At 68.6% G+C, this 55,494-nt stretch carries 57 protein-coding genes, 5 tRNA genes and 1 riboswitch (1 of these 63 only partly in view); of the genes, 48 read left to right on the top strand and 14 right to left on the bottom strand.

Features of this window, described 5'->3' with window-relative positions; genetic code table 11:
- A protein-coding gene (ndk, locus tag BM355_RS02685; protein WP_091694191.1) for a nucleoside-diphosphate kinase crosses the window boundary here: on the top strand, nt 1–204 show its 3' end. Its footprint begins 219 nt before the window's first position; the window shows 204 of its 423 coding nt (coding positions 220–423); its start codon lies beyond the left edge, outside the window; the stop codon is at nt 202–204.
- Here ndk and BM355_RS02680 read toward each other — a convergent pair whose 3' ends face one another.
- The gene (locus tag BM355_RS02680) at nt 205–891 is read right to left on the bottom strand and encodes a vitamin K epoxide reductase family protein (RefSeq protein WP_425435584.1); all 687 of its coding nucleotides are present in this window, start codon (nt 889–891) and stop codon (nt 205–207) included.
- Nucleotides 892–1,379: 488 nt separating this feature from the next.
- Between BM355_RS02680 and BM355_RS02675 the strand changes: the two genes are divergently transcribed.
- The 22 genes from BM355_RS02675 (at nt 1,380) to BM355_RS02570 (ending at nt 22,812) form a co-directional block, all read left to right on the top strand.
- On the top strand, nt 1,380–4,463 hold the full coding sequence (locus tag BM355_RS02675; protein ID WP_245760555.1) for an Rne/Rng family ribonuclease: 3,084 nt from the start codon (nt 1,380–1,382) through the stop codon (nt 4,461–4,463).
- 271 nt (nt 4,464–4,734) lie between these two features.
- Nucleotides 4,735–5,043 carry a 50S ribosomal protein L21 gene (gene rplU / locus BM355_RS02670; RefSeq protein WP_091694181.1) on the top strand — a complete coding sequence of 103 codons (309 nt, stop codon included), beginning with the start codon at nt 4,735–4,737 and terminating at the stop codon, nt 5,041–5,043.
- Nucleotides 5,044–5,146: 103 nt separating this feature from the next.
- Nucleotides 5,147–5,407 (top strand): 50S ribosomal protein L27, encoded by a 261-nt coding sequence (gene rpmA / locus BM355_RS02665; RefSeq protein WP_091694178.1) that lies wholly within the window; start codon nt 5,147–5,149, stop codon nt 5,405–5,407.
- Nucleotides 5,408–5,546: 139 nt separating this feature from the next.
- Nucleotides 5,547–7,082 (top strand): GTPase ObgE, encoded by a 1,536-nt coding sequence (obgE, locus tag BM355_RS02660; RefSeq protein ID WP_091694171.1) that lies wholly within the window; start codon nt 5,547–5,549, stop codon nt 7,080–7,082.
- A gap of 2 nt (nt 7,083–7,084) precedes the next feature.
- Nucleotides 7,085–8,251, top strand: coding sequence for a glutamate 5-kinase (proB, locus tag BM355_RS02655; RefSeq protein WP_091694168.1), 1,167 nt, complete (start codon nt 7,085–7,087; stop codon nt 8,249–8,251).
- A gap of 38 nt (nt 8,252–8,289) precedes the next feature.
- A complete protein-coding gene (locus tag BM355_RS02650; RefSeq protein ID WP_091694164.1) occupies nt 8,290–9,663 on the top strand; it encodes a glutamate-5-semialdehyde dehydrogenase in 1,374 nt (457 codons plus the stop codon).
- Nucleotides 9,664–9,790: 127 nt separating this feature from the next.
- On the top strand, nt 9,791–10,021 hold the full coding sequence (locus BM355_RS02645) for a hypothetical protein (protein ID WP_091694161.1): 231 nt from the start codon (nt 9,791–9,793) through the stop codon (nt 10,019–10,021).
- Nucleotides 10,022–10,039: 18 nt separating this feature from the next.
- Nucleotides 10,040–10,714 carry a nicotinate-nucleotide adenylyltransferase gene (gene nadD / locus BM355_RS02640; protein WP_281247551.1) on the top strand — a complete coding sequence of 225 codons (675 nt, stop codon included), beginning with the start codon at nt 10,040–10,042 and terminating at the stop codon, nt 10,712–10,714.
- Complete coding sequence (locus tag BM355_RS02635) at nt 10,711–11,457, top strand: hypothetical protein (RefSeq protein ID WP_091694158.1); 747 nt, start codon at nt 10,711–10,713, stop codon at nt 11,455–11,457. The genes nadD and BM355_RS02635 overlap by 4 nt, the downstream gene beginning before the upstream one ends.
- Nucleotides 11,458–11,480: 23 nt before the next feature.
- On the top strand, nt 11,481–11,903 hold the full coding sequence (rsfS, locus tag BM355_RS02630; RefSeq protein ID WP_091694154.1) for a ribosome silencing factor: 423 nt from the start codon (nt 11,481–11,483) through the stop codon (nt 11,901–11,903).
- Nucleotides 11,900–12,559: a histidine phosphatase family protein gene (locus tag BM355_RS02625; protein ID WP_091694150.1), complete on the top strand. Its 660-nt coding sequence runs from the start codon at nt 11,900–11,902 to the stop codon at nt 12,557–12,559. Before rsfS ends, BM355_RS02625 begins: the two co-directional genes overlap by 4 nt.
- Before the next feature lie 108 nt (nt 12,560–12,667).
- A tRNA-Ala gene (locus tag BM355_RS02620) sits at nt 12,668–12,740 on the top strand.
- Between the two features lie 128 nt (nt 12,741–12,868).
- Nucleotides 12,869–13,636 carry an aquaporin Z gene (gene aqpZ / locus BM355_RS02615; protein WP_245760554.1) on the top strand — a complete coding sequence of 256 codons (768 nt, stop codon included), beginning with the start codon at nt 12,869–12,871 and terminating at the stop codon, nt 13,634–13,636.
- A gap of 4 nt (nt 13,637–13,640) precedes the next feature.
- Nucleotides 13,641–14,501, top strand: a complete 861-nt coding sequence (locus BM355_RS02610; RefSeq protein WP_091694146.1) for a hypothetical protein — start codon at nt 13,641–13,643, stop codon at nt 14,499–14,501.
- A 53-nt stretch (nt 14,502–14,554) separates the two neighbouring features.
- Entirely contained in the window at nt 14,555–15,355 is an 801-nt protein-coding gene (locus BM355_RS02605) for an SDR family oxidoreductase (protein WP_091694142.1), read from the top strand.
- Between the two features lie 66 nt (nt 15,356–15,421).
- A complete protein-coding gene (locus tag BM355_RS02600; RefSeq protein ID WP_091694138.1) occupies nt 15,422–16,690 on the top strand; it encodes a polysaccharide deacetylase family protein in 1,269 nt (422 codons plus the stop codon).
- A gap of 416 nt (nt 16,691–17,106) precedes the next feature.
- Entirely contained in the window at nt 17,107–17,352 is a 246-nt protein-coding gene (nrdH, locus tag BM355_RS02595) for a glutaredoxin-like protein NrdH (RefSeq protein ID WP_091694135.1), read from the top strand.
- Between the two features lie 17 nt (nt 17,353–17,369).
- Nucleotides 17,370–17,843, top strand: a complete 474-nt coding sequence (nrdI, locus tag BM355_RS02590; protein WP_091694131.1) for a class Ib ribonucleoside-diphosphate reductase assembly flavoprotein NrdI — start codon at nt 17,370–17,372, stop codon at nt 17,841–17,843.
- 11 nt (nt 17,844–17,854) lie between these two features.
- A complete protein-coding gene (gene nrdE, locus BM355_RS02585) occupies nt 17,855–20,002 on the top strand; it encodes a class 1b ribonucleoside-diphosphate reductase subunit alpha (RefSeq protein WP_091694127.1) in 2,148 nt (715 codons plus the stop codon).
- Nucleotides 20,003–20,123: 121 nt separating this feature from the next.
- Entirely contained in the window at nt 20,124–21,098 is a 975-nt protein-coding gene (gene nrdF / locus BM355_RS02580) for a class 1b ribonucleoside-diphosphate reductase subunit beta (RefSeq protein ID WP_091694124.1), read from the top strand.
- A 41-nt stretch (nt 21,099–21,139) separates the two neighbouring features.
- Nucleotides 21,140–21,991 (top strand): thioesterase family protein, encoded by an 852-nt coding sequence (locus tag BM355_RS02575; protein ID WP_091694120.1) that lies wholly within the window; start codon nt 21,140–21,142, stop codon nt 21,989–21,991.
- Nucleotides 21,988–22,812, top strand: a complete 825-nt coding sequence (locus BM355_RS02570; protein WP_091694116.1) for a lipoate--protein ligase family protein — start codon at nt 21,988–21,990, stop codon at nt 22,810–22,812. The genes BM355_RS02575 and BM355_RS02570 overlap by 4 nt, the downstream gene beginning before the upstream one ends.
- A 5-nt stretch (nt 22,813–22,817) precedes the next feature.
- Here BM355_RS02570 and BM355_RS02565 read toward each other — a convergent pair whose 3' ends face one another.
- The 3 genes from BM355_RS02565 to BM355_RS02555 are packed head-to-tail and all read right to left on the bottom strand — an operon-like array spanning nt 22,818 to nt 25,185.
- On the bottom strand, nt 22,818–23,465 hold the full coding sequence (locus BM355_RS02565; RefSeq protein ID WP_245760553.1) for a uridine kinase family protein: 648 nt from the start codon (nt 23,463–23,465) through the stop codon (nt 22,818–22,820).
- Entirely contained in the window at nt 23,462–24,094 is a 633-nt protein-coding gene (locus tag BM355_RS02560; protein WP_091694108.1) for an MBL fold metallo-hydrolase, read from the bottom strand. The genes BM355_RS02565 and BM355_RS02560 overlap by 4 nt, the downstream gene beginning before the upstream one ends.
- Complete coding sequence (locus BM355_RS02555; RefSeq protein ID WP_091694104.1) at nt 24,094–25,185, bottom strand: S-(hydroxymethyl)mycothiol dehydrogenase; 1,092 nt, start codon at nt 25,183–25,185, stop codon at nt 24,094–24,096. Before BM355_RS02555 ends, BM355_RS02560 begins: the two co-directional genes overlap by 1 nt.
- Before the next feature lie 174 nt (nt 25,186–25,359).
- On the opposite strand from BM355_RS02555, the gene BM355_RS02550 reads away from it, so the two are divergent.
- From BM355_RS02550 to BM355_RS02535, 4 genes are all read left to right on the top strand, one after another.
- Complete coding sequence (locus tag BM355_RS02550; RefSeq protein WP_091694100.1) at nt 25,360–26,052, top strand: GntR family transcriptional regulator; 693 nt, start codon at nt 25,360–25,362, stop codon at nt 26,050–26,052.
- Between the two features lie 101 nt (nt 26,053–26,153).
- On the top strand, nt 26,154–27,632 hold the full coding sequence (locus BM355_RS02545; protein WP_245760552.1) for an MFS transporter: 1,479 nt from the start codon (nt 26,154–26,156) through the stop codon (nt 27,630–27,632).
- Nucleotides 27,629–28,648, top strand: coding sequence for an ornithine cyclodeaminase family protein (locus BM355_RS02540; RefSeq protein WP_091694092.1), 1,020 nt, complete (start codon nt 27,629–27,631; stop codon nt 28,646–28,648). The genes BM355_RS02545 and BM355_RS02540 overlap by 4 nt, the downstream gene beginning before the upstream one ends.
- A gap of 18 nt (nt 28,649–28,666) precedes the next feature.
- Nucleotides 28,667–29,521, top strand: coding sequence for an SOS response-associated peptidase (locus BM355_RS02535; RefSeq protein ID WP_091694089.1), 855 nt, complete (start codon nt 28,667–28,669; stop codon nt 29,519–29,521).
- 17 nt (nt 29,522–29,538) lie between these two features.
- Here BM355_RS02535 and BM355_RS02530 read toward each other — a convergent pair whose 3' ends face one another.
- Nucleotides 29,539–30,045 (bottom strand): hypothetical protein, encoded by a 507-nt coding sequence (locus BM355_RS02530; RefSeq protein ID WP_091694086.1) that lies wholly within the window; start codon nt 30,043–30,045, stop codon nt 29,539–29,541.
- Between the two features lie 309 nt (nt 30,046–30,354).
- On the opposite strand from BM355_RS02530, the gene BM355_RS02525 reads away from it, so the two are divergent.
- From BM355_RS02525 to BM355_RS02500, 6 genes are all read left to right on the top strand, one after another.
- Nucleotides 30,355–30,684 (top strand): DUF6504 family protein, encoded by a 330-nt coding sequence (locus BM355_RS02525; protein WP_091694081.1) that lies wholly within the window; start codon nt 30,355–30,357, stop codon nt 30,682–30,684.
- Nucleotides 30,684–34,415, top strand: a complete 3,732-nt coding sequence (locus BM355_RS02520) for a DNA polymerase III subunit alpha (RefSeq protein WP_091694078.1) — start codon at nt 30,684–30,686, stop codon at nt 34,413–34,415. Before BM355_RS02525 ends, BM355_RS02520 begins: the two co-directional genes overlap by 1 nt.
- 121 nt (nt 34,416–34,536) lie before the next feature.
- Nucleotides 34,537–36,564, top strand: coding sequence for a threonine--tRNA ligase (gene thrS / locus BM355_RS02515; RefSeq protein ID WP_091694072.1), 2,028 nt, complete (start codon nt 34,537–34,539; stop codon nt 36,562–36,564).
- Nucleotides 36,561–37,151, top strand: a complete 591-nt coding sequence (locus tag BM355_RS02510) for an HIT family protein (RefSeq protein WP_245760551.1) — start codon at nt 36,561–36,563, stop codon at nt 37,149–37,151. Before thrS ends, BM355_RS02510 begins: the two co-directional genes overlap by 4 nt.
- Entirely contained in the window at nt 37,151–37,783 is a 633-nt protein-coding gene (gene pgsA / locus BM355_RS02505; RefSeq protein WP_091694069.1) for a phosphatidylinositol phosphate synthase, read from the top strand. Before BM355_RS02510 ends, pgsA begins: the two co-directional genes overlap by 1 nt.
- A gap of 62 nt (nt 37,784–37,845) precedes the next feature.
- Nucleotides 37,846–38,577, top strand: a complete 732-nt coding sequence (locus BM355_RS02500; protein WP_091694066.1) for a GOLPH3/VPS74 family protein — start codon at nt 37,846–37,848, stop codon at nt 38,575–38,577.
- A gap of 20 nt (nt 38,578–38,597) precedes the next feature.
- On the opposite strand, the gene BM355_RS02495 is transcribed toward BM355_RS02500, so the two are convergent.
- From BM355_RS02495 to BM355_RS02485, 3 genes are all read right to left on the bottom strand, one after another.
- Nucleotides 38,598–39,116 carry an aminoacyl-tRNA deacylase gene (locus BM355_RS02495; protein WP_245760550.1) on the bottom strand — a complete coding sequence of 173 codons (519 nt, stop codon included), beginning with the start codon at nt 39,114–39,116 and terminating at the stop codon, nt 38,598–38,600.
- Nucleotides 39,103–39,579, bottom strand: a complete 477-nt coding sequence (locus BM355_RS02490) for a SufE family protein (RefSeq protein ID WP_091694061.1) — start codon at nt 39,577–39,579, stop codon at nt 39,103–39,105. The genes BM355_RS02495 and BM355_RS02490 overlap by 14 nt, the downstream gene beginning before the upstream one ends.
- A 130-nt stretch (nt 39,580–39,709) precedes the next feature.
- Nucleotides 39,710–40,606: a sulfurtransferase gene (locus BM355_RS02485; RefSeq protein WP_091694058.1), complete on the bottom strand. Its 897-nt coding sequence runs from the start codon at nt 40,604–40,606 to the stop codon at nt 39,710–39,712.
- Nucleotides 40,607–40,940: 334 nt separating this feature from the next.
- On the opposite strand from BM355_RS02485, the gene zapE reads away from it, so the two are divergent.
- Nucleotides 40,941–42,020, top strand: coding sequence for a cell division protein ZapE (zapE, locus tag BM355_RS02480; protein ID WP_091694054.1), 1,080 nt, complete (start codon nt 40,941–40,943; stop codon nt 42,018–42,020).
- 182 nt (nt 42,021–42,202) lie between these two features.
- Nucleotides 42,203–42,478, top strand: coding sequence for a hypothetical protein (locus BM355_RS02475; protein WP_143109396.1), 276 nt, complete (start codon nt 42,203–42,205; stop codon nt 42,476–42,478).
- A gap of 115 nt (nt 42,479–42,593) precedes the next feature.
- On the opposite strand, the gene BM355_RS02470 is transcribed toward BM355_RS02475, so the two are convergent.
- The 4 genes from BM355_RS02470 to BM355_RS02455 form a co-directional block, all read right to left on the bottom strand.
- Nucleotides 42,594–42,670 (bottom strand) — tRNA-Gly (locus tag BM355_RS02470).
- Nucleotides 42,671–42,698: 28 nt separating this feature from the next.
- A tRNA-Val gene (locus BM355_RS02465) sits at nt 42,699–42,770 on the bottom strand.
- A 69-nt stretch (nt 42,771–42,839) separates the two neighbouring features.
- Nucleotides 42,840–42,910, bottom strand: a tRNA-Cys gene (locus BM355_RS02460).
- 19 nt (nt 42,911–42,929) lie between these two features.
- Nucleotides 42,930–43,003, bottom strand: a tRNA-Gly gene (locus tag BM355_RS02455).
- 181 nt (nt 43,004–43,184) lie between these two features.
- Here BM355_RS02455 and BM355_RS02450 point away from each other — a divergent pair.
- From BM355_RS02450 to BM355_RS02390, 13 genes are all read left to right on the top strand, one after another.
- On the top strand, nt 43,185–44,072 hold the full coding sequence (locus BM355_RS02450; RefSeq protein WP_091694044.1) for a cytochrome: 888 nt from the start codon (nt 43,185–43,187) through the stop codon (nt 44,070–44,072).
- 49 nt (nt 44,073–44,121) lie between these two features.
- On the top strand, nt 44,122–45,111 hold the full coding sequence (gene fmt / locus BM355_RS02445) for a methionyl-tRNA formyltransferase (protein ID WP_091694038.1): 990 nt from the start codon (nt 44,122–44,124) through the stop codon (nt 45,109–45,111).
- The gene (locus BM355_RS02440) at nt 45,108–46,694 is read left to right on the top strand and encodes an RsmB/NOP family class I SAM-dependent RNA methyltransferase (RefSeq protein WP_091694033.1); all 1,587 of its coding nucleotides are present in this window, start codon (nt 45,108–45,110) and stop codon (nt 46,692–46,694) included. Before fmt ends, BM355_RS02440 begins: the two co-directional genes overlap by 4 nt.
- Complete coding sequence (gene rpe / locus BM355_RS02435; protein ID WP_091694029.1) at nt 46,694–47,359, top strand: ribulose-phosphate 3-epimerase; 666 nt, start codon at nt 46,694–46,696, stop codon at nt 47,357–47,359. Before BM355_RS02440 ends, rpe begins: the two co-directional genes overlap by 1 nt.
- Before the next feature lie 60 nt (nt 47,360–47,419).
- Nucleotides 47,420–47,566: riboswitch (FMN riboswitch) on the top strand.
- Nucleotides 47,567–47,732: 166 nt separating this feature from the next.
- Entirely contained in the window at nt 47,733–48,458 is a 726-nt protein-coding gene (gene pnuC, locus BM355_RS02430) for a nicotinamide riboside transporter PnuC (protein WP_091694026.1), read from the top strand.
- A complete protein-coding gene (gene ribD, locus BM355_RS02425) occupies nt 48,455–49,570 on the top strand; it encodes a bifunctional diaminohydroxyphosphoribosylaminopyrimidine deaminase/5-amino-6-(5-phosphoribosylamino)uracil reductase RibD (RefSeq protein ID WP_245760549.1) in 1,116 nt (371 codons plus the stop codon). The genes pnuC and ribD overlap by 4 nt, the downstream gene beginning before the upstream one ends.
- Nucleotides 49,548–50,204, top strand: coding sequence for a riboflavin synthase (locus BM355_RS02420; protein ID WP_091694022.1), 657 nt, complete (start codon nt 49,548–49,550; stop codon nt 50,202–50,204). Before ribD ends, BM355_RS02420 begins: the two co-directional genes overlap by 23 nt.
- On the top strand, nt 50,204–50,863 hold the full coding sequence (gene ribB, locus BM355_RS02415) for a 3,4-dihydroxy-2-butanone-4-phosphate synthase (protein ID WP_177227805.1): 660 nt from the start codon (nt 50,204–50,206) through the stop codon (nt 50,861–50,863). Before BM355_RS02420 ends, ribB begins: the two co-directional genes overlap by 1 nt.
- Nucleotides 50,860–51,369 (top strand): 6,7-dimethyl-8-ribityllumazine synthase, encoded by a 510-nt coding sequence (gene ribH, locus BM355_RS02410; protein ID WP_091694019.1) that lies wholly within the window; start codon nt 50,860–50,862, stop codon nt 51,367–51,369. The genes ribB and ribH overlap by 4 nt, the downstream gene beginning before the upstream one ends.
- Nucleotides 51,370–51,397: 28 nt before the next feature.
- On the top strand, nt 51,398–51,661 hold the full coding sequence (locus BM355_RS02405; RefSeq protein WP_091694016.1) for a phosphoribosyl-ATP diphosphatase: 264 nt from the start codon (nt 51,398–51,400) through the stop codon (nt 51,659–51,661).
- 55 nt (nt 51,662–51,716) lie between these two features.
- Nucleotides 51,717–52,568, top strand: coding sequence for an ATP phosphoribosyltransferase (gene hisG / locus BM355_RS02400; RefSeq protein WP_091694012.1), 852 nt, complete (start codon nt 51,717–51,719; stop codon nt 52,566–52,568).
- Nucleotides 52,569–52,590: 22 nt separating this feature from the next.
- The gene (gene hisF / locus BM355_RS02395; RefSeq protein WP_091694007.1) at nt 52,591–53,361 is read left to right on the top strand and encodes an imidazole glycerol phosphate synthase subunit HisF; all 771 of its coding nucleotides are present in this window, start codon (nt 52,591–52,593) and stop codon (nt 53,359–53,361) included.
- A 130-nt stretch (nt 53,362–53,491) separates the two neighbouring features.
- Complete coding sequence (locus BM355_RS02390) at nt 53,492–54,226, top strand: GNAT family N-acetyltransferase (RefSeq protein WP_091694003.1); 735 nt, start codon at nt 53,492–53,494, stop codon at nt 54,224–54,226.
- Between the two features lie 41 nt (nt 54,227–54,267).
- On the opposite strand, the gene BM355_RS02385 is transcribed toward BM355_RS02390, so the two are convergent.
- Complete coding sequence (locus tag BM355_RS02385) at nt 54,268–55,080, bottom strand: TIGR03085 family metal-binding protein (protein ID WP_091693999.1); 813 nt, start codon at nt 55,078–55,080, stop codon at nt 54,268–54,270.
- Between the two features lie 84 nt (nt 55,081–55,164).
- The coding region (locus BM355_RS02380; protein WP_143109395.1) for an integrase core domain-containing protein at nt 55,165–55,494 on the bottom strand (330 nt) is incomplete at its 5' end.

Genomic DNA, 55,494 nt, shown 5'->3' with positions numbered 1-55,494 from the left:
GTGGTGGCGGTGCGCCTCCAGGGCAACCGAGTGATCGAGGGGTTCCGTTCGCTGGCCGGCTCCACCGAGCCCACCCTGGCGGCCCCCGGCACCATCCGCGGCGACTTCGGTCGAGACTGGGGCACCTCGGTGCAGAAGAACCTGGTGCACGGTTCGGACTCGACCCTCTCCGCTGAGCGTGAGCTGGAGATCTGGTTCGGCTGATCAGCCCATCTGGAAGATGCCCAGCCCGAAGCGCAGCAGGATCGAGCCGATCACGGCCACATAGAGCAGGGCGATCACCGGCCACGCCCAGTCTGCGGCGATCTGTCGCAGACGGGGCGAGGCCGGGATCACGCCGTGCTGCAGGTTGCGCACCGTGAGCAGGACCAGCATCGGGGCCATCATGGCCCAGACGATCATGCAGTACAGGCACAGGGCGGTGATCTCGTACACCGCCTGGTACCAGAGCCACACGCAGAAGGCGAAGCCGGCGGCCACGCCCAGGTTCAGGCCCAGCCAGAACCAGCGCTGATAGCGTGCCCCGGCCAACAGGCCCATGGCCACCGTGATCACCACGGCGAAGCTGACCAGCCCGATGAACTGGTTGGGGAAGCCGAAGGCCATCGCCTGCTCGGACTTCATCACGGCCCCACAGGAGACCCACGGATTCAGGTCGCAGCTGGTCACATAATTCGGGTCCGCCGAGAGCGCCAGGCGCTCGGCCACCAGGATGCAGGTGGCGATCATCCCGACGACGGCCGTCACCAGCAGCATCACTGCAGTCCCGCGATGGCGGGCATACCAGGGCATCTCCTGGTCCTGGACAGGGTGCGGGGACAGTCCGGCGTCCCAGGGGTCCTGGGGTGCTGCCGGACCGGACGATGACGAGGTGCGGGAGGAAGCGCTCACCCGGCCAGTCTAGATCTGGTGCGGGGCCGTCGTCGTGACCGTGGGCGAGCCCGTGCCGGTCACAGCCCGCTCTCAGCCGCTGTCTCCACTGCCGGTGTGAGAGAATGATCGTTGATCTGCACACGGCCACACCGTGCGTGGATCCAGCAGACGGCCACCGGGCCGGAGGCGATGAACCGAGGCGACCAGTACAGTGTCGCCGGCTGGAGGCGGCACTGCCGTGCACGCGCAGCCTGACGGAGACCGCTGACGGCACCTGGAACGACAGGTGGGACCGAGTCCGGACGTCGCTGGTTCCGGCATCCGGCGCCCCGCATCCGGCGGGGACCGACCACCGGTTCACCCCAGACTTCATGGAGTCCGCAGGACGGCGGCACCCCGGAGTCCGATCACCCGGTCGGACGCCCCCGGGGGCAACGCAGCCGACGCGGACCTGGTTGTCCCGTGGCCGGGAGTGTGGACCGGTGGCGGGACTGGAGGTGCTGTCCATGACGGCCGAGAATGAGAACACCGCAACACCCGTCGACGCGGACGCAGCAGAAGCCGCGGAGGTCACGACCCCCGCAGTAGAGGAGCCGACGGCGCAGACCGCCGAGCAGCCCGAACTGATCACCGCCTCGGACGTTCCCGAGGTCGATGAGGCCGACGAGGAGCCCTCGGCCGAGGACGCCGATGCACCTGAGGCCGCCGGCGCGCACGACGTGTCCGATCAGCCGACCGAGACGGAGTCCGACGCTGAGCCCGAGGCGGACCCCTTCGCCGTCGTGGATCCGCTGGCCGTGATCTTCCAGGCTCCCGATCTCTCTGCCATCCAGCCGGTCCCGAGCCGCCGCCGTCAGGATGACCAGCGGCGTCAGTCCGCGGCTGGCGCCGAGGATGACGCTGATCGCGACGACCGTGATGACCAGGACGATCAGCACGACGCCGACGGCCAGCAGGAGAGGTCCGGGGGCCGCAGCCGCAGCCGTCGTCGCCGTTCGCGGGGCCGTGGCTCCAGCGGGGGATCGGACCAGGGCCGGTCCGAGCAGGACCAGTCCGGGTCCTCCGAGGACGACTCGGCCACCACCGATCAGGATGCCGACACCGGGTCCGATGACGAGGGCAACGGCTCCACGGGATCGGTCTCGCGCCGCCGTCGCCGCCGCCGCCGTGGTGAGGCCGACCTGGAACTCGAGGGCGGCTCGGACGGCGACCTGGAGCACACCGTCACTCGTGTGCGTGCACCGCGCCAGGCCACCAGCACCGGCCCTCAGGGGGTCACCAGCCTCAAGGGCTCCACCCGCCTCGAGGCCAAGAAGCAGCGCCGCCGCGAGTCCCGCCAGGGCAACCGCCGCCGCCACGTGATCACCGAGGCCGAGTTCCTGGCCCGCCGCGAGTCGGTGGACCGCAAGATGCTGGTGCGCCAGCGCGAGCACCGGATCCAGATCGCCGTCATGGAGGACGGCGTGCTGGCGGAGCACTTCGTCTCCAACACCACGCAGGACTCCCTCATCGGCAATGTCTACCTGGGCAAGGTGCAGAACGTGCTGCCCTCCATGGAGGCCGCGTTCGTGGACATCGGACGGGGCCGCAACGCCGTGCTCTACGCCGGAGAGGTCAACTGGGACGCCGCGCAGCTGGACGGCAAGCCCAAGAAGATCGAGAACGCCCTGAAGTCCGGCGACTCCGTCCTGGTCCAGGTCACCAAGGACCCGGTGGGCCATAAGGGCGCCCGTCTGACCAGCCAGATCTCCCTGCCCGGCCGGTACCTGGTGTACGTGCCCGGCGGGTCGATGACCGGCATCTCCCGCAAGCTCCCGGATGTGGAGCGTGCGCGCCTGAAGAAGATCCTCAAGGACCACCTGCCGGAGAACGCCGGAGTGATCGTGCGCACCGCCGCAGAGGGCACGTCCGAGCAGGAGCTGATGAACGACATCAACCGCCTGCGTGCCCAGTGGGAGGGGATCGAGGCCAGCTCCACCTCCACCAAGGTGCTCGCCCCTGAACTGCTCTACTCCGAGCCGGACCTGACCATCAAGGTGGTCCGTGACGTCTTCAACGAGGACTTCTCCGGCATGATCGTGCAGGGTGAGCAGGTCTGGGACAACATCGAGGCCTACGTGACCTATGTGGCCCCCCACCTGCTGGACCGAGTCGAGCAGTGGAAGCCCGAGGACCACGACGGCGAGGATCTCTTCTCCGGCCACCGGATCGACGAGCAGCTGCACAAGGCGCTGGAACGCAAGGTCTACCTGCCCTCCGGCGGCTCGCTGGTGATCGACCGCACCGAGGCGATGACCGTGGTGGATGTGAACACCGGCAAGTTCACCGGCTCCGGAGGCAACCTGGAGGAGACCGTCACCAAGAACAACCTGGAGGCCGCGGAGGAGATCGTCCGGCAGCTGCGCCTGCGGGACATCGGCGGCATCATCGTGATCGACTTCATCGACATGGTGCTGGAGTCCAACCGGGACCTCGTGCTGCGCCGGCTCGTGGAGTGCCTGGGCCGAGACCGCACCAAGCACCAGGTGGCCGAGGTCACCTCGCTGGGGCTGGTCCAGATGACGCGCAAGCGCATGGGGACCGGTCTGGTGGAGGTCTTCTCCGAGACCTGCGAGGCCTGCAACGGTCGCGGCATCATCACCCATGACGTCCCGGTGGAGCACCGACGTGCCCACAACTCGCACGGAGAGCCGCGTCCCAGTCGCGGCGAGGGAGGCGGGCAGGACTCCGGTGACGGCTCGCGCAAGAGCTCCCGGTCCGAGCGGCGGCGCCGCAACCGCGAACGCCAGGCGGAGCGGGGCGCCTCGGAGCAGAACGGCACCGAGAACGGTTCGTCCACACTGACCCCGGAGGAGGAGGCCGAGCGCCAGGCTCGCGCTGAAGCCGCCCGGGCGGCCTTCGCCACGATCGCCGCGGCCACCACGCACCACGCCGAGGAGACCAGCGCAGACCGGCCCGACGACGCCCAGGCACCTGAGCAGTCCGCGTCCGGGCAGGAGCAGGCACAGCAGGAGACGGCCCCCGCTCCGGAGGCGCCCTCGGAGAGCTCCCAGGACACCGCTGAGCAGAGCCGGGCCTCGACCGGCTCGCGCGGCGGCCGGCGTCGCTCTCGTCGGGCCGGATCGGCTGAGTCGAGCACCGAGGTCGCCACCCAGGATGTCTCCTCGCCGGAGTCGGAGCAGAGGCTGCCCTCGACGCCGGTGCTGACGCTGGGCGGGGAGACCGTCGAGGTTCCGCAGGGCACGGGCCGGTCTCGGGACCGCTCGGCCGCTGATCTGAGCCGACTGGAGGACGCGCTGGACTCCCGCCAGCAGCAGCCGCAGACCCAGGCGGCCCCGATCACCGAGTCTGAGGTTCCGGCCCGTCCTGCCCGTCGCCGCCGTCGGGCCGCGTCCTCGGACGGCACCGGCGCGGACATCCAGACCGTGGAGATCGCCCCGGGCACGGCCAGCGGCAGCACCTTCAGCGCCAGTGCCGGCCAGGCCCCCTCAACGGGCGCGGAGACCGAGCAGTCGGGATCCGCGCCGTCGGCCGCGCCGATGATGCTCGGCGTCGGTGTCAAGGCAGAGGACATCGCTCGCACCGAGTGAGCGTGTCATTTGGCGCAGTCACCGAGTGGCGGGTAGGATGGTCACTCGGTGCTGCGCCACCACTGTGGCCTGTGTGCCCTGAATCCAGGGTCTCATGGGCCGACCGGCTCTCTTCAGTCATCTGCTCCACTCCCGTTGAGTGGGACCGACCCGCCCGTGCGGAGGGTCCCAGGTCCGGGACGTCGAGAGGCAGGATGCCCGCCGCGGTCAGTGGTCCCAGCAGCAGTGAGAACAACGTCAGAACGTCAATGTCGAGAGAAGTGAGTCCCAAGTGGTGTACGCGATTGTCCGCGCTGGCGGCCGCCAGGAAAAGGTCTCTGTGGGAGACCTCATTACCCTTGACCGCGTCCCCGCTGAGGCCGGTGGCTCTGTGGAGCTGACCCCCGTCATGCTGGTGGACGGCGACAAGGTCACGACCGGTGCCGATGCCCTGTCCCAGGTCAAGGTCACCGCTGAGGTGATCGGTCACTCTCGCGGTGACAAGATCATCATCCAGAAGTTCAAGAACAAGACCGGCTACATCCGGCGCCAGGGTCACCGCTCTGAGCTGTCCACCGTGAAGGTCACCGAGATCGCCTGACGGCGCTCCACCTGAAGAATCCCACCCCGAGTCCACCGTCCAGCCGACCAAGCCCTCTGTGCGAGGCTGACGGGCTGGAACTCACACAGCAAAGGATTGCATCATGGCACATAAGAAGGCCGGCAGTTCCTCCCGGAACGGCCGCGACTCCAACCCGAAGTTCCTCGGTGTCAAGCGCTACGGCGGTCAGTCCGTCAACGCCGGCGAGATCCTCGTCCGCCAGCGCGGCACCAAGTTCCACCCCGGCCTCAACGTCGGCCGTGGCAAGGACGACACCCTGTTCGCCCTGACCGCCGGTGCCGTCGAGTTCGGCAACCGTCGTGGGCGCTCCGTCGTCAACATCGTGCCTGCTGCCGCTGAGTGATCCAGCAGCAGTCCGGGGAGTGACTCCCCAGCAGTGACGCTCCGGCGGGGGCGGGCCTTCCCGGCCCGCCCCCGCCTGCGTCTATCCACCTTCTTCATCCTGATCTGTGGCCCGCGTCCGGTCCACCAGAAAGGCAGTCATGGCAGCTTTCGTGGACCGCGTGGTCCTGCATGTCTCCGGCGGCACCGGGGGGCATGGCTGCGTCTCGGTGAAGCGGGAGAAGTTCAAGCCCCTCGGCGGCCCCGACGGCGGCAACGGCGGCAACGGCGGCGACGTCACCCTGGTGGTGGACAGCCAGACCACCACGCTGCTGTCCTACCACCATGCACCGCATCGTCACGCCGGCAACGGCGACGGCGGCAAGGGCGACTTCCGTCACGGCAAGCACGGTGAGTCGCTGGTGCTGACCGTGCCGGACGGCACCGTGGTCAAGGACCGGGAGGGCAACATCCTGGCCGACATGGTCGGCGAGGGCACCAGCTATGTGGTGGCCGAAGGCGGACTGGGAGGACTGGGCAATGCGGCCCTGGCCTCGCAGAAGCGCAAGGCCCCCGGCTTCGCCCTGCTGGGCATCCCCGGTGATGCCCGCGACGTGGTGCTGGAGCTCAAGACCGTGGCGGACATCGCGCTGGTCGGCTTCCCGTCCGCCGGCAAGTCCTCGCTGATCGCGGCCCTGTCTGCCGCCCGCCCCAAGATCGCGGACTATCCCTTCACCACCCTGGTGCCCAACCTGGGTGTGGTCCAGGCCGGAGAGGTCCGCTACACCGTGGCCGACGTCCCCGGTCTGATCCCCGGCGCCTCCGAGGGCAAGGGGCTCGGACTGGAGTTCCTGCGTCACGTCGAACGCTGCGCAGCCCTGGTCCACGTGCTGGACTGCGGCACCCTGGAGTCCGATCGCGATCCCATCGCCGACTTCGAGGCCATCGAGGCCGAACTGGCGGCCTATGCAGTGGAGCCGATCTTCTCCCAGGGCGGCGACGGCGTGGTGCCGCTGAATGAGCGGCCCCGCATCGTGGCCCTGAACAAGACGGATCTGCCCGACGGCCAGGCGATGGCCGAGATGGTCCGGGCCGTGCTGGAGAGCCGTGGACTGAAGGTCATCGAGGTCTCGGCTCTGGCCCACCAGGGTCTGGATCCGCTGAAGTACGCCATGGCCGAGCTGGTGACCCAGGCGCGGGCCCGCCAGGCCGAGCCTGAACCGGTGGTCCCCGTCGTGGTGCGCCCCCGATCCTCACGCGCACCCGAGTTCACCATCCGCCGCGAAGAGCGGAACCTGGAGCCGCTGTTCCGCGTGCTCGGTTCCAAGCCGGAGAAGTGGATCGCCCAGACCGACTTCGCCAATGACGAGGCCGTGGGCTACCTGGCGGACCGACTGAACCGCCTCGGCGTGGAGGACGGCCTGTTCAAGGCCGGTGCCACCCCGGGCGACGCCGTGGTGATCGGCGATGACGAGAGCGGTGTCGTCTTCGACTGGGAGCCCACCATGGCAGCCGGCGCCGAGCTGCTCGGCGGTCCCCGTGGCAGCGACCTGCGCATGGAGGAGCGCGAGCGTGCTACGCGTGCGCAGAAGCGTGACGAGTACGAACAGCGCAAGCAGGCCCGTGCCGCCACTCGGGCCGAGCTGGAGGCCGAGCGCAAGGCCGGCATCTGGACTGAGCCCAGCTCTGGAGACTGAGCATGAGCAGTGCTGTCCGCTCCACGCGCACCCCGTCCACGCCGGTGACCTCCCGGGCGTCCCTGTGTGATGCTCGTCGGCTCGTGGTGAAGATCGGATCCTCCTCGCTCACCACCTCCGATGGGGTGAGCCGGGAGGCCATCGACGCGCTGACCGATGTGCTCGCCCAGGCCCGGGCCGCCGGCACCCAGGTGGTGCTCGTCTCCTCGGGAGCCATCGCCGCCGGACTGGCGCCGTTGGGGCTGCCCAAACGCCCACGTGACCTGGCCACTCAGCAGGCCGCGGCCGCCGTCGGGCAGGGACGACTGCTCTCCCACTACACGGAATCCTTCCAGCGTCATGGGCTGACCGTGGCCCAGGTGCTGCTCACCGCCGAGGACCTGATCCGCCGGACCCAGTTCACCAACGCCCACCGGTCCCTGGAGAAGCTGCTCGCCCTCGGGGTGGTCCCGGTGGTGAACGAGAACGACACCGTGGCCACCCAGGAGATCCGCTTCGGTGACAACGACCGCCTGGCCGCCCTCGTGGCCAACGTGGTCAAGGCCGACGCCCTGCTGCTGCTCTCCGATGTGGACGCCCTCTACGACGGACCGCCCAGCCGCCCCGGCAGCCGGCGGATCCCGGAGATCAGCTCTGAAGAGGACCTGGACGGTGTGGTGATCGGTCGAGCCGGACCCGCCGGTGTGGGAACCGGCGGAATGGTGACCAAGGTCGAGGCCGCGAGGATCGCCACCGGATCAGGGATCCCCGCCCTGCTCACCTCCGCGCCCCAGGCGGCAGCGGCCTGGGCAGGGGAGGACGTGGGGACCTGGTTCGCCGTGTCCGGCCGGCGCCGCAGTGCACGCTCGGCCTGGCTGGGACTGCTCGCGGACGTGCGTGGACGACTCCTGCTCGACGCCGGTGCCGTGGAGGCGGTGGTCGGCAACAGCCGGTCACTGCTGCCCGCCGGGATCATCGGTGTGGAGGGACGGTTCGAGGCCGGTGACCCCGTGGAGCTGGCCGATCCGGACGGCACCGTGGTGGCCCGTGGCCTGGTCAACTACTCGGCCGGTGAACTGCCACGGATGCTGGGACGCTCCACCGCAGAGCTGAGGGCAGACCTGGGACCGGAGTACGAACGGGTGGTGGTCCACACGGACGACTGCGTCCGCGTCATCCCGCCGCTGTAGAATGCCGACCAGCAGCTCCTGCGCCTATCCTGTCTGACATGGCTCCCATCCCAGCGCACCAGGAACACTCTGCAGCGAACGCCGTTGACGAGGCGAACCCCGTACCCGAGCCGGCCCAGGGGCAGTCCACGGAGGCGACCCCGGACGTGCAGGCCGCCATCCGCACCGCCTCCGAACGCGCTCGGCGAGCCGTTCCCGAGCTCGCCCAGGCCGGACGCGCCCGCAAGGACGACACCCTGATCGCCATGGCTCAGGCCCTGCGCTCTCACGCCGACTACCTGCTGCGCCAGAACGGCCTGGACCTGGAGGCCGGCCGGGAGAACGGCACCAGCCAGGCGATGCTGGACCGTCTCACCCTGGACCGGCCCCGTCTGGAGGCTCTGGCCACGGCCTTGGAGGATCTGGCCGCCCTGCCCGACCCCGTGGGAGACGTGGTCCGCGGTCGCAACCTGCCCAATGGACTGCGGATGCAGCAGATCCGAGTGCCGCTCGGTGTGGTCGGTGCCATCTACGAGGCCCGCCCCAACGTCACCGTGGACATCGCCGGTCTGGCCCTGAAGTCCGGCAACGCGGTCATCCTGCGCGGAGGCTCTGCCGCCGCGCAGACCAACCGAGCCCTGATCGCCATCCTGAGGCAGACCGCAGAGGCACAGGGCTTCTCGGCCGACCTGGTCCAGGGGATCGACGATCTGGGCCGAGCCGGGGCCACCGAGCTGATGTCCCAGCGCGGCAGCGTGGATGTGCTCATCCCGCGAGGCGGGCATGACCTGATCCAGTCCGTGGTGCAGAACGCACGCGTGCCCGTCATCGAGACCGGCGAAGGGAACGTGCACCTGTTCATCGACGCCACAGCCCCGGTCCAGATGGCGGTCGACATCGCCCTCAACGCCAAGACGCAGCGCACCTCGGTCTGCAATGCCGCTGAGACCCTGATCCTGCACGCCGAAGCCGAGCAGGCTGGGACCGCCGTGCTCAGTGCTCTGGCCCGGGCCGGCGTCGTGCTCCACGTGGACGAGGCAGCCCGCCGCTGGCTGCCCCAGGACCTGGCCGAGGAACAGATCCGCCCCGCTCAGGAGGAGGACTGGGGCCGGGAGTACCTCGAGCTGGAGATGGCGGTGAAGACCGTGCAGTCCCTGGACGAGGCGATGGACCATATCCGCCGGTGGTCCACCGGTCACACCGAGGCGATCGTGACCAACGACCTGGCGAATGCGGACCGGTTCGTGAACGAGATCGACTCCGCGGCCGTGATCGTCAATGCCTCGACCCGTTTCACGGACGGCGGGGAACTGGGGCTGGGCGCCGAGGTGGGCATCTCGACCCAGAAGATGCACGCGCGCGGACCCATGGGCCTGGAGGAGCTGACGACCACCAAGTGGATCCTGCGCGGCAGCGGCCAGGTCCGCAGCTGACGCAGGAGCATCATGGGGCGTCGTCCTGGCCGAGGTTGACCTCGTTCGGTCCGCCGACCGGCTAGGATGAGTCCAGCGACCATTGACCGTGCTGTGCCCGTGTGCACCGGCCATCTTGAGGAGAACCATGCAGACCATCCAGACCGGCGTGACCATCCTGGCTGCCGAGGGCGGCCACCACGTGGTCAACGAGCTGATCTTCCCCGCCTGGGTCTTCGGCTGGGGCGTCTTCGCAGTGCTGATGCTGCTGCTGCTCGTCACCCTGTCCTTCACCTCGGTCGGCAAGCGCCACCCTGCCCCCACCACGGCGGTGGACACGCACGGCACCGGACACGGCGCCCACCGGGCACGTCACTGATCACCGGGTCCTGACTCTGTGATCGAAGCACCCGCGCGCCGGTTCCGTCTCGGCATCATGGGCGGGACCTTCGACCCCATCCACCACGGCCACCTGGTTGCAGCCAGCGAGGTCGCCGCAGAGCTGGACCTGGATGAAGTCGTCTTCGTACCCACCGGCGAGCCCTGGCAGAAGGCCGGGAAGAAGGTCTCCCCAGCGGAACACCGATACCTGATGACGGTGGTCGCCACCGCATCCAACCCCCGCTTCACGGTCTCCCGGGTGGACATCGATCGTCCCGGTCCCACCTACACCGCCGACACGTTGCGAGACCTGCGCGCCCAGCGGCCGGACGCCGAACTGTTCTTCATCACCGGGGCGGACGCCCTGGAGCAGATCATGACCTGGAAGGACGTGGACGAGATCTGGGACCTCGCCCACTTCGTGGGTGTCACCCGTCCAGGGCATGAACTCAACGACTTCGGACGGGACACGGACATCTCCCTGATGGAGATCCCCGCCATGGCGATCTCCTCCACTGACTGCCGCCTGCGGGTCAACGACGGCAAGCCCGTCTGGTATCTGGTGCCGGACGGAGTGGTCCAGTACATCGCCAAGCATCGTCTGTACCGCGCGGACGCTGAGTCCGATCAGGTGGCCCTGGACAACCTCACCCGAGGACAGCGCACCGCCGCCGTGGAGACCTCGGCATGAGCGCATCCACGCCTGAGCAGCCGCCCCGGCGCTCCCACCGGCAGCACCGGCGAGCCGAATCCGAGGCCGGGACTCCGGAGGGACTCACGTCCACGGCGGCGTTCATCGACATTCCGGTGGCCAGCACCGAACCCACGGACATCACCCCGTGGACCGGAATGGTCCCGCAGATCGCCCCGGTGCCCCAGCCGAGGACCCGGCGTGAGGCCCGGCGACTGCGCGAACAGGGACTCCTGCCGGACTGGCCGGCGCCGGCCCAGGACACCGTTGAGGCAGGGCCCGCCGCATCCTCGAGTCCAGCGCGGCGTGCCGAGGCGCCGGTCACCAGTCTGGACTCCCTGGCAGCTGACCCCGAGGCTTTGGGCTCCGCCGCCCTGGAGGCCGAGCGGGCGGCGATCGCGCAGGAGGCCACCGAGCTGGCTGAGCTCATGGCCACGTCTGAGCACAGCGATCCCACCGTCGTGGATCCGCAGATCCAGCGTCGCCAGGAGGCTCTCGCCGAGCGTGCGGCGCGGTTGAACGCCTCAGCCGCCGGGACGTCGTCGGGCCCTGCCGCTGTCTCAGAGCCGCGAGAGCCGGACATGCGCCACGAGCCGGTGCAGGCGGCCCACGCCCATGGACTCGACTCCCTGGCCGCCTCCGAGGCGGTCGGACGAGAGCGCAGGATGCTGCTGATCGCAGCGGGTGTGCTGGCCCTGGGGCTGATCGCCCTGGTGGTCGCACTGATCCTGACCCTCACCTGAACCACACCCCACCAGGAGAACCCGTGACCGTACCCCAGACCACCCTGACCGCACTGACCTCGGCCGCCCACGCCGCGCTGGAGAAGCAGGCCGAGAACATCCTGGCGGTGGACGTGGCCGAGCGGATCGGCCTCACCGATGCCTTCCTGATCGCCTCGGCTCCCTCCGAACGGCAGGTCAACGCGATCGTGGACGAGATCGAGGACGTGCTGCGTGAGGAGCACGATCTCAAGCCGCTCCGCCGGGAAGGCCGTGCCGAGGGACGCTGGGTGCTGCTGGACTTCGGACACTTCGTGGTCCACGTCCAGCACGATGAGGAGCGCGCCTTCTACGCGCTGGACCGCCTGTGGAAGGACAGCCCGCTGATCGATCTCGGGCTGCCGGCGGCCGTCTCCGCACCGACCGACCAGGTGGGCACCACCGATCAGGAGTCCGCCCAGGCGTGAGACTGCTGCTGCTGCGTCACGGGCAGACCGACTGGAATGCCGCTGAGCGATACCAGGGGCGCACCGACATCGAGTTGAACGCCACCGGGCTCCAGCAGGCCGAAGATGCCGCGCGGCGTCTGGCAGAGACCGACCTGCATGCCGTGTACGCCTCGCCTCTGGGGCGAGCACGACGCACGGCGGAGATCGCCGTCAGGGATCGCGGCCTGGACATCACCCTGGATGACGGGCTGATGGAGACCGCGGGCGGAGACTGGGAGGGGTTGACCTACGCGGAGATCTCTGCGCGATGGCCCCAGGACTTCGCCGCCTGGCGTGCGGCCCACCCCGAGCATGGCCCCGTGGGCGGGGAGACCCCTGCGCAGGCCGGCCTGCGCGTGATCCGCACCCTGCGGGGACTGATCTCGGCGAGCACGCCGACGCAGTGGTGCCAGCACGACGATCAGCAGGTGCTGGTGGTCGCCCATGGTGGATGTCTGCGCGCGGCCACCGCGCTGCTGGTGGGGGAGGGACAGTCCGCAGCCGCCTCCTACGCCTCCCTGGAGCGACTCCAGAACGGTCGGATGATCGTCCTCGAGGGCGAGTTCGGCGAGCGGGATCCTGGCCATGAAGGGGGCCGGCAGACCTCCTGGAGGATTGCCGACTACAACGTCTGAGAGAGGCGCCGAAGCGAGTGACAGGGACCACAGCTCGCCGATTTGCAACGGTCCCCAGAGCGTGTGTACTCTAAATGAGTTGCTTCGGCCGGAAGGTCGCAGAAACGCGGGGGTATGGCGCAGTTGGTAGCGCGTCTGCATGGCATGCAGAAGGTCAGGGGTTCGAATCCCCTTACCTCCACCGCAGGTCTCGTTGAGACCTGGTAGGGCCCGGATCCACCAGGATCCGGGCCCTACTGCTGTGCCGGGTCTGGGAGAGTACCCTGGGCCTCGACGTCCCTCCTCGCACCTCTGGAAAGGTCATCCCTGATGAAGCCCACCATGATGCATCGACTCTGGGCCGAGGGCCTCGGCACCTTCTGGCTCGTGTTCGGCGGCTGCGGCTCGGCCGTGCTGGCTGCCACCGCCATGACCGAAGCCGGGTTCCCGGTCGGCATCGGCTGGCTGGGCGTCGCCCTGGCCTTCGGACTGACCGTGGTGACCGGCGCCTACGCGCTCGGCCACATCTCCGGCGGTCACTTCAACCCGGCCGTGACGCTGGGTCTCTGGGTCGCCGGTCGTGTCGAGGCCGCCGCCGTGCTGCCCTACATCCTGATCCAGATCCTCGGGGCAACCGTGGCCGGCGGACTGCTGTTCGTCATCGCCTCCGGCGCACCGGGCTTCAACGCCGTCGAATCCGGCTTCGCCACCAACGGCTTCGGGGACCTCTCACCCGGCGGCTACTCCCTGGTGGCTGTCCTGCTGATCGAGATCATCCTCACAGCGGTGTTCATCTGGGTCATCCTGGGCGTCACCTCCACTCACGCGCCCAAGGGCTTCGCGCCCCTGGCCATCGGTCTGGCCCTGACACTGATCCACCTGATCTCCATCCCCGTGTCCAACACCTCCGTCAACCCGGCCCGCTCTCTCGGCGTCGCCTGGTTCGCCGGTCCTGAGCCGCTGTCGCAGGTGTGGCTGTTCATCGTCGCCCCGATCGTGGGCGCACTGTTCGCCGGCGTCACCTACAAGATGCTCACCGGTGACCGTGGGCAGACCGAGTTCGACGAAGCCACCCAGCGCGCCGCCTCGGAGGCCTGAACCGGTGACTGCGCCCAGCGAGCTCCCTGATCCAGCCGGTCTGGCAGAGGAGCTGTGGGAGGTGGCCGCCGACCTGGAGGACGAGGGCAGCCTGGCGGCCGCCGCCGAACTGTACCGCCAGGCGGTGACCGCCTACGAGTCCGCCGACCAGGAGCAGACGGCTCGACGCCTGGAACTCCATTTGGCCGGACTGCTGACCTCGATCGGAGATGCCGACAGTGCCCACTCGGCGCTTGGCCGGATCCAGGACTGGGCCCGACGGGACGGTGACCGACTCCTTCAGGCCGCGGTCTGGGTGGAGCAGGCTGAGCTCGAGGTCGACCAGGGCCTGGACCTCGTCGGCGACCAGGTCCAGCCCCGTCCCGAGAGGCTGGATGAGGCCGCAGTCCTGATCGACCGCGCGGTGCGCGAGCTGGAGGCCCACCCCGGGGAGGACGTGCCCCTGCACGTCCGTTCGCTGGTGCTCGCCGGCGAGATCTCCACCCTGAGGGGGCGGCACACCGATGCGGTGGCGCGTCTGGACGCAGCCCTGGCCTGTGCTTCAGCCCATGCGGACCAGTTCACGGATCAGCCGGCGCTGATCGATGAGATCGTGCTGGACCTGGCGGAGGCGGCCGTGGCCTCCGAACAGCCGGATCGAGCCGCGCAGGTCTTCCACGACGCTCGCCGTCGGGCCCTGCGGGACCGAGACGAGGAGGGTGTCTGGCTGTGGACCCTGCACCTCGGACGACATCTGGTGGCCCTGGGAGACCGCGACGCCGGACGGCAGTGGCTGACCCGGTTGCGTGATCAGCTGGAGATCGCCGGTGACCAGGACTATCTGCCGGAGGTCCGCGACACCCTGGCGGCCCTGGATCACCCCTGAGCTCAGGGGTGACAGGATGAGTGCAGACCATCCCCGCGAGTGAAGGACTCATCATGACCAGGACCTCTGTGATCACCGGCTCGGCCTCAGGGATCGGTGCTGCCACCGCGGCACTGCTGCGTGAGCGTGGACAGCGGGTGATCGGCGTCGACCTGAAGGACGCCGACGTCCAGGCCGACCTGTCCACACGGCAGGGCCGCCAGGACGCCGCTGCGCAGGCCGTGGAACTGGCCGGGGGCTCCGTGGACGCCGTGATCGCCTGTGCCGGCATCTCGGCTCCGGTCCCGGCCACCCTGTCGGTGAACTACTTCGGCGTCGTCGAGTTCCTGGAGGCCCTGCGCCCCACCCTGGCTGCGGCACCCCACCCGCGGGCCGCCGTCGTGTCCTCCATGGCCTCGTTGCAGCCCAACTCGCCGGAGATGGTGGAGGCCGCCTTGGCAGGGGACGAGGCCCGCGGACTCGAGATCGCCCAGAGCTTCGCCGACCAGGGCCCCCAAGCCGGGTATGCGGTGTACCCCTCGTCCAAGCGGGCACTGTCCCGGTGGGTGCGCCGGGCCTCGATCACCCCGGAGTGGGCTGGCGCGGGGATCCCGCTCAACGCCGTGGCGCCGGGGACCGTGCTGACCCCGATGACCCAGCAGCTGCTGGCGACCGAGGAGAGCCGGGCCATGGTGGACTCCCACGTGCCCATGCCCCTGAACTACCACCAGCCTCCGGAGTCGATCGCCACGTTGCTGGCCTGGCTGACCAGCGAGGAGAACACCCACCTGGCCGGACAGGTCATCTACTGCGACGGCGGCGCTGACGCCACGTTGCGAGGCGACGACGTCTGGTCCTGGAACGACGCCCAGTGAGAGGCTGATGCCTGAGCGCGGACAGCTGGCGTGAGCCGGCACCGCAGTTCCGACGAGGAGGGGACCATGGACACACGGCGATTCGTCCTGACCGGGATCTTGGCTGCCACGCTGGTGGCCGGGACGGCGTGCGAGAGTGGTCCCTCCTCGGAGGGAGCCAGTCCGTCCGCTCCCTCCGCCGAGGAGCAGGCCGCCCAGCAGGAGGAGCAGCGCCGTGCGGCTGCCGTGGAGTCCGCACGCTTCCAGGTGGCCAGCTATGACTACGATGCCGCCGTCAAGACTCTGGAGGGCATCGACTCCGGCGAGGCCCAAGAGCTGCGCGACCAGGCCGCCGCTGGCAAGGCTGAGACGGTGGTCTGGGAGGACAACGGGGCGATCTCCCATGTATTCGTCCACTCGCTGATCGTGGATCCGGAGCGGGCCTTCGACGGTGACCACATGCAGCAGGGCTATCTGGACTACATGGTCACCCTGAAGGAGTTCGAGGCGATCCTGGAACAGCTGCACGCCAACGACTTCGTGCTGGTGAGTCCAGACGACATCGCAGCGCTGGACGCGGACGGGCAGATGCAGTATCGGGACATCCATCTGCCGCCAGGGAAGAAGCCGCTCGTGCTCTCCCAGGACGATGTGAACTACTACGAGTACATGGAGCAGGACGGCTTCGCCCGCAGCCTGGTCCTGGACGAGGACGGCTCGGTCACCAACACCTACATCGACGCGGAGGGCAACGAGCACCGCGGCGCCTATGACGTGGTGCCCGTGGTCGACCGCTTCGTGGACGAGCACCCTGACTTCTCCTACCGGGGCGCCAAGGGGATCCTGGCGGTGACCGGATACAACGGGGTGCTGGGGCACCGGACCTCCGAGTCGGAGTACTCCGACGACCCCGACATCGCAGCCAAACAGGCCGAGGCGACCCAGGTGGCGGAGGCGTTGAAGCAGGACGGGTGGGTCTTCGCCTCCCATTCCTGGGGCCACCTGAGCATGACGACCTCGGGAATGGACCGGATACGTCGTGACACCGATCTCTGGGCCGCCGAAGTCCAGCCGATCGTGGGGGAGACCCACCACCTGATCTATCCGTTCGGCGCCGACATCTCGCGCGTCCCGCCCTATTCAGGACCCAAGTACGAGCTGCTCCAGGATGCCGGCTTCCAGTTCTTCTACGGGGTGGACACCTCCACCCCGCACTGGATGCAGCGGCACGAGGGTTATCTGCGTCAGGCACGCATCAATCTGGACGGGCTCACCTTCGACCGTGACCTGGCCGGGCGAGGGTTCCTGGACCCCTTCTTCGATCTGGATGCGGTGTTGGACCCGGCTCGTCCCTGAGACGACGACGCGCCGGGCGACACGCCCGTCGGCGAGATTCGCCGATGCTGTGAACAACCTCGCACCAGTCTTCTCCACACCTGTGGACGGCGGCCGGGCCTCGGTCGGACCTCGCGTGTCCGTGCCGCGTGATCCCGTGGGTTCTGAGCCATCGAGCGACTGCTGGCCCGTCCACACCTCGGCTCGTGGCCTGTGGACGAAGCGGGGACAGAATGACACACTTGTAAGCACATCATCTTGTGGTCGCACCACTCCTCGATCCCAAGATGTAGTATCTATTCGAGCAAGCGGCCCTCAGTGGCCGTGGCTCCAGGACTTCCCGTGAACACCTGCAGCCGGCCCCACAGACTTCCCGAACACCGTGAACCACGGAGCATGGCGGACCCCGTCATCTCCAGCACCACAGAGGAGCGACCATGACCGTCACCGTCTACACCAAGCCGGCCTGCGTCCAGTGCAACGCGACCTACCGCGCCCTGGACAAGAAGGGCATCGCCTACCAGTCCGTGGACATGTCCCAGGATGCCGAGGCGCTCGAGCGCGTGCGCGCCATGGGCTACATGCAGGCCCCGGTCGTCATCACCGATGCCGACCACTGGTCCGGATTCCGTCCGGACAAGATCGAGGAGCTCGCCCAGTCGGCAGCGGCCTCGGTGGCCTGATCACCGAAGGCTCGGACATGAGGTCAGCCCTGGTCGAGAGGACAACGGACACCGCCGAGGCCGAATCGCCCCGGCAGGTGTCCGCTCGGCTGATCTACTTCTCCTCGGCATCCGGGTACACCCACCGCTTCGTCGGCAAGCTGGGCTTCGCCGCCGAGCAGGTTGCCCGGCTGCCGCTGATGACCAAGGAGCCCACGCTGCTGGCCACCGAGCCGTTCGTGCTCGTGCTGCCCACCTATGGCGGGGGAGACGGCAAGGGCGCGGTGCCCAAGCAGGTGATCAAGTTCCTCAACGTCAAGGCCAACAGGGACCTGATCCAGGGCGTGATCGCCGGAGGAAACACCAACTTCTATGAGGCCTACTGCCTGGCCGGGGACATCGTCTCCGCCAAGTGCGGAGTGCCCCTGATGTACAGATTCGAATTGATGGGCACGGCTGAGGATGTCGTGGCCGTCCGAGAAGGATTGGAACGGTTTTGGGAGCAACGCTGACCGAACAGGACATGATCCGCTCTGCCAAGCAGATGCCGGATGCCTGGCAGAACCTCGGCTACCACGAGCTGAACGCCATGTTGAATCTCTATGGTCCGGACGGGCGGATCCAGTTCGAAGCAGACCACGCCGCGGCGCGGCAGTACTTCCTGCAGCACGTGAACACCAACACCGTGTTCTTCCATGATCTGGACGAGAAGCTGGCCTACCTGGTGGAGCACCAGTACTACGAGGCGCAGACCCTCGAGCAGTACTCCTCCGAGTTCATCCACCAGCTGTACGACCGCGCCTACAAGGCCAAGTTCCGCTTCCCCACCTTCCTGGGCGCCTTCAAGTTCTACACCTCCTATGCGCTGAAGACCTTCGACGGCAAGCGGTACCTCGAGCGCTATGAGGACCGCGTGTGCATGGTCGCCCTGCACCTGGCCCAGGGCGACGAGACCCTGGCGACGCACCTGATGGAGGAGATGATCGGTGGACGCTTCCAGCCGGCCACCCCCACCTTCCTCAACGCCGGCAAGGCCCAGCGCGGCGAGTTGGTCTCCTGCTTCCTGCTGCGCATCGAGGACAACATGGAGTCGATCGCCCGTGGCATCAACTCCTCCCTGCAGCTGTCCAAGCGCGGCGGCGGTGTGGCTCTGTCCCTGACCAACATCCGCGAGCACGGCGCGCCGATCAAGCAGATCGAGAACCAGTCCTCCGGTGTCATCCCGGTCATGAAGCTGCTGGAGGACTCCTTCTCCTACGCCAACCAGCTCGGTGCCCGTCAGGGCGCAGGTGCCGTGTACCTGCACGCCCATCATCCGGACATCTACCGCTTCCTGGACACCAAGCGTGAGAACGCGGATGAGAAGATCCGCATCAAGACCCTCTCGCTGGGCGTGGTCATACCGGACATCACCTTCGAACTGGCCAAGAAGAACGAGGACATGTACCTCTTCAGCCCGTACGACGTCCAGCGCGTCTACGGGGTGCCGTTCACCGAGATCTCGGTCACCGAGAAGTACTACGAGATGGTCGACGATGCCCGCATCAAGAAGACCAAGATCAACGCCCGTGAGTTCTTCCAAACGCTGGCCGAGATCCAGTTCGAGTCTGGCTACCCGTACATCGTCTTCGAGGACACCGTGAACCGGGCCAATCCCATCAAGGGCCGGATCACCATGTCCAACCTGTGCTCCGAGATCCTCCAGGTCTCTGAGGCCTCTGAATTCGGCGACGACCTGGGCTACACCCATGTGGGCAAGGACATCTCCTGCAACCTCGGGTCGATGAACATCGCCAAGACCATGGACTCCCCGGACTTCGGCCAGTCCATCGAGACGGCCATCCGTGCGCTCACCGCCGTGTCGAACATGTCGGAGATCAACTCGGTGCCCTCGATCGTCAAGGGGAACACCTCCTCCCATGCCATCGGTCTGGGCCAGATGAACCTGCACGGGTACCTCGCCCGGGAGCGGGTCCACTACGGGTCCGAGGAGGGCATCGACTTCACGAACATCTACTTCTACACGGTCCTCTACCACGCCCTGCGCGCCTCGAACCTGATCGCTCAGGAGACCGGTCAGCGCTTCGGTGGATTCGAGGACTCGAAGTACGCCACCGGGGAGTTCTTCGACAAGTACACCGACCAGGAGTGGGCCCCTGCCACCGCGCGAGTCGCCGAGCTGTTCGCCGACTCGGGCGTGCACATCCCCACCCAGGATGACTGGCGTGCACTGAAGGCCCTGGTGATGGAGCACGGCATCTACAACCAGAACCTGCAGGCTGTGCCGCCCACCGGGTCGATCTCCTACATCAACAACTCGACGTCCTCGATCCACCCGGTCGCCTCGAAGATCGAGATCCGCAAGGAGGGCAAGCTCGGACGCGTCTACTACCCGGCGCCGTTCCTGTCCAATGAGAACCTCGAGTACTACGACGACGCGTACGAGATCGGCTACGAGAAGATCATCGACACCTACGCCGCTGCCACTCAGCACGTGGACCAGGGGCTGTCACTGACGCTGTTCTTCAAGGACACCGCCACCACCCGCGATCTGAACCGGGCCCAGATCTACGCCTGGCGCAAGGGCATCAAGACGATCTACTACATCCGCCTGCGCCAGCTGGCACTGGAGGGCACCGAGGTCGAGGGCTGCGTGTCCTGCATGCTCTGACCCGGAGCACCCCAGAGCCCACCACCCCTGATTCCGGCGGCGGCACTGCCTGAGCGTGCCGCCGCCGGGCACCACCACGAACCACAGCAGCCAGCACTGCAGAGCAGAGTGAGGATTCATCATGGCCGAAGCGGTCAAGACACTGGACCACGTCGTCGCGATCAACTGGAACCGGATTCAGGATGACAAGGACGTCGAGGTCTGGAACCGACTGACCTCGAACTTCTGGCTCCCGGAGAAGGTGCCGCTCTCCAATGACATCCAGTCCTGGGCCACGTTGACCGAGGACGAGAAGACGCTCACCATGCGCGTCTTCACCGGGCTCACCCTGCTGGACACCATCCAGGGCACCGTCGGTGCGGTCTCCCTGATCCCGGACTCGCTGACCACCCATGAGGAGGCCGTCTACACGAACATCGCGTTCATGGAGTCGGTCCACGCCAAGAGCTACTCCTCGATCTTCTCCACGCTGGCCAACACCAAGCAGATCGACGATGCCTTCCGGTGGTCTCAGGAGAACGAGAACCTGCAGCGCAAGGCCAAGATCATCCTGGACTTCTACCACGGTGATGACCCGCTGAAGAAGAAGGTGGCCTCCACCATCCTGGAGTCCTTCCTCTTCTACTCCGGCTTCTACCTGCCTATGTACTGGTCCTCGCACGCGAAGCTGACCAACACCGCTGACCTGATTCGACTGATCATCCGTGATGAGGCCGTCCACGGCTACTACATCGGCTACAAGTTCCAGCGCGGTGTGGAGACCGAGCGTGCCGAGCGCCAGGCGGAGCTGAAGGACTACACCTTCGAGCTGCTCTTCGAGCTCTATGAGAACGAGGTCCAGTACACGCATGACCTCTACGACTCGGTCGGGCTGGCCGAGGACGTCAAGAAGTTCCTGCACTACAACGCCAACAAGGCCCTGATGAACCTGGGCTACGAGGCGATGTTCCCCTCCACCGTGACGGACGTGAACCCGGCGATCCTCTCGGCTCTGAGCCCCAATGCCGATGAGAACCACGATTTCTTCTCCGGTTCAGGCTCCTCCTACGTGATCGGCAAGGCCGAGAACACCGAGGACGACGACTGGGACTTCTGAGCCCTGACCCTGGTATCTCTCGACCTGGAGGAGACGAGCCGATGACCGCGGAGACTAGGTGGGCACAGGCCGATGCCTACTACGTCCGTCTGAAGTCCCAGCCGGCTTCTGGCAGGGACCCCGACGGCGTCTCCCGCGGTGTCTTCCACCCCACCCGCCATACCCAGGGCGCCTGGCGAGCCGACGAACAGCACATGGCTCCTGTGGGCGGGCTCGTGGCCGGTGAGCTGCAGTCCCACCAGCGCCGTGAGGACCTGCGCGTCGCCCGGCTCTCCTTCGAGATCCTGGGCACGCTACACGCCGAGCCGTTCGAGGTCCTCACCCGCACGATCCGCCCGGGCCGGACCATCGAGCTGGTGGAGTCGACCATGATCAGTCGAGGCAGGCCCTGTCTCGTGGGGAGAGCGTGGCGACTGGCCACCCTGGACACCGCCGAGGTCAGCGTTCATCACGATCCGGCCATGCGGGGTCCGGAGGCGGCCGACCCCTATCCGGGCATCAGTCAGTGGCCAGGAGGCTACATCGAGTCCCTCGACGTCTCGGCCCTGCCCGAGCACGCTCCCGGCCAAGGGCAGGGATGGCTCACCAATCCCTATCCGATGATCGAGGGCGAGACGACCGATCCCATGGTCAAGCTGATCGGCATGGTGGACACGGCCAACGGCGTCGCCCCGGCCCTGGATGCCGGACCAGGGGGTCACTCCTTCGCCAACGTCGATCTGCAGATCCATCTTCATCGCCTCCCTGCGGGCGAGCATCTGGGTCTGCAGACCACCTCGAACGTGGGTCCAGACGGAGTGGGGCTGACCTCCGCCGTGCTGCACGATGTCCACGGTCCGTTCGGACGCTCGGAACAGATCCAGACCATCCGCAGGATCCCCTCCACCCCATGAAGGAGACCCAGATTCCCGACGACGGCCCCCTCACCTGGGGTGAGCCGGTCACCTGGTGTGTGCAGACCAGAAGCCTGGGCGCTGTGGGGGACCTGGACTATTCCGTGAGGCTGCTGCGGGCCCTGCAGTCCGGAACACTGAGCGGGCCGCTGGTGCGGGTCTACCGTCCCCAGCCGACAGTGGCCTTCGGTCAGCGCGATGTCCGACTGCCCGGATTCGAGGCCGCACGGCAGGCCTGCCTTGCCCATGGTTTCACGCCGGTGGTCCGTCAAGCCGGTGGACGGGCAGCCGCGTACCACCAGGGGTCCTTGGTGGTGGACCACCTGCAGGCGGAGCCGGACGCCGCGCTCGGATCCCGTGAACGATTCCGATCCTTCGCGGGGCTGTACCGTCAGGTCCTTGCCGATGCGGGCGTGGACGCTGAGATCGGGCAGATCGCGGGGGAGTACTGCCCGGGCGAGTACTCGGTGCACGGGAACAGACCGCACGGTGGCCCGGTGAAGCTGATCGGCACCGCCCAGCGTGCGGTCTCCGGGGCGTGGCTGTTCTCCTCCTCCTGGGTCATCCAGGATCCTGGGCCCATCCAGGCAGTCCTGATGGCCGTGTATGCGGCGTTGGAACTGGACTGGGATCCGGAGACAGCTGGGGCTGCGGACCAGGCCCGAGCCGCTGCCGGGACCGAGCCTCCGGTGGAGGTCCAGACCGTGATCGATCGACTGTGGGACCGGCTGGGGCCACACCACGGTCTGGACTTCGAGGATCTGGCCACCCTGGTTCCGCCGTCACCGGCTGGAGAAGAACACCGGCAGCTCAGTCCCTGAGAACATCACGGCTCGGGCATGCCCGCGCGGAGGCGGGACTTGGGGACGGGGATGAAGCCTGCGTGCAGGTGTCGTGCTCTGCTCCTGCGTTCCGAGCGTGCCAGGGCCCAGCCTCGTTGGACCAGGAAGGGGATCGGCTTGCGCCGCTCTGCCACATCCCGGGCGAACCGCCGGGTGGCCGTGGTCAAGGTGTTCTGGTCGATGTAGTACGCGTCCACACGCACGCCGAGGTCGGCGCAGGCCGCCCGCAGGGGCTGCGCGGCCACATCCGCGAAGACACCCTCCGCCACGATCAGGTCTGCGGACTGTCCCGGCCTCACCGTGGCGGCAGAGGAATCCGCTGTGCCCAGTTCCAGGGTCGTGCTGCCGACCACCGATGAGGTGGTGATGGAGTAGTCGGGCATACGCGTGCGGCCCGTCTCGATCAGCTCGACCAAGGCATCCACAGCCGCCTGCAGGTTCCAGGTGCGTGGGTCATCCCAGTCGATCTCTCCGTAAGGGGTGCGTGGGAAGTGCACGCCACTTCGGCCGTCGTCGGAGATCTCGTGGTAATAGGCGTCAAGCTCAAGGTGAGGACGCCCATGGCGGCACGCCAGGTAGGACTTGCCCGCCCCGGACGCGCCGCCGAGCAGCACGACGCGCGGTCGATTCACTGGCCGCGCTCGATCCATTCCTGCAGGTGGGGTGCCTCGTCTCCGATCCTGGTGTCGTCTCCATGTCCGGTGTGGACCACGGTGTGCTCGGGCAGGGTGAGCAGCCGGGTGCGGATGGAGTCGATGATGGTGTCGAAGTCCGAGTAGGACCGGCCGGTGGCCCCGGGGCCGCCCTGGAAGAGGGTGTCTCCGGAGAACAGCGTGCCGCCGTCCAGATCGGGTGCGTGGAAGCAGACCGAGCCGGGGGAGTGGCCGGGGGTGTGGATCACGTGCAGATCGGTGCCGGCGATGGTGAAGGTCTCGCCGTCGGTCAGGGTCCCGTCCGGTCCCTGGTCGGGGTAGACGGCGTCCCAGAGCATCCGGTCCTCGGGGTGCAGCAGCACGGGGGCGTCCACGAGCTCCCGGAAGTCCATGACCGCGCGGATGTGGTCGTCATGGCCGTGGGTGAGCAGGATGGCCTGGACCTGGCGTCCGTTGACCTTGCGCCAGACGGCGCGGGCATCGTGGGCGGGGTCGATGACCACGCAGTGCTCGGCGCCGCCGATGATCCACACGTTGTTGTCCACCTCCCACGTCCCCCCGTCCAGGGAGAAGGTGCCGGAGGTGACCAGATGGTCGATGCGTGCCATCAGACGACCACCACCGAGCGCAGCACGTCGCCGGAGGCCATGGTGCCGAAGGCCTCCTGGACCTGGTCCAGGGAGATCCTCTCCGTGACGAAGGCATCCAGATCCAACCGGCCCAGTCGGTACTGCTCCACGAGCATGGGGAAGTCCCGGGAGGGCAGGCAGTCCCCGTACCAGGAGGACTTCAGCGACCCTCCGCGGCCGAAGACATCCAGCAGCGGCAGCTCCAGGGTCATCTCTGGAGTGGGCACGCCGACCAGGACGACGCGTCCGGCCAGGTCCCGGGCGTAGAAGGCCTGGGTGTAGGTCTCGGGCCGGCCCACGGCGTCGATGACCACATCGGCGCCGAACCCTCCGGTCAGCTCCCGAATGGTCTCGACCGGGTCGGTCTGGCTGGAGTCGATGGTGTGGGTGGCACCCAGCTTCTGGGCGGCCTCGAGCTTCTTGGGGTCCAGGTCCACGGCGATGATGGTGGTGGCGCCGGCCAGGGACGCGCCGGCGATGGCGGCTGCTCCGACGCCGCCGCAGCCGATGACGGCCACGGACTCGCCGCGCTGGACGGCTCCGGTGTTGATGGCCGCCCCGATGCCGGCCATGATGCCGCAGCCCAGCAGGCCCACGGCGGCGTCCTGGTCCTCGGTGACGCCCTCGACCTTGGTGCACTGGCCGGCCGCGACCAGGGTCTTCTCACAGAACGCGCCGATGCCCAGTGCCGGGGAGAGCTCGGTGCCGTCGGTCAGGGTCATCTTCTGGGTGGCGTTGTGGGTGTCGAAGCAGTACTGAGGCTGCCCCTTGGCGCAGGCCCGGCACTCACCGCACACGGCACGCCAGTTCAGGATGACCTTGTCACCGACTGCGACCTCGGTGACGCCTTCACCGATCTGGGAGACGATTCCGGTGGCCTCATGGCCCAGCAGATACGGGTACTCATCCCCGATCCCACCCTGGACGTAATGCAGGTCGGTATGGCACACCCCGCAGGTCAGGATGTCCACCACGGCCTCTCCGGGCCCAGGATCGGGGATCACGATCTCCTGGATGCTCACCGGGGCATCCTTCTCCATGGCGATCACGCCACGCACGGTCTGAGGCACGGTTCTGCTCCTGTCCTGCACCACGGGCTAAGGCGACCGTCACACCGAAGGTGAGGCGCCGTCGTCGGGCACGTTGTGGGGGTCTGCAGTGACCAGTCCATCACATGGCAGGTGGTTGGGCCGAACCGTGTCGGGTCCGGGGTGCGGCACACTGGTGGCATGGATCGAGCGGAGATGAGCCACGCAGGACGCGAGCCTCTGCGGCTGGCCGAACAGCGGTCATTGCCGCTGAGGGATCAGGTGGCCGCGCGGCTGCGGCATGCTCTGGTGGCCGGCGACCTGCGTCCGGGGGAAGTGCTCAGCGCGCCCACCCTGGCGGCAGAGTTCGGGGTCTCGGCCACCCCGGTCCGGGAGGCGATGCTGGACCTGGCCACCGAGGGGCACGTGAGCCCGATCCGGTACAAGGGCTACCGCGTCATCGAGGTCTCTGAGGAGACACGGCGTCAGATCCTGCAGCTGCGCCGGCTGATCGAGGTGCCACTGATGGTCCAGGTGGCTGAGCGGGGCGTGGACGAGGGGCTGTTGGGACGCTCTCAGGAGTTGGCTGACCAGTCCGTGGAGGCCGCCGCCGCGGGGGACCTGGTCGAGTTCATCCGGACGGACATGGATCTGCACCTGGGTCTGTTGGAGGCGGCCGGCAATGAGGTGGCCGTTCGGCATGTGCGGTCCCTGCGCTCCATGACCCGCCTGACCGGACTGAAGGACCTGGCCGCCGAAGGCCGATTGGTGGAGACCGCCGAGGAGCACCGGAAGATGGTCCGGGCGCTGGCAGCGCGTGACAGCGTGCAGATGGAGGAGCTGATGAACGCCCACCTCGGTCATGTGTCCGGGGTGTGGGCGGGTGAGGATGAGCCAGGCATCGGCTGAGAGGTTCGCCCGACGGTGCCGTCCTCCTGATGTCCGGCTGCTCTGGCATCGGAACATGTAACATTGTACTGTGGTGCAGGTCACTCACGAAGGGAACGACAGTGAACGCACCACAGCAGCATCAGACACCGGGGCACTCCCGGGCGCAGACTTCTCCAGGACAGCACACGCCAGCCGGTCCGGGCGAAGCCCCCGAAGTGGGCAAGCCGACCACGAACCTCCGGGTCCTCTCCGGATCCCTGGCGGGCAGCTCCATCGAGTGGTACGACTTCTTCCTCTACGCCACCGCCTCGGCCTTGATCTTCAACAAGCAGTTCTTCCCCACGGATGACCCCTACGTATCCCAGATGCTGTCCTACCTGACCCTCGCGCTGACGTTCTTCATCCGTCCGCTCGGTGGCATCGTCTTCTCGCACTTCGGGGACCGAGTGGGCCGCAAGGTCACCCTGGTGGTGACCCTGTCGCTGATGGGCGGGGCCACCGTGGCGATCGGCCTGCTGCCCACCTACGACCAGGTCGGCATCCTGGCGCCGATCCTGCTGGTGATCTGCCGGATCCTGCAGGGGTTGGCGATCGGTGGTGAATGGGGTGGCGCGCTGCTGCTGGCCTACGAGTACGCGCCGAAGGAGAAACGTGGATTCTTCGGCTCGGTGCCGCAGATGGGCATCACCATCGGCATGCTGCTGGCCTCGGCCGCGTTCGCCGTGGTGTCCATGTTCGGTGAGGAGTTCCTGACCGGCATCGGCTGGCGCATCCCGTTCATCGCCTCGATCCTGCTGGTCATCGTGGGCCTGTGGATCCGTGGTGGCCTGGGGGAGACCCCGCACTTCAAGAAGGCGAAGGAGTCCGGGGAGATCCCCAAGCTGCCCATCGCCGAGACCCTCAAGCACCACTGGCGTGCTGTGCTCGTGGCAGTGGGCGTGAAGGTCGTGGAGACCGCCCCGTTCTACATCTTCGCCACCTTCGTGGTCTCCTACGCCACCGGGAACCTGGGCTACCAGCAGTCCGTCTCGCTCAACGCCGTCACGGCTGGTGCGGCACTGTCCACGGTGATGATCCCGATCATGGGTTCCCTCTCGGACCGCGTGGGTCGGTTCAAGGTGTACTTCACCGGCGCCATCCTGATCGCCGCGTTCGCGTTCCCGTTCTTCCTCCTGCTGGACCTGCAGCAGGACTGGGCGGTGTTCGCCGCCGTGATCATCGGCCTCGGTGTGGTCTGGCCTCCGGTCACCGCCACCTTGGGCACCCTGTGCTCGGAGATCTTCTCCGCCCGCGTCCGCTACACCGGCGTCACCCTGGGCTACCAGATCGGCGCGGCACTGGCCGGCGGAACGGCACCGCTGATCGCCACCTTCCTGCTCCAGGAGTTCAACGGCGCCTGGGTCTCGATCGCCCTGTACATCCTGCTGACCGCTGCGATCTCGATCATCGCCGTGTTCTTCGCCCCGGCGATCGCCCGCAAGGAGGCTGCCGCTGACGAGGCTGCCGGCATCCCCACGGCGGCTGGCGGCACTGGCGCCCGATCGCCGTCAACGGCACCATCTCATCCGTTTTCATCACCTCCAGGAGGACCTGCATGACCACCCCTCAGCATTCCGACCAGTCAGCTCCCCACGCATCTCAGGCAGCAGGGCACGGCGACGCCCGGCGCCTGGGCGGCGGGGGTGCTGGCCCAGCCTGGTTCAGTGCCGAGCAGGTGGAGCAGGCGGTGCCGGTGGATCGGGCCCGCCGTCTGGTGGAGGCTGCCCTGCAGTCCGGGTTCGATCCCCAGCAGGATCCGGCCCGGATGAACGTCCCGGCCCAGACCGGGCACCTGCTCCTGATGCCCTCCGTGCTGGGCGACTGGGCCGGCACCAAGGTCGCCTCGGTGTCCCCGGACAACCCCGGGCGCGGCCTGCCCCGGATCCAGGCGACCTACGTGCTCATGGACTCGGAGACCTTGAGCGTGCAGGCCCTGATGGAGGGCAACGGACTGACCGCCTTGCGCACCCCGGCCGTCTCCGCGGTGGCCGCGGACCACCTGACCGCATGGGACGCGCAGAAGCTGGTGGTCTTCGGGACCGGCCTGCAGGCCCTGGGGCACCTGGACGCATTGGCAGCGATCCGTGACTTCACCGACGTCGTGATCTGTGGCCGGTCACCGGAGAAGGTGACGGCCGCCGTCGAGCACGCCGTCTCTCAGGGGATGTCTGCGCGGGCCGGCGACGCCGAGGAGGTGCGCGGCGCTGACCTGATCGCCTGCACCACCTCGGCAGGTGAGCCGCTGTTCGACGGATCTCTGGTCCCGGACACCGCCTGTGTGGTGGCCATGGGCTCGCATGAGCCGGACCGCCGCGAGCTGGACGCCACCCTGATGGGCCGTGCCCAGGTGGTGGTGGAGGACCGGGAGACGGCCCTGCGGGAGGCCGGTGATGTGGTGATGGCGATCGAGGAGGGTGCCCTGGCCGAGGCCGACCTGGTGGACCTGAAGGACGTGGTCACCGGCGCCGTGGAGGCGGACACCTCGCGCCCCCGGGTGTTCAAGGGCGTGGGCATGAGCTGGCAGGACCTGGCGGTGGCGATCGGCGTGGTGGACCCGGAGGCCGGCACCGACTGACGGTGGCACACTGGTGGCATGTGCGGACGATTCGTGATGGCCCGGGCCATCGGGGACTTGGTGGCCGAGGCCGGTGCGCTGCCTCCGGAGGAGGAGCTGGTGCTGCCGCCGCCGAGCTGGAACGTCCCGCCCACCGCTGATGTGACGGTGGTGCTGGAGCGCCCGGTGGACCCGGACCAGGGTCCCGACGACGACCCCTCGCCTCAGGCGTCCGGAGCGCCGCAGGTGCGGCGAGAAGTCCACGTGGCCCGGTGGGGTCTGGTGCCGATCTGGGCCAAGGACCTCTCCGTGGGGGTGCGTGCGTTCAATGCGCGCTCAGAGACCGTGACGGAGAAGCCGACGTTCCGATCGGCCGTCAGGGCCCGGCGCTGTGCGATCCCGGTGGACGGCTACTACGAGTGGCTCAAGCCCGGACCCGGAGAGAAGGGGCCGGACGGCAAGGCCGCTCGGAAGCGGCCCTTCTACGTGCACCGTGCGGACGGGGCGATGACGTTCTTCGCCGGTCTCTACGAGTGGTGGCGGGACCCTGCGGTGGCCGAGGGGGAGCCCGGCCAGTGGGTGCTCAGCTGCACCATCCTCACCGGCCCGTCTCCCGAGGCCGGCAGCGGGGACGAGACCCTGGATCGACTGCACGGACTGCACGACCGGCTTCCCCTGCCCATGGATCGGGCCACCATGGATGAGTGGCTGCGGCCGGAGAAGCTGGGATCGGCCGCTCAGGCCCAGGAGCTCGTGGACCTGGTGCTGGCCCGGGCCTACGGCACCGCCGCCGAGTGGACCCTGCATGAGGTGGACCCGGCGGTGGGCACTGTGCGGAACAATGGGCCCGATCTGATCGAGCCGCTCACCGAGGAGCAGGGCACGCTGCTGTGACCGGGCGGCCGTGACGATCAGGCCCTCTCCTCTGGACGCCGCGCGGGGTGCTCCCGCTCCGGCGGCTGCGGATGGAGGACGCCGGAGTTCCAGCCGATCTCCCATCCGTCCACCGGACCCCAGGAGTCGGAGAACGCCACCGGCAGCGCCTGATGCTCCCGGCAGGCCGCCAGGAGCTCGGCATACCAGCGCGTGTAGGCCGGATCGCTCGCCTCCGGTGAGGGGGCGCCCACGGCGTGATGCAGTGCATCAGCCACCTGGGCCGTGGTGGTGCTCGCCGTGACCCGGAGGCCGGGGAGCTCCGGGCCGTCGCCCATGGTGTAGCGCACCGTCCGGGCTTCTCCGGTGCGGGGATCCGACTGGCCGGCGCTGACCTCGCACCGCCAGTACATGCCGGACGGGGCCATGTAGGGCAGGGCCCGGACCTGGTGGAGTCCGCGCCGGTGGAGCAGCTCGACGGCGTCGAGCAGCAGGACGCAGGTGCGAGTGACCAGAGGGTCATGGACATCGTGCAGAGCGGGCATGGCGACACCGTAGAGGATCGGCCGGACAGGACAAGGCGCTGCACCGTGACGCCTCCGCGCTTAACGTGTCCGGGCCCCTGCCTACTGTCCTGACTGGTGATCGAACAGATATTCGAATACCATGGTGGGGCGCAGTCGTCACGCACTTCCCGTCCGGCGTGTCGCGCGCGTCCCACCTGAAGCCGGGTCACCGGTGCTGCTCGGACCGTTCCTTCCCAGACGGTGCCGACCTGCAGCCGGTGGACCTGGACACCCCGTCGCATCCCCGCGGCGGGGAGGACAGAACGTCAGAGGGCAGGAACACATCTCATGGGAGTCTTCACACAGTCGGTGGCCGTCGGCCGATCCTCGGCCGGAGTGCCGGAGCAGCTGGAGTGGAACGGGCGCACGTATGTGGTGGCCGCTGAACCGGTGCGCTGGTTCGAGCGGCGCCGGTGGTGGGCGGAGGAGCGCCGAGCCGAGCGCGGACGCGGTGCCGGACTGGTGGACCACGAGGTCTGGCGGGTGCAGGTCCGTCTGGCCCGTGCGCCCCGCTCGCCGCTGCTCACCCTGGACATCTCCCACCACCTGGACTCCGGACGGTGGCGGCTGATCCAGATCCACGACGCCGTCCGGCAGGACCTGCGGGAGAGCGCCTGATGGGTGCCGGGGCCGGGTTCACGCATCTGCATGTGGCCAGTGCCTTCGGCGCGCACTACGGAGTGTCCTGGCCGGAGGAGCTGGCCCAGGCCGCTGCGGCGGACGGTGCCGACGCCCTGGCCTGCACGGACCGTGACGGGCTCTATGGCATGGCCAAGCACGTCCAGGCCTGTCTGAACGCCGGGCTGGCCCCGGTGGTCGGCGTGGATCTGGCGGTGGCGTGGGACGGCGTCGGTCCAGACGGTCAGGTGGCTGTTCCGGTGACGGGCCATGCTCCGCAGCATCCTGCCGGTCGGGTGGTGGTGCTGGCCCGAGGTGGCTGCGACGGGGCGGGCTACCGTGCCCTGTGCCGACTGATCTCCGATGCCCACGCCCACACCACCGGGGGTTCGGCAGGCGGGTCTCCCTACGTCAGGGTGGCCGAACTGGCCGCGCACGCCTCCGGTGAGGACCCCGCCGAACCGCTGCTCTATGTCCTGGTGGGGCCCGGCTCCGAGGTGGGGCAGGCGATGGCCGCGCGCCGCTACACGCAGGGGCGGACCCTGTTGCGCCGGTGGAAGGCTGTTCTGCCCGCCGGGTCGCTGAGGGTGGAGGTGGTCTCCCATCTGTCCCCACCCGGGCAGCGGCTCTCCACCGCGCATGCCGTGCGGATGCTGCGGGCCAGCCGGGACACGCGTGTGCCGGCCGTGCTGACCAACGCCGTGCGCTATGCCGCGCCGGACGGAGCCGCCACCGCGGACGTGCTGGACGCGGCACGCACCCTGAGCTCCCTGGAGGCTCTAGACGACCTCCAGCCCAACGGGCAGGGCTGGCTCAAACCGGGTGCCGCCATGGAGCAGATCGCCCGGGAGATCGGCAGGGACTCCGGAGAGGGAGCCGATGCCGTGCAGGAGCTGCTGCAGCAGACCGCAGAGCTGACCGATCTCTGCCGGATGGATCCGGGGCCGGACCTGGGCTGGATGCGTCCGGTGGTGCCAGAAGCCTCCGTGATCGGCATCAGCGGCGCGCCGGAGCGCGAGCTGAGGAATCGCTCCCTGGCCGGCGCCCGTGCCCGGTACCCGCACCTGGTCAGCGGCGGACGGTTCGCCGCCACCCACGAGGGGCGGGAGCTGGAGCAGCGGATGGAGCACGAGCTGGGCATCATCGAACGGCTCGGCTTCGCCAGCTACTTCCTCACCGTGGCCGAGGTGGTGCGGATGATCGAGGGCATGGGGGTGCGTGTCTCAGCGCGCGGCTCCGGCGCCTCCTCCCTGGTGAACCACGTGCTGCGCATCTCCAACGTGGACCCCCTGGAGCACGAGCTGATCTTCGAGCGCTTCCTCTCCCAGGACCGCTCCACGCTGCCGGACATCGATGTGGACGTGGAGTCAGCCCGCCGGCACGAGGTCTACCGGGCCATGTTCGAGCGGTTCGGGGCCGAGCGCACCACCCTGATGAGCATGCAGAACGGGTACCGGGTGCGCGGAGCGGTCCGGGATGCCGGGCTGGCTCTGGGGATGGAATCGGACCAGGTGGACGGGATCGCCAAGCAGATGTGGCGCTTCTCCGCGTCCAGCTTCCGCGAGGCCATGGACCGGATGCCGGAGCTGCGTGGCTTCGCCGACCGCGTGGAGTCCGGGCGCAGACAGGGACAGCAGCAGCTGGACCTGCTGGTGGACCTGACCGAGCGCCTGGACCGGTTGCCCCGGCACATCTCCATGCACCCCTGCGGAGTGATCCTGGGGGATGCCACCCTGCTGGACCGCACTCCCGTCCAGCCCTCGGGAATCGGGCTGCCCATGAGCCAGTTCGACAAACACGACATGGACCCCATGGGCATGCTCAAACTGGACGTGCTCGGAGTGCGGATGCAGTCCACCATCGCCTACACCCTGCAGGAGATCGAACGGACCACGGGGGAGACCGTGGACCTGGAGCAGGTGCCCCTGGATGACCCGGCCACCTACGAGATGATCCGCACCACCCACACCCTGGGCTGCTTCCAGATCGAGTCGCCGGGACAGCGCGAGCTGATCGGGAAGATGGCCCCGGTGGAGTTCAACGATCTGATCATCGACATCTCCCTGTTCCGCCCTGGCCCCATGCAGTCGGACATGGTCCGCCCCTTCCTGGAGCAGCGCCACGGCTGGGGGATGACCCGCTACCCCCACCCGGACCTGGCGCCGGTGCTGGCCGAGACCCATGGGGTGACCGTCTTCCACGAGCAGGTGCTGCGCATGTTCGATGTGATGACCGGGTGTGGGCTGGCCCGGGCCGACGAGTTCCGCCGGCAGATCGGCGGTCCGGGGGAGCAGGGCGTGGAGGCCTTCTTCCGGCGCGAGGCCCTGGCCCGCGGCTACTCGCTGGAGGTGATCGACGAGGTCTGGGGGACCCTCCACGCCTTCGGCTCCTTCGGCTTCTGCAAGGCCCACGGCGCCGCGTTCGCCGTGCCCACCTACTACTCCGCCTGGCTCAAGACCCACCATCCGGAGGCGTTCCTGGCCGGGATCTTCGAGCACGACCCCGGCATGTATCCCCGGCGGCTGATGGTCGCCGAGGCCCGCCGCATGGGCATCCCGGTGCTCCCGGTGGATGTGAACGTCTCCACGGACCGCTTCCGTCTGGAGTGGGTGCCCTCTCATCCAGAGCTTCCCGACGGCGGCCAGGGCCGGTGGGGCGTGCGGATGGCCTTCACCAGCATGTCCGGGCTGAGTGGAACCGAGATCAAGCGTCTGATGGCCGGCCAGCCCTACACCTCCCTGGCCGATGTGCGCGACCGCGCCCGGCCCACCCGTCGGAACCTGGAACGCCTCGCCCAGCTCGGAGCCCTGGACTGCCTGCTGCCTCCCGGTGGGGCCTCCCGCACGGACCTGGTCCACCATCTGGAGCTGCAGCACGCCGGCACCGGCAGCTCGGCTCCGCTGGGCCATCACCCAGACGGACGCCGCCGCCGGGCGGGCAGTCGGCAGGTGGACGGGCAGCTCTCCTTCGCACTTCCGGACACCGAGACCGCCGCACTCACCCCGATGTTCCCCAGTCCCAGCCGGGACCAGCAGGTGCGCACCGAACTGGACCTGACCGCCATGGACACCAGCGCCCACCTGATGGAGTCCCACCGTGCCTACCTGGACGCCCTGGGGGTGACCGCCGCAGAAGACCTGCTCTCGCTGCGCTCCCAGTCCCGGGTGCTGGTCGCCGGAGTCCGGGTGGCCACCCAGACCCCGCCCATGCGCTCAGGCAAGCGGGTGGTGTTCATCTCGGTGGATGACGGCACCGGCTGCATCGACGCTTCCTTCTTCACCGAGGCCCAGCACCAGACCGGTGAGATGCTCTTCTCCGCGCGGCTGATGTTGATCGAGGGGACCACCCGCCGGACCGGACCGAAGGCGATCAGCCTGCAGGCCATCCGTGCCTGGGACCTGCACCGCCCGGAGACCCTGCCGAACCCGGACTACCTGGACAGCACCCGGGAGCAGTGGCGGGCCTGGCTGCGCCGTGACCGTCAGGCAGCGGCAGCACGCCGGGCCGGACAGCCCTGGGACGCTCCGGGGGCACTGCCGGACGTGCCCCACCACTCCACCGGCGGCTGGCCGGTCAAGGTGGGCGCCGCCGTCGGGGTACCGCCGGAGAACCCGGACGCCACCGGAGGCCAACGCCACAGCAGCCCGCCACCTCGGCGAGCCGATCAGCACCGTCCGGTGCCGGTGCCTCACCCGGAGACCTGGGAGCTGCTCCCCGCCCCTGAGCGCTGACCTGCGCCAGCACGGCAGGACGGCCAGGCCCCTGCCCCGACCTGACCTAGAATGACCGGTGGCTGGCGGTGGCCACCGTATGCCACCAGCCCTGAAGCCCTACCCGAGAAGGAGTACGTCCGTGTCTGAGGCGTCACAGCAGGATCTGATCACCATCACCGTCGACGCGGAGCAGCGGGAGGTGACCTCGGGGACCACCGGCCTGGACCTGTTCAAGGACGAACGCACCACCGTGGTGATGAGGGTGGACGGTGAGCTGCAGGACCTCTCCCGGCAGATCCCCGCCGGTGCCGACGTGCAGGGCGTGGCCATCTCTGAGCAGGACGGCTTGAACGTGCTGCGCCACTCCACCGCCCACGTGATGGCCCAGGCCGTGCAGCAGCTGCGCCCGGACGCCAAGCTGGGCATCGGGCCCTACATCACTGACGGCTTCTACTTCGATTTCGACGTCACCGAGCCCTTCACCCCGGAGGACCTGAAGGCGATCGAGAAGCTGATGCAGAAGATCATCAACACCAACCAGCTCTTCGTCCGCCGGGTGGTCACCGAGGACGAGGCCCGCGAGGCCATGGCGCAGGAGCCCTACAAGCTGGAGCTGCTGGGCAAGAAGGACGACGCCGAGGACGCCGGTGAAGGGGCCTCCGTGGAGGTCGGTGCCGGAGAGATCACCATCTACGACAACGTGGACCGCAAGTCCGGCGAAGCCGTGTGGTGCGACCTCTGCCGCGGGCCCCACCTGCCCCACACCAAGCTGATCTCCAACGCCTTCGCCCTGACCCGCTCCGCCGCCGCCTACTGGTTGGGCAACGAGAAGAACAAGCAGCTCCAGCGCATCTACGGCACCGCCTGGCCCACCAAGGAGGACCTGAAGGCCTACCAGGAGCGCCTGGCCGAGGCTGAGCGGCGCGATCACCGCAAGCTGGGCTCCGAACTGGACCTGTTCTCCTTCCCGGACGAGCTGGGCTCGGGCCTGCCGGTGTTCCACCCGCGCGGCGGCATCATCCGCAAGGAGATGGAGGACTACTCCCGCCAGCGCCACACCGAGGCCGGCTATGAGTTCGTCTACACCCCGCACATCACCAAGCAGCATCTCTACGAGGTCTCCGGCCACCTGGACTGGTACGCGGACGGCATGTTCCCGCCCATGCACATCGACGAGCAGCGGGACCCGGAGACGGGGGAGATCACCCGGCAGGGGCAGAACTACTACCTCAAGCCGATGAACTGCCCCATGCACAACCTGATCTTCCGCTCCCGGGGACGCTCCTACCGCGAGCTGCCGCTGCGCCTGTTCGAGTTCGGCGCTGTCTACCGGTATGAGAAGTCCGGTGTGGTGCACGGACTGACCCGCGTGCGCGGCATGACCCAGGACGACGCCCACATCTACTGCACCCGCGAGCAGATGAAGGACGAGCTGACCACCACACTGAACTTCGTGCTGGACCTGCTCAAGGACTACGGGCTGGACGACTTCTACCTGGAGCTCTCCACCAAGGACCCGGAGAAGTTCGTCGGCTCGGACGAGGTCTGGGATGAGGCCACCCGCACCCTGGAGGAGGTCGCCCAGGCCTCCGGACTGGACCTGGTCCCGGATCCGGGCGGCGCGGCGTTCTACGGACCCAAGATCTCGGTCCAGGCCCGCGACGCCATCGGTCGCACCTGGCAGATGTCCACCATCCAGCTGGACTTCAACCTGCCCGAGCGCTTCGACCTCGAGTACCAGGCCGCCGACGGCTCCCGTCAGCGTCCGGTGATGATCCACCGCGCCCTGTTCGGATCCATCGAACGCTTCCTCGGCGTGCTCACCGAGCACTACGCCGGCGCGTTCCCGGCCTGGCTGGCCCCGGAGCAGGTCGTGGCCATCCCGGTCGCCGAGGCCTTCAACGACTACCTCGCCGAGGTGGTCGAGAAGCTGCAGGCCGCCGGCATCCGCGCCCGGCTGGATGACGGCTCAGACCGGTTCCCCAAGAAGATCCGCACCGCCTCCAAGGAGAAGGTGCCCTTCGTGCTGATCGCCGGCGGTGAGGACGCCGAGGCTGGAGCCGTCTCCTTCCGCTTCCGGGACGGCAGCCAGGACAACGGCGTGCCGGTGGAGGATGCGATCGAACGCATCATCAGCGCGGTGCGGACCAGGGAGCGCAGCCAGTGACCCCAGGGGTTCCCGACGACGGCCAGGTCACCGACGACTTCCAGCTCGCCGGTGTCTCCGACGGGTTCCAGCGCCTGTGGAACCCGCATCGGATGGCCTACGTCAGCAAGGGGCAGGACCAGGTATCCGGTGAGGAGACCTGCCCGTTCTGCTCCGCACCGAGCCGGTCGGACGAGGACGCACTGATCGTGGTCCGCGGGACCACGTGCTTCGCACTGCTCAACCTCTACCCCTACAACCCAGGGCACCTGCTGGTCTGTCCCTACCGCCACGTGCCGGACTACACGGACCTGACGCCACAGGAGACCGCCGAGTTCGCTCGTCTCTCCCAGATCGCCATGGTCGCGTTGAAGCGTGTCTCGAACTGCACCGGGTACAACCTGGGCATGAACCAGGGCGTGACCGGCGGGGCGGGGATCGCGGCCCACCTGCACCAGCATGTCGTGCCACGGTGGAGCGGGGACGGGAACTTCCTGCCGATCATCGCCCAGACCAAGAACATGGCCCAGACCCTGGGGACCGTGCGGCAGGCTGTGGCCGAAGCCTGGCTGGACGCCGAGCAGGAGTTCGACAGGAGAGCGGGCTGATGCTCAACCGCCATGCGCGGGCCTTCTTCACCCGGCTGTTCACGCCTACTGCCCGGCTGCTGCTGCGCTGGGGTGTGGCCCCTGACACGGTGACGATCGTGGGGACTCTGGGCGTCGTCGTCGGGGCTCTGGTGTTCTTCCCCCTGGGGGAGCTGTTCTGGGGGACGATGTTCATCACCGCGTTCGTCTTCTCCGATGTGCTCGATGGTGTGATGGCCCGACTCGCCGGCAGCTCCGGTCGGTGGGGCAACTTCCTGGACTCCACCCTGGACCGGGTGCAGGACACCGCCGTGTTCCTGGGACTGACCGTCTGGTTCCTCGGCGCCGGAGACCATCCGCCCACCGGTGTCCTGGCCGTGGCCTGCATGGCCCTGGGCATGCTCGTCTCCTACGCTCGCGCCAAGGCCGAGGCGCTGGGATTCGACTGCAACACCGGGATCGCCGAACGGGCCGAACGGCTCGTGGTGACGCTGGTGTTCACCGGGCTCGTGGGCCTGGGGCTCTCGGTCTGGGCCCTGACCGTGGTCCTAGGGCTGTTGGCCGTGGCCTCGGCGATCACCGTGGGTCAGCGGGTCGCCACCGTGCACCGGCAGTCCGCCCAGGAGCGAACCGCCTCCCCGGCGCAGGACTGAGCTGCCGAACGACTCGACTGCTTCACCCGTTTCGACCACACCGACCACCTCAGGAGCCGACCATGACCACCACACCGCACGAGGCCGCGTCCACAGGTGCCGCCGATCGGCCCCTGAACCTGGCCGAGTACTTCCTGCTGCTGGATCTGGACGAGCGCGGCGGCCGGCTCCTGCTGGACGGCTCCACCTCCGGACTTGCCCTGGCCGGGGCCGTGCTGGCGGATCTGGCGGGGCGAGGGCACCTGACGGTGACACGGGATGAGGTCCTGGTCGAGCCGGCGTCAGGGTCTGCGGTGGAGGGTCTGGAGCGTCCCCTGGCCCAGGTCCTGGGCATCATCGCCGATCACGGCCGGGAGCACCCGCCGCGCGATGCCGAACAGTGGATCAACCGTTTCTCCCGGTCCGAGCTGCGGGAGGCCCTGCTGCAGTCACTGGAGTCCCGGGGGATCATCGAGCACACGGAGGGGAAGGTGCTGGGTCTCTTCCGCCGGGAGCGGTACCCGGAGGCGGACCCGAACCCGGAACTGGACCTGCGGGCCCGGATCGGAGAGGTGCTCTACGGATCGGCCCCGGCAGACGCCGTCACCTGGCCGCTGATCTCCCTGCTGCGCAGCACCCGGCTGCTCCATGTGGTCTTCCCGGACCGGCACACCGCGGATCTGAGGGCGCTGTCCACCACTCCGGTGGGTGAGGGGTCCACCCGCGACTCGGTGGCGGAGGCGTTGCAGGCGACCCAGAACGCGATCGCCGAGTACCTGGTAGCCACCACCGGTGGGGCGTCCGCACTGGACTGAGCCCGTGCCGCAACGGCGGCTCAGACGGGGACCGTCAGCGGAACGACCATGGCGTCGGTGAGACGAACCAGGTCTGCGGGGGACAACCGGAGGCTCAGTCCACGCTGGCCGGCGGAGACGATGATCGATGCGCCCAGCTCCTCCAGATCCTGTGCCGACCGGTCCAACGCCACCGGCGAGGGGCGGCGGTGCCCCAGAGGAGAGATCCCGCCGACCACCGATCCGGAGCGCCGCTCGGCGACCTCCGGTGTGGCCAGCACGCTCCTCTTCCAGCCGAAGGCGACCGCCGCCGACTTCAGCTCCAGAGAGCACTCCACCGGGATCACGGCAGTGCCGATCTGTCCCTCCGGTCCCTGGACCATCAGGGTCTTGAACATCTGAGCGGGGTCGATCCCTAAGGCCCGGGCCACGGCCAGCCCATACCCCTGGCCCGGGTGGACCTCGGTCACGGTGTAGGTCAGGACCTCGTGGGGGACCCCTGCGGCGAGCACAGCCGCCAGCGCGGGTGTGGCCCGGCGGGAGCGGTCAGGCCTGGTCACCGGTGGACTCGGCCAGCTGCTCGCGCACATTGCGCTTGAGCCGACCGAGTAGAGCGGACATCCCGCGCAGCCTCAGGGGCGTCAGCGCCTTGGCCAGACCCAGGCGGGAGGCCAGGTCCTCCGGCACCTCCAGGACGGTCGAAGCCGGCAGGCCGGCCACCCCCTGCTGCAGCACCGAGGCGAAACCGCGGGAGGTGGGCGCCTCCGCCGGCGCAGCGACGTAGAGCTGCACCAACGGGTCTGCGGAGTGGTCGCCGCTGCGGTCCAGCTCCACGGCCAGGAACAGCGGTGTCTGGCACTCGATGACCTGTTCCATCTCCTCAGCGTGCCCGTCGTAGCGCTCGGGCAGGTCCGGCAGCTCGTCCGAGAACTCCAGCAGCAGCTCCAGCCGCTGCGGATCCGGCACGGACTGGAAGTCCTCCACGATCTCGGCGAGGGAGGCAGGAAGCTCGGAGGTGGTCATCGGCAGAAGGTCCCTTCGGACGGGTGCTGGAGAACGGCGTCGGGTCAGAACAGAGCTGGGGTGCAGCGTCAGCGCCGCACCCCAGCCTAGTCCTGACCGGCGTCAGTGTCCCCGCGGAAGGACGGCCCGCTCAGAGCGCGGGTGCCTCGCCCGGTTCCTCACCAACGGCGATCGGCAGGCGAACGGCATTGCCCCACTCGGTCCACGAGCCGTCGTAGTTGCGCACGTTCTGGTAGCCCAACAGGTGCTTGAGCACGAACCAGGTGTGGGAGGAGCGCTCACCGATCCGGCAGTAGGCGATCACCTCGTCAGCGTCGCCCAGGCCGGCCTCGTCACGGTAGAGGGCCTCCAGTTCGGCGCGGGACTTGAAGGTGCCGTCCTCGTTCGCGGCCTTGGCCCAGGGGACCGATGCCGCCGTGGGGATGTGGCCGCCGCGCAGGGTGCCCTCCTGCGGGTAGCCGGCCATGTGCGTGGTCTCTCCGGTGTACTCCTGCGGGGAGCGCACGTCCACCAGCGGCTTGCCGAAGTGGCCCAGCACATCCTCGCGGGAGGCGCGCTCGGTGGTGTCATCACGCTGGGTGACGGGATACTCGGCGCGGTGGACCTGGGGGACCTCGCGGGTCTGCTCACGTCCCTCGGCGATCCACTTGTCCCGTCCGCCGTTCATCAGACGGGTGTCGCGGTGGCCGTACAGGGTGAAGACCCACAGGGCGTAGGCGGCCCACCAGTTGGACTTGTCGCCGTAGAAGACCACGGTGGTGTCGGGGCCGATCCCCTTGGAGGCGGCCATCTCCGCGAAGGCCTCAGGTCCCACGAAGTCGCGGGTCACGGGATCGTTGAGCTCGGTGTGCCAGTCGATCTTGATGGCACCGGGGATGTGTCCGGTGCTGTACAGCAGGGTGTCCTCGTTGGACTCCAGCACCACCACGTTCTCGTCGCCGATATGGTCTGCCACCCACTGGGTGGAGACGAGCTTCTCCGGGTGGGCGTACTCGCTGAACTCGGTGTTCTCGGTGGTGCTGGTCATCCTCGACTGAGCCTTTCGTGTCGCTGGAGCCCGATCCGGACGGTGGAGGGGGCGGAAAGCCGTCATAGGCCTCCGCCAGCCTATCGGTGCGGCCTCGCAGAGTCGCGGTCGGATGGGCGTCAGGAGCACTCAGACACCTCTGGAGGTCATACGGCGCCACATTCTCGGCTCTGAGCGGACACAGCGGGGGAGGAGCCCCTCGCTTCGGCACGCCCCGTCACCCTCCCGACGACGGTCACCCCGGTAGAGTGACAGGGTCTCCTTGCGTTGGGCGCCAGTGGGGGGAGACGCCTTCACCAGTCCGCAGTGGCCCAGTGCCAGGATGGAGCCGATCGTGGCCGAGACCGTTCACCTCTCCGAGCGCACCCCGCAGGTCACTGCCGAGGAGCTCCTCGAGGGGTTCCACCCCTCCTACCGATTCGGTGAGGTCTCCTTCGACACGTACATCCCCGATCCGGCACACCCGTCTCAGGCCCAGGCCGTGCAGCGACTGCGTGACTTCGCCGCCTCCATGGGAGGGACCGGCGGGGCCGGAGGGGCGGGAGGATTCCTCTCCGGACTGTTCGGGGGCAAGAAGAAGTCGTCCCGCGGCTCCGGGGCCCAGCCCAACGGAATCTACCTCGACGGCGGCTTCGGCGTGGGCAAGACCCACCTGCTGGCCTCGCTGTGGCACGCGGCGCCGGGCCCCAAGGCCTTCGGCACCTTCGTGGAGTACACCAACCTGGTCGGAGCACTCTCGTTCCGGCGGACGGTGGACATCCTCAAGGAGTACCGGCTCGTCTGCATCGATGAGTTCGAGCTGGACGATCCCGGTGACACGGTCCTGATGTCCCGCCTGATGCGTGAGCTGGCAGACGCCGGCGTGAAGTTGGCGGCCACGTCGAACACGCTGCCCGGGTCGCTGGGCGAAGGCCGCTTCGCGGCGGTGGACTTCAAGCGGGAGATCCAGGTCCTCTCCGAACAGTTCGAGGTGCTCAAGGTGGATGGCGAGGACTACCGTCACCGCGGGCTGGCCAAGGCGCCGGAGCCGCTGGCCGATCATGAGCTGATGGCGGTGGCCACCCAGAACTTCCCCGAGGCTCAGGTGATCTCCGATGACCGGTTCTCCGATCTGACCGCGAACCTCTCCCGGGTCCACCCCAGCCGGTACCGAGAACTGGTCAAGGACATCGACGTCATGGTGCTGCATGAGGTGCAGACCATCACCGAGCAGGCCATGGCGCTGCGCTTCGTGGTCCTGGCTGACCGCCTCTACGACAAGGACGTTCCCGTAGTCGCCTCCGGGACGGCCTTCGATCAGCTCTTCACGGAGGAGATGATGAACGGCGGCTACATGAAGAAGTACTTCCGCACGGTCTCGAGGATGACGGCTCTGGTCCGCGAAGGGCAGACGGGGGAGACCGAGGGGGCCTGAACGGACGCACCACCGCCCGCCTGACCCTGTGATCATGTCTCTCCGGTCACCGTGACCGAACGCATCTGAAGGGACATGGCTTGAACGTCAAGACAGCAGTGATTGTCCTCTATGCCGTTTTGTCCCTCTTGCCCTGGGCTCTCGTTCCTCTGGTTCCCGTTCTCGTCGTGGACGCGTGGGCCATGCTCCTCGCCATGCTGCTGCTGAGCCTGGTCTCCGCCGTCCTCACCTGGGGCATGGTGACCGCAGGCGTCTCGCGTCCAGGCGCCAGCCGGGTCGGGATACTCGCCTTGTCGAGCCTGTCCATCATGCTGATCGTCACGGCAGGGGCACTGTCCTCGCGCGAGGACGACTGGACAGGGCTGCTCTTCCTGCTCCTCACCCCACTTCATGGGGCCCTGGCACTGTGGATCGCCCTTCATGCACGACGCGCCGGACCCATGGCCCCATCGGCCTGATCAGTCGCTGACGTGAGGAGTCGGAAGCAGGGCGAGGCACTGATGCGGTGAGTGCGGCTGACGGCCCCTCCGAAGAACGAAGAAGCCCGGACCTGGCGGTCCGGGCTTCCTGGTGTGGAGCGGATGACGGGATTCGAACCCGCGACCTCCACCTTGGCAAGGTGGCGCTCTAGCCAACTGAGCTACATCCGCGAGATCGGTCTGAGAGTCAGACCGTCTGTGCGCGATACTGGGATCGAACCAGTGACCTCTTCCGTGTCAGGGAAGCGCGCTACCGCTGCGCCAATCGCGCTCGAGGTGTCCGGTGCAACCGGATCCTTGAGTGAAGCAGGTTCCATCCTAGCGGACAGCCCATGCTGCGAGGTCGGGACGGGATTCGAACCCGCGTATACGGCTTTGCAGGCCGCTGCCTCGCCTCTCGGCCACCCGACCAGGGTTGTGGAGACTTGCGAGCGGATGACGGGATTCGAACCCGCGACCTCCACCTTGGCAAGGTGGCGCTCTAGCCAACTGAGCTACATCCGCACAGAAAACAGGTGACCGATCTGGTCGGTCACCGCGATTTCCAACAGACAGCGACTTTATCCCACCTCGGCCAGCACGTCCAATCATGGGGGCGTGGCGTGTCTCACCCGGTGCGCAGTCGTGGCAGGCGGCTGCCTGGCACCGCCCTAACGTGTCCGTGCCGATGGGAGAATGGATCACCATGACCCAGCCACAGCTTGCCCACCAGACCGCAGCCGGTCGCATGTACGCCCGGAGCCTGGGCGGACTGCCCGAGGTCCCCTCCATCACCACCGTCATCGGCCAGCAGAGTGTGGACCTGGACGGGTGGATCGGCCATATGGCGGCCACCGCTGTGGTGGATGACCCGCGCCTGCCCCAGGCCGTCGGCTCCAAGGCCCAGCTCAAGACGGTGGCGCGCCATGCCTCCGACGCCGCCGCCCGGTACCGGGACCAGGCAGCCGCGCGCGGGGACCGGGTCCACGACTACTGCGAGCAGGTGGGGCTGCGGGCGCTGGGGCGTCCGCACACGATGGCTGAGGCGAGGGAACGTCTGGCCGAGCACGGCGAGTCCGCCTACGCTGATCGATTCGACGAGTGGTGGGACCTCTACGAGGTCCGCCCGCTCGCCACGGAGCTGACGGTCTGGAACGCCAGCGTCGGCTACGCCGGTACGCTGGACCTGGTCGCCACCATCGGGGGACGCGTGTGTCTGGTCGACTACAAGACCAAGGGCACCACGCGTGACGGCCGAGTCAAGTCCCTGGATCCCAAAGTGGTGATGCAGCTGGTGGCAGGCCTCAAGGCCGAGGAGCAGCTGGTCGACGCCGCTGCCGGGACCTGGGCGCCGTGGGAGCACGGCGAAGCCGGGCTGCTGCTGGGAGTGGCCGTCGGACAGACCGAGGTGGTGGCCCATCAGGCCAATCCCCAGGTCCTGCCGGCGCACTGGCACAAGTTCTGGGCGCTGCGACAGGTCTGGGAGCACTCTCGGCGAGCAGAGGAGGCGGGCCCGGCTCTGCGACCGATCGGTCCTCCGCCGCCCACCGCTGCTCCAGTGGCAGACGGCGTGCCCACTAGGGTGGTCGGGTGACCACGAGGAACCCCACTGTGAACTGGACCATCATGATCGGAGCGGTGCGATGATCCCCGCGCAGGACACTCCGCCGCGGGTGCTGTTCGCCGGGACTCCGCAGGCCGCGGTGCCCTCACTGGAGGCACTGGTGGCCGCTGGCGCGGACGTCGTTGCGGTGCTCACACGTCCGGATGCCCCCCTCGGGCGCAAGAGGGTCCTGACTCCCTCGCCCGTGGCCCAGAAGGCCGACGAGCTCGGCATCCCTCTCCTCAAGACCGCCCGCCTCACCGGCGAGTCGGGAGCGCCTGTGCTCCAGCAGATCGCCGGTCTGGACCTGGACATCGCCGCCGTGGTGGCCTACGGCGGACTGGTTCCACCTGCGGGACTGGCCCTTCCGCGCCGCGGATGGGTCAACCTCCACTTCTCCCTGCTGCCTGCCTACCGGGGCGCCGCTCCGGTCCAGCATGCCGTGATCGCCGGAGAAGATCGGACCGGCGCCTGTGTCTTCCAGCTCGAGGAGGGGCTGGACACCGGGCCGGTCTTCTCTCGGTTCGAACGGGACCTGCGCCAGGACGAGACCGCCGGCGAGGTCCTGGCCGATCTCGCCGTCAGGGGGGCAGAGCTGCTGGCGCGGACGGTCCAGCAGATCCACGCCGGTGATGTTCAGGCCACGCCGCAGGTGGGCGAGCCCAGCTATGCCCCCAAACTGACCCAGGCCGATGGTCGCATCGACCCGGCCCAGCCGGCCGTCGTCGTGGCCGCCCGCATCAACGGTGTCACCCCGGAGCCCGGCGCCTGGGCCGAGACGGACGAGCCGACACCCCAGCGGATCAAGCTGATCGGGGCCTCGCCGGACCACGGGAGCGCCGATGTCTTGGCAGAAGGGCGTCCGAGTGGTTCCCTGGTCGCCACCAAGCGGACCCTGCACCTGGTCTGCGGCGACGGGACGGTTCGACTGGACCAGGTCCAACCCTCCGGCAAGAAGCCCATGCGCGCCGTCGACTGGTTCCGCGGCCAGGACCCGGACCGACGATTCATCACAGGAGAGCAGTCATGACACCTCCAGGCCAGCAGGACGCGGGCCGCTCGTTCAGTCGCCGTGGAGGCCCCCGCCGCGACAGCCAGGGCCGCACCCGCAACCGTGGACAGTCGGGCGGACCACGGCAGTACTCCGCCTCAGTGCCGCGGGAGCGTCGTCGCACGGCAGACCCGGCGCGGTTGACGGCGTACGAGGTCCTGCGTGCGGTGTCCCAGGACGATGCCTACGCCAACCTGGTGCTGCCGCAGAGGATCGCCCATCACCACCTGGACCAGCGGGATGCCGGTTTCGCCACCGAGCTGACCTACGGAGCCCTGCGAGGGCAGGGGCTGTACGACGCCATCCTGGCGGAGTGCGTCGATCGCCCTCTGGGACAGCTGGACGCCCCCGTCTTGGACGCACTGAGACTCGGCGCCCATCAGCTCCTCGGGATGCGCGTGAAGGCCCACGCCGCGCTCGACTCCACGGTCGCGCTCGTCCGGGACCAGATCGGCGCCGGACCGTCGGGCCTGGTCAACGCCGTGCTGCGCAAGGTGGCCGCGCAGGATCGCGACGAGTGGCTGGACCGGCTCACTCCCGACCCCACCAGTGAATCCGCCCAGTCCATCCGCCATTCCCATCCCCAGTGGATCGTCCGGGCGCTGCGCCAATCGCTGGTCACCCATGGTCGACCTGCGCAGGAGATCACCGACCTGCTGGAGGCCGACAATGCCGCTCCGGTGCTGAACCTGGTGGCCCTGCCTGGGCTCGGTGACCTGGACCCGGTCCTGGCGCACGGCGCTGAGGCCGGCCCGCTGGCTCCAGGCTCGGCGCTGTTCCGTGGCGGTGATGCAGGGCGGATCCCTGGCGTCCGCGAAGGCACGGTCCGGGTGCAGGACGTGGGGTCCCAGCTCACGGCCAGAGCCCTGGCGGCGGCCCCGCTCGATCAGCGCGATGGATCCGAACCAGAACGCTGGCTGGACCTGTGCGCCGGCCCGGGCGGCAAAGCCGCCCTGCTGGCTGCGCTGGCCGCCGAACGCGGGGCGCATCTGCTGGCCAACGAGGTGGCGGCCCATCGGTCCCGCTTGGTGGAGCAGGCGCTGACCGCCGTGCCCCAGCAGTCCTGGTCCCTCCGCACCGGCGACGGCCGGACCATCGGAGAGGACCGCCGGGGCCCCTCCGGGGACTTCCATCGGATCCTGGTCGATGCCCCGTGCACGGGTCTCGGGGCCCTGCGGCGTCGTCCGGAGTCCCGGTGGCGCCGGCAGCCCTCCGACCTGGCTCCGCTGACCGACCTCCAACGAGAGCTGCTGGACAGCGCTGTCGGAGTCCTGGCGCCGGGAGGAGTGCTGGCCTATGTCGCCTGCTCTCCCCACCCGGCCGAGACCGTGGTCCAGGTGCAGGATCTGCTGCGCCGACATCCGCAGCTCGAGCTCCTCGATGCGCCCGACGCGATGATCTCCGTGGCACCAGGCCTGGAGCGGTCCACCGTGGCCGGTCCAGAGCACCCTGGCACGGCCCAGCTGTGGCCGCATCTGCATGCCACAGACGCCATGTTCCTGGCCCTGTTCCGCGCCCGACCCTCGGGCGCCGCCGCCATCGATCCTGACCAGGAGTCCTGATGCTCGCCGAACGACCCATCCACATCCACCCCTCCATCCTCTCGGCGGACTTCGCCCGGCTGGCCGAGGAGCTCGAGCGGATCAGCACGGCCGACGCCGTCCATGTGGACGTGATGGACAACCACTTCGTGCCCAACCTGACCCTGGGGGCTCCGGTGGTCTCAGCGATCCGGAAGGCCACCTCACTGCCGCTCGACATCCACCTGATGATCGAGGACGCCGATCGATGGGCACCGGAGTATGCGGACCTGGGAGCAGAGTCGGTGACCTTCCACGCCGAAGCCTCCGGCGCGCCAATCCGGCTGGCCCGCGAGCTGCGCCACCGAGGTGCCCGTGCCGGCATGGCCCTGAAGCCGGCCACCCCCGTGGAGCCGTACCTGGACATGCTTCCTGAGCTGGACATGCTGCTGCTGATGACCGTGGAGCCCGGATTCGGCGGCCAGCCGTTCCTGGACGTGGTCCTGCCCAAGATCCGACGAGCCCGCCAGGCTTTGGACGGAGCCGGGGTCCCCGTGGCCCTTCAGGTGGACGGCGGCATCACCAGGGAGACCATCCTGAGGGCGGCGGAGGCCGGAGCCGACGTCTTCGTCGCCGGATCTGCGGTCTACGGAGCGGATGACCCCGAAGCGGCGATCGACCAGCTGCGCCGAGCACCTCTGGTCTGAGAGCTGTGTCACACAGTGATACGTGAGCGTGGTGGGCCTCACGTCTGGCATACTGGACGGCACGTGCTCCGGGGTCGGTGAAATTCCGAACCGGCGGTCAAAGTCCGCGACCCGCTCGTCAGCCTCACACCCGTGAGTGTCTGTACAGCGGTTGAACCGGTGGAATTCCGGTACCGACAGTCACAGTCTGGATGGGAGAAGCACGTGCCGCACCTGCCGACCACGGTGGGCGCCGCACGAGGCGCACCGGTCGACAGGCTGTCGACCGCCGCCGACCTGCGGTGCACCTTCGCCGCATCGGTGCCTGTCACGGGCATCCGTCAGGCCGCAGCATGATCCCCCGGAGCCGCCGCGCTCCGAAGGAGGATCACACATGGACGCACTGCGGTGGCTCGTCGATCTGTTCAACTGGTACATCCCCGTCGGCGGGGGTGGACTGCTCGTCCGCGAAGTCGTGGGCAACGTCTTCGGCCTCGCCTCAGCTCTGGGCGGCATGCGCCGCAAGGTCTGGGCCTGGCCCGTCGGCATCATCGGCAACATCATCCTGCTGACCGTCTTCCTCTCCAGCCTGTTCGGCGGTGCCGACACCGCGAACCTGCTGGGCCAGGCCGGTCGGCAGATCATGTTCATCGCCGTCTCGATCTACGGCTGGGTCCAGTGGCGGGCCGCCCGTGCCGAACGCCGCACCCAGCATGAGGGCGAGGCCGGCGGTCAGGACACCGCCATCACGCCCCAGTGGGCCGGATGGAAGGCCCGGATCGGCATCGTCCTGACCATGATCGTCGGCACCATCGCCCTGACGCCGGTGTTCCGTGCGCTCGGCTCCTGGGAGCCGGTCTGGGCCGACGCCTGGACCTTCGTCGGGTCCCTGCTGGCCACCTATGGGATGGCCAAGGGGTGGGTGGAGTTCTGGCTCATCTGGGTGGCCGTGGACGTGGTCGGCGTCCCCCTGCTCTGGAGTGCCGGCTACTACGCCAGCGCCTTCATGTACCTGTTCTACGGCGTCTTCACGCTCATCGGCTTCTTCGTCTGGCTCCGAGCCAAGGCGAACGAGAAGCCGCAGGTGGAGACCGTCATGCCTGACCCCACCCTGCAGTGAGGGCGACGACCCTGGAGGAGACCGACCGGGACACCGTCCTGCTGGACACGGCGGTGACCGAGGCCCTGCGTGGCCCCCGCGGAGCCAACCCTCTGGTCGGGGCCGTCATCACGGCACCGGACGGCACCGTGCTGGCCACGGGCCATCACCGAGGCCGAGGCACCGACCATGCCGAGGTGGACGCGTTGGCCGCGTACCGCCGTCGGGCCGGGCAGGAGAGCCTGCCCCCGCTCAGGGACTGCACCATCCACATCACCCTGGAGCCGTGTGACCACCACGGCGTCACCGGGCCCTGTTCCCGGGCCATCCTGGACGCCGGCCTGGGAGCCGTGCGCTACGCGGTCCCGGATCCCACCGGTCCCGACGACGGCGGGGCGGCACGGCTGGCATGGCACGGTGTGGACGTGGTCCAGGTGAGCGGACATCACGGGGCGGCCCAGCTGAACCGACGATGGCACCGCGCACGGATGGAGGGGCGGCCGTTCATCACCGCCCACCTGGCTCAGAGCCTGGACGGACGAGTGGCGGCGGCCGACGGCACCAGCCAGTGGATCACCGGTGGCCCCTCGAGACGGCATGCCCATGAGGTCCGAGCGCGGGTCGATGCCATCGTGGTCGGGACCGGCACCGTCATCAGCGACGATCCGCGACTGACCGCCCGTGATGCCGTGGGCGCAGATCTGGACCGGCAGCCGCTGCCCGTGGTGCAGGGCCTGCGGGAGATCCCCGGTCAGGCCGCCCTGCGCCGGGCCGACTGGCTGCACGTCCGGACCCGCTCGCCGCAGCAGGTCCTGCAGACGCTGGCCGATCAGCCACCCCAGAGGCCGGTGCGCCATCTGCTGATCGAAGGCGGACCCACCGTGCTCTCGGCGTGGATCGCCGCCGGCCTGGTGGATGAACTCTTCCTCTACCAGGCACCGCTCGCGCTCGGCGACGGAGCACCGGGGCTGACCGCTCTGGGTGTGCAGACCCTCACCGACGCCCGTCACTTCGACCTGGACCCCGCCGACGGCGGGTCCATCCGGCGGCTGGGCCGCGACGTCCTGCTGCACCTGACACCCCTCGACCACCCCTGTGACCAGGAGGACCATGTTCACCGGAATCATCTCTGAGCTCGGCACCGTCCGAGACGTCGAGCTGCTGCCCGCATCCGACGCAGCGCGGCTCGTGCTGCACGCCCCCACCTCAGCGCAGGACCTCGACCTCGGGGCCTCTCTGGCGGTGAACGGCACCTGTCTGACCGCCGCATCCGTGGACGGAGAGACCGTCACCGTGGACGTCATGGGCGAGACCCTGCGGCGCACGACCACCGGCGCACTCGCCCCGGGGGACACCGTCAACCTGGAACGCTGTGTGCCGGCCGGAGGCCGCCTGGACGGGCACATCGTCCAGGGTCATGTGGACGCCACCGGGCGGATCGTGCAGACCGAGGACCTCGGCGGGTGGCGCCGCGTCCGCATCCAGATGCCGGTGGACTGTGCTCCGCTGATCGCCGAGAAGGGATCCATCGCCGTGGACGGGGTCTCCCTGACAGTGACCGCCGTGAGCGCCCCGCAGGACCCTGCCCCCTGGTTCGAGGTCGGACTCATCCCGGAGACCCTGCACCGCACCAGGTGGGGTGGGGTCAGCACCGGTGCCCAGGTCAACCTCGAGGTCGACGTGATCGCCCGCTACACCGCCAGGCTGGCGGCCTTCACCTCCAGCCCTGCCGCCTCACCCGCCGCTGCCGTGGAAGCAGGTGCCTGATGGACGCCGTGCGACTGGACGCCATCGAGGACGCGATCCTCGCGCTGGCAGCCGGCGGGGCCGTCGTCGTGGTGGACGATGCCGACCGTGAGAACGAAGGCGACCTCGTCTTCGCGGCTGATGCCGCCACGCCTGATCTGGTGGCCTTCACCGTGCGGCACACCTCAGGGGTGCTGTGCGCAGCCCTGCCGGGGGAGACGGCGGACCGTCTCGACCTGCCGCCCATGACCCTGGTCAACGACGATCCGAAGCAGACCGCCTACACGGTCACCTGTGATGCATCCTCCGGGATCACCACGGGCATCTCCGCTGCGGACCGCGCCGTCACGCTGCAGGCGCTGGCCTCACCCCGTTCTGGACCCTCCTCCTTCACCCGCCCCGGACATGTGTTCCCGCTGCGCGCCGTCCCCGGCGGGGTCCGGGAGCGGCGAGGCCACACCGAGGCATCCGTGGAGCTGTGCCGCCTGGCCGGCCGTGAGTCGGTGGGCGTCATCGCCGAGCTGGTGCACGACTCCGGAGAGATGATGCGCCTTCCGGCGCTGCGGGAGTTCAGCGACACCCACCGACTGCCGCTGGTGAGCATCGAGGACCTCAGTCGGCATCTGGACCAGACCACACCCTCAGACCACCGAACCGCCGAAGCAGGAGTGACCCGATGAGTGGACATGGAGCACCGCAGACCGCCCCCGAGGCGGTGGCCGAGGCCCGTGCGGCTGACCTCCGGGTGGCGATCGTCGCCGCCCGCTGGCACACCGAGGTGATGGATGGACTGCTGGCCGGTGCACTGCGTGCCGCAGAGAAGTTCGGCATCACTCCGCAGATCGTGCGGGTCCCCGGGACCTTCGAGCTGCCCGTGGCCGCAGCACGGCTGGCCCCGGTCGTGGATGCCGTGGTCGCGCTCGGTGTGGTCATCCGGGGCGGCACTCCTCACTTCGACTACGTGTGCTCCGGGGCCACCCAGGGACTGGTGGACGTCTCCCTCCGCACCGGCACGCCAGTCGGCTTCGGCGTGCTCACCTGTGACACCGATCAGCAGGCACTGGACCGAGCCGGACTCGAAGGATCGTCCGAGGACAAGGGGTACGAGGCGTTCGAGGCCGCCGTGCTCACGGAGATCGCCCTGCGCGGCCAGGGTGAGCAGGCGCACGACGTCACGGAGCGGTGAGACGGTCTCAGGTCGCTACCCTGGACTGGTGAAGACCTTCGAAGACCTTTTCGCCGAACTGACCCAGAAGGCCCAGACCCGGCCGGAGGGATCCGGCACCGTGGAAGAGCTGGACGCGGGCATCCATCAGATCGGCAAGAAGGTCGTGGAGGAGGCCGCCGAGGTCTGGATGGCCGCGGAATACCAGTCCGACCAGGAGACGGCCGAGGAGATCTCGCAGCTGCTCTACCACCTGCAGGTGATGATGATCGCCAAGGGCCTGACCCTGGACGACGTCTACCGCCACCTCTGAGCCCTGCCCGCACCGCACTCCGCCGACCGGCCCGACCCCTCCCAGGAGGAACCGCATGCTCCGTATCGCCGTGCCCAACAAGGGGGCCCTGTCCGAGGCGGCCCGTGAGATCTTCACCGAGGCCGGGTACCGCCAGCGCCGTGACAGCCGTGAACTGGTCATGCGTGATCCGGACAACCAGGTCGAGTTCTTCTACCTGCGTCCGCGGGACATCGCGGTCTACGTCGGCTCCGGCACCCTGGACTTGGGCCTGACCGGACGCGATCTGTTCCAGGACGCCCAGGTGGGGGACACCGCCGAGGAGATCATGGCCTTGGGCTTCGGCCGCTCCACATTTCGCTTCGCCGCCCCCGCTGGCCGGTACTCCTCGTTGGCCGACCTGGAGGGCAAGCGGATCGCCACCAGCTATGACGGGCTGCTGGAGGACTACCTGGCCACCCAGTCGGTCACCCCCGAGCGGATCGTCCACCTGGACGGTGCCGTGGAGTCCTCCGTCTCCCTGGGCGTGGCCGATGCGATCGCTGACGTGGTGGAGACGGGCAGCACCCTGAAGGCCGCCGGCATGGAGACCTTCGGCGATCCGATCATGACCTCCGAGGCCATCCTCATCGCACCCTCCGGCGCCTCAGAGGAGGCCCGCTCGGTGCTGATGCGTCGTCTACAGGGCGTCCTGGTGGCCCGCCGGTACGTGATGATCGACTATGACGTGCGCCGGGATCTGCTGGACGCCGCCGCCGCCGTCACGCCGGGGCTGGAGTCGCCCACCATCTCGCCCCTGCAGGACGAGGACTGGGTCGCTGTCCGCTCCATGGTCCAGAAGGACCAGATGAACAAGGTGATGGACGACCTCTACGCCCTCGGCGCTCGAGCCATCCTGGCCTCGGCCATCCACGCGATCCGTCTGTAGAGCCTCCCGAGGAGCAGCCGCTGTGACTCTTGCCGTACGTGTCATCCCCTGTCTGGACGTGGACGCCGGGCGGGTGGTGAAGGGTGTGAACTTCGCCTCCCTCCGTGATGCCGGTGATCCGGTGGAGCTGGCCCGGCGCTACAACAAGGCCGGTGCCGACGAACTGACCTTCCTGGACGTGACCGCCTCGACCGCCGACCGGGCCACGACCTTCGAGGTGGTCTCCCAGACCGCCGAGGAGGTCTTCATCCCGCTGACCGTCGGCGGGGGAGTGCGCACCGCAGAGGATGTGGATCGGCTCCTGCGCTCCGGGGCGGACAAGGCCTCCATCAACACGGCTGCCGTGGCCCGTCCTGAGGTCATCGACGAGATCACTCGGCGGTTCGGCTCCCAGGTCCTCGTGCTCTCCCTGGACGCGCGCCGCACCACCGATCCGAGCATCGCCTCGGGCTATGAGGTGACCACCCATGGAGGCCGCACCGGCACCGGCAAGGACGCCGTGGAGTGGTGCAGGGAGGCGGCCGAGCGCGGTGTCGGGGAGATCCTGCTGAACTCGATCGACGCGGACGGCACGCAGCAGGGATTCGACCTGGAGATGATCCGGGATGTCCGGGCCGTCACCCGCGTGCCCCTGATCGCCTCGGGCGGCGCCGGAGCGCCCGAGCACTTCCCCCCGGCCATCGACGCCGGCGCAGACGCCGTCCTGGCCGCGTCGATCTTCCACTTCGGCCCGGTGGACATGCTCGCCCGGGTCAAGGACGCACTGCGGGGGGCCGGCCATCCTGTCCGCTGAGTCCGCCCACCACGTCGACCTCCTCACCCTCCAGCGGCTCAGCGCAGCCGGCTGGCCGGCCCTGGAGACCCAGTCCCTGCAGGACTGGACGGTTCGCTTCTCCTCCGGCCTGACCCGCCGAGCCAACAGCGTGCTGCCCTGGGGAGCGCCGCGCGACCCTGCGGACTTCGAGTCCGCAGTCTCGGAGGTGGAGCACCGCAGCGCAGAGCGGTGGCTGGCACCCACCTTCCAGCTCTGGCGGACCGCGTCTGTCCCGCCCCGGGGGGACACCCCCGACGACGGCCGTCCCGCCGAGTGGGCAGGTCACCATCGGCAGCTGGCTGAATTCCTCTTCGCCCGGGGGTACCGGTCGGTGGCTCCCACCGATGTGCTCTGGACGCAGGTGGGCGAGAACCTGGACTCGGCGGCGTGGGACGGGCGCATCCTGGTGAACGAGACCCCAGACGCCGCCTGGATGGACGCGATCCGCCGGGGACTGGCCCGGGACCTGGATGCGGCCACAGATCTGGTCTTCCGTCAGCTGCTCAGCGGAGTGCGTTCGCGTTTCCTGCGACTGATGGATGACTCCGGCACGGCGATCGCCGTGGCCAAGGTCTCCCTCGTGCCGGATCCCCGCCCGGACTCGGATGCCGTGTACGGCGGGATCTACAGCATGTGGGTGGATCCGGAGCACCGCGGGCAGGGGCTGGCCCGGACGCTGCTCCGGGGAATCTTCCACCAGGCACGCCAGCTGGGACTGAGCGGTCTCTGGCTTCAGGTGGAGCACACTGCGCCAGCGGCTCGAGGACTCTACCTGCAGGAAGGCTTCCGGCAGGTGGCCTCCTACTCCTATCTGACCCGCACCGTGGAGACTCCCGTCCACTGAAGGTCTTCGCTGCGCAGCCGACCCCCGGTGGCGACGGCCGGTCAGCCCTCCAGTGCAGAACCGGGCGGATCCACCAGCACCAGGGCGTGGTCCCGCCGGCCGAAGGCATGCATGATCAGCTCGCCCGTGGGGCCGGTGATCGTCACCTGGGGCTCACCGGGACGGGCGACCACGGTGGCGGTGCCCTCCATGGCTCGACCGGTCCGGGGCGTGCGGACCAGCCGGACGCCCGTGGGAGCCGTGCGGTAGAGCAGACGGGCCCGCCGAGACAGCTCCTCCCACAGGACATCCGCGTAGTCATCGGAGAGCCGTCGCGGCGCCCACCGGTCCTGGGCCCGGCGCACATCCTCGGTGTGGACGAAGAACTCCAGCAGGTTGGCCGCCTGAGCGGCACGGCGCACTGGTGCCGCGGCCCGCAGACGAGTGACCACGCGCTCGGATCCGGCCGTGCCACGGGCCACCCGGTCCACGAGCTGCTGGTACTGCCGGGACCCGGTCGAGGCATCGCCCAGTTCACGGGTCCGGCGCTCGAGCGGGCCGGACCAGGGCTTCAGGGCCAGTCCCGCCGCCAGCGCAGACGTCTCGCGCAGGTGGATGTGGGCCGCCAGATGCTCGGTCTGCCAGCCCTCGCAGAGGGTCCGATGTCCGGGACCGGCCGCCACCAGAGCCTCCACGAGCGCCTCACGTGAGGCGGTGGTGAAGTCGTGCGGAGCACCGGTGGGCGTGGTCCAGACGGCCTGCGGTCCTGCCCCGGCTGATGCACGGGTGGGATCCGACACCGACGGGCGGGACGGATCGGTGGACGGTGGGGGCGTGGGGCGCCGCCGCCAGGGGCGGAAGGATGCAAGGGTCATGACGTTCGCAACGTAGCACGCCCGGCGACAATCCGCGCCCCCTGGGGAACCGGACCCTCGCGCGCACCTAGATGTACCCGGCCATCAGGTTGGTGGCAGCCGGCTGGCGGGTGGGCGGCCTCCTAGTGCGCTGTGACGGCGTTCATTGTTGTAGTGCTCGAGCCAGGGTGCAAGGGCGTTGGTTCGTTGATCGTTGCTGGTGTAGACCTGCCGGTAGGCCCACTCCGTGGCCAGGGTCCGGTTGAAGCGTTCGACTTTGCCGTTCTGCCAGGGGCAATGCGGTTTGATGAACTTCTGCCGGATCCCGTTCTGGGCACAGACCTCGCGCAGCGAATATCGGTAGGCCCACGCATTATCGGTGATCAACCGTTGGATCCGGGTGATCCCGTGGGCGGCGAAGAAATCGATGGCCCG

The organism is Micrococcus terreus, from assembly GCF_900116905.1.
Lineage (GTDB): Bacteria > Actinomycetota > Actinomycetes > Actinomycetales > Micrococcaceae > Citricoccus > Citricoccus terreus.
This window is presented reverse-complemented; position numbering and strand designations above follow the sequence as displayed.

What these genes read in the sequence shown, in the direction of transcription:
- hisG (WP_091694012.1), top strand. Translation starts at nt 51,717, where the DNA reads ATGCTCCGTATCGCCGTGCCCAACAAGGGGGCCCTGTCCGAGGCGGCC.
- nrdE (WP_091694127.1), top strand. Translation starts at nt 17,855, where the DNA reads ATGATCCGCTCTGCCAAGCAGATGCCGGATGCCTGGCAGAACCTCGGC.
- nrdH (WP_091694135.1), top strand. Translation starts at nt 17,107, where the DNA reads ATGACCGTCACCGTCTACACCAAGCCGGCCTGCGTCCAGTGCAACGCG.
- BM355_RS02570 (WP_091694116.1), top strand. Translation starts at nt 21,988, where the DNA reads ATGAAGGAGACCCAGATTCCCGACGACGGCCCCCTCACCTGGGGTGAG.
- BM355_RS02500 (WP_091694066.1), top strand. Translation starts at nt 37,846, where the DNA reads ATGACCACCACACCGCACGAGGCCGCGTCCACAGGTGCCGCCGATCGG.
- obgE (WP_091694171.1), top strand. Translation starts at nt 5,547, where the DNA reads ATGGCAGCTTTCGTGGACCGCGTGGTCCTGCATGTCTCCGGCGGCACC.
- BM355_RS02645 (WP_091694161.1), top strand. Translation starts at nt 9,791, where the DNA reads ATGCAGACCATCCAGACCGGCGTGACCATCCTGGCTGCCGAGGGCGGC.
- BM355_RS02600 (WP_091694138.1), top strand. Translation starts at nt 15,422, where the DNA reads ATGGACACACGGCGATTCGTCCTGACCGGGATCTTGGCTGCCACGCTG.
- BM355_RS02420 (WP_091694022.1), top strand. Translation starts at nt 49,548, where the DNA reads ATGTTCACCGGAATCATCTCTGAGCTCGGCACCGTCCGAGACGTCGAG.
- BM355_RS02635 (WP_091694158.1), top strand. Translation starts at nt 10,711, where the DNA reads ATGAGCGCATCCACGCCTGAGCAGCCGCCCCGGCGCTCCCACCGGCAG.
- BM355_RS02490 (WP_091694061.1), bottom strand. Translation starts at nt 39,579, where the DNA reads ATGACCACCTCCGAGCTTCCTGCCTCCCTCGCCGAGATCGTGGAGGAC.
- rpe (WP_091694029.1), top strand. Translation starts at nt 46,694, where the DNA reads ATGCTCGCCGAACGACCCATCCACATCCACCCCTCCATCCTCTCGGCG.
- BM355_RS02560 (WP_091694108.1), bottom strand. Translation starts at nt 24,094, where the DNA reads ATGGCACGCATCGACCATCTGGTCACCTCCGGCACCTTCTCCCTGGAC.
- BM355_RS02485 (WP_091694058.1), bottom strand. Translation starts at nt 40,606, where the DNA reads ATGACCAGCACCACCGAGAACACCGAGTTCAGCGAGTACGCCCACCCG.
- pnuC (WP_091694026.1), top strand. Translation starts at nt 47,733, where the DNA reads ATGGACGCACTGCGGTGGCTCGTCGATCTGTTCAACTGGTACATCCCC.
- fmt (WP_091694038.1), top strand. Translation starts at nt 44,122, where the DNA reads ATGATCCCCGCGCAGGACACTCCGCCGCGGGTGCTGTTCGCCGGGACT.
- aqpZ (WP_245760554.1), top strand. Translation starts at nt 12,869, where the DNA reads ATGAAGCCCACCATGATGCATCGACTCTGGGCCGAGGGCCTCGGCACC.
- BM355_RS02550 (WP_091694100.1), top strand. Translation starts at nt 25,360, where the DNA reads ATGAGCCACGCAGGACGCGAGCCTCTGCGGCTGGCCGAACAGCGGTCA.
- rpmA (WP_091694178.1), top strand. Translation starts at nt 5,147, where the DNA reads ATGGCACATAAGAAGGCCGGCAGTTCCTCCCGGAACGGCCGCGACTCC.
- BM355_RS02475 (WP_143109396.1), top strand. Translation starts at nt 42,203, where the DNA reads ATGCTCCTCGCCATGCTGCTGCTGAGCCTGGTCTCCGCCGTCCTCACC.
- BM355_RS02575 (WP_091694120.1), top strand. Translation starts at nt 21,140, where the DNA reads ATGACCGCGGAGACTAGGTGGGCACAGGCCGATGCCTACTACGTCCGT.
- BM355_RS02535 (WP_091694089.1), top strand. Translation starts at nt 28,667, where the DNA reads ATGTGCGGACGATTCGTGATGGCCCGGGCCATCGGGGACTTGGTGGCC.
- nrdF (WP_091694124.1), top strand. Translation starts at nt 20,124, where the DNA reads ATGGCCGAAGCGGTCAAGACACTGGACCACGTCGTCGCGATCAACTGG.
- ribB (WP_177227805.1), top strand. Translation starts at nt 50,204, where the DNA reads ATGGACGCCGTGCGACTGGACGCCATCGAGGACGCGATCCTCGCGCTG.
- BM355_RS02385 (WP_091693999.1), bottom strand. Translation starts at nt 55,080, where the DNA reads ATGACCCTTGCATCCTTCCGCCCCTGGCGGCGGCGCCCCACGCCCCCA.
- BM355_RS02450 (WP_091694044.1), top strand. Translation starts at nt 43,185, where the DNA reads ATGACCCAGCCACAGCTTGCCCACCAGACCGCAGCCGGTCGCATGTAC.
- BM355_RS02530 (WP_091694086.1), bottom strand. Translation starts at nt 30,045, where the DNA reads ATGCCCGCTCTGCACGATGTCCATGACCCTCTGGTCACTCGCACCTGC.
- ribH (WP_091694019.1), top strand. Translation starts at nt 50,860, where the DNA reads ATGAGTGGACATGGAGCACCGCAGACCGCCCCCGAGGCGGTGGCCGAG.
- BM355_RS02540 (WP_091694092.1), top strand. Translation starts at nt 27,629, where the DNA reads ATGACCACCCCTCAGCATTCCGACCAGTCAGCTCCCCACGCATCTCAG.
- BM355_RS02520 (WP_091694078.1), top strand. Translation starts at nt 30,684, where the DNA reads ATGGGTGCCGGGGCCGGGTTCACGCATCTGCATGTGGCCAGTGCCTTC.
- proB (WP_091694168.1), top strand. Translation starts at nt 7,085, where the DNA reads ATGAGCAGTGCTGTCCGCTCCACGCGCACCCCGTCCACGCCGGTGACC.
- nrdI (WP_091694131.1), top strand. Translation starts at nt 17,370, where the DNA reads ATGAGGTCAGCCCTGGTCGAGAGGACAACGGACACCGCCGAGGCCGAA.
- pgsA (WP_091694069.1), top strand. Translation starts at nt 37,151, where the DNA reads ATGCTCAACCGCCATGCGCGGGCCTTCTTCACCCGGCTGTTCACGCCT.
- BM355_RS02650 (WP_091694164.1), top strand. Translation starts at nt 8,290, where the DNA reads ATGGCTCCCATCCCAGCGCACCAGGAACACTCTGCAGCGAACGCCGTT.
- BM355_RS02525 (WP_091694081.1), top strand. Translation starts at nt 30,355, where the DNA reads ATGGGAGTCTTCACACAGTCGGTGGCCGTCGGCCGATCCTCGGCCGGA.
- BM355_RS02440 (WP_091694033.1), top strand. Translation starts at nt 45,108, where the DNA reads ATGACACCTCCAGGCCAGCAGGACGCGGGCCGCTCGTTCAGTCGCCGT.
- BM355_RS02605 (WP_091694142.1), top strand. Translation starts at nt 14,555, where the DNA reads ATGACCAGGACCTCTGTGATCACCGGCTCGGCCTCAGGGATCGGTGCT.
- BM355_RS02675 (WP_245760555.1), top strand. Translation starts at nt 1,380, where the DNA reads ATGACGGCCGAGAATGAGAACACCGCAACACCCGTCGACGCGGACGCA.